43 protein-coding genes (1 of these 43 cut by a window edge) are annotated in these 55,771 nt (G+C 64.3%); 24 read left to right on the forward strand and 19 right to left on the reverse strand.

What is annotated here, in order from left to right; all coding sequences use genetic code 11:
• Positions 1 to 150 carry the beginning of a trimethylamine methyltransferase family protein gene (locus tag RFM41_RS27785; protein ID WP_320252525.1) on the reverse strand. Its footprint begins 1,389 nt before the window's first position, so 150 of the gene's 1,539 nt are visible here — the first part of the coding sequence; the start codon lies at positions 148 to 150; the stop codon falls past the left edge of the window.
• Between the two features lie 211 nt (positions 151 to 361).
• Between RFM41_RS27785 and RFM41_RS27790 the strand changes: the two genes are divergently transcribed.
• Positions 362 to 952 (forward strand): transglycosylase SLT domain-containing protein, encoded by a 591-nt coding sequence (locus RFM41_RS27790; RefSeq protein ID WP_320252524.1) that lies wholly within the window; start codon positions 362 to 364, stop codon positions 950 to 952.
• Between the two features lie 13 nt (positions 953 to 965).
• On the opposite strand, the gene RFM41_RS27795 is transcribed toward RFM41_RS27790, so the two are convergent.
• The 6 genes from RFM41_RS27795 to RFM41_RS27820 all read right to left on the reverse strand — a co-directional run bounded on the left by RFM41_RS27795 (position 966) and on the right by RFM41_RS27820 (position 15,682).
• On the reverse strand, positions 966 to 3,299 hold the full coding sequence (locus RFM41_RS27795; RefSeq protein WP_320252523.1) for a dipeptide ABC transporter ATP-binding protein: 2,334 nt from the start codon (positions 3,297 to 3,299) through the stop codon (positions 966 to 968).
• A 105-nt stretch (positions 3,300 to 3,404) separates the two neighbouring features.
• The gene (locus RFM41_RS27800; RefSeq protein ID WP_320252522.1) at positions 3,405 to 4,562 is read right to left on the reverse strand and encodes an ABC transporter permease; all 1,158 of its coding nucleotides are present in this window, start codon (positions 4,560 to 4,562) and stop codon (positions 3,405 to 3,407) included.
• A gap of 12 nt (positions 4,563 to 4,574) precedes the next feature.
• Positions 4,575 to 5,609, reverse strand: a complete 1,035-nt coding sequence (locus RFM41_RS27805) for an ABC transporter permease (protein ID WP_320252521.1) — start codon at positions 5,607 to 5,609, stop codon at positions 4,575 to 4,577.
• 152 nt (positions 5,610 to 5,761) lie between these two features.
• The gene (locus tag RFM41_RS27810) at positions 5,762 to 7,420 is read right to left on the reverse strand and encodes an ABC transporter substrate-binding protein (RefSeq protein ID WP_320252520.1); all 1,659 of its coding nucleotides are present in this window, start codon (positions 7,418 to 7,420) and stop codon (positions 5,762 to 5,764) included.
• 277 nt (positions 7,421 to 7,697) lie between these two features.
• Positions 7,698 to 13,751, reverse strand: coding sequence for a translocation/assembly module TamB domain-containing protein (locus RFM41_RS27815; protein ID WP_320252519.1), 6,054 nt, complete (start codon positions 13,749 to 13,751; stop codon positions 7,698 to 7,700).
• Positions 13,752 to 13,753: 2 nt separating this feature from the next.
• The gene (locus RFM41_RS27820; protein WP_320252518.1) at positions 13,754 to 15,682 is read right to left on the reverse strand and encodes an autotransporter assembly complex protein TamA; all 1,929 of its coding nucleotides are present in this window, start codon (positions 15,680 to 15,682) and stop codon (positions 13,754 to 13,756) included.
• Between the two features lie 277 nt (positions 15,683 to 15,959).
• On the opposite strand from RFM41_RS27820, the gene RFM41_RS27825 reads away from it, so the two are divergent.
• The 7 genes from RFM41_RS27825 to RFM41_RS27855 all read left to right on the forward strand — a co-directional run bounded on the left by RFM41_RS27825 (position 15,960) and on the right by RFM41_RS27855 (position 28,498).
• Positions 15,960 to 21,440 carry an alpha-2-macroglobulin family protein gene (locus RFM41_RS27825; RefSeq protein WP_320252517.1) on the forward strand — a complete coding sequence of 1,827 codons (5,481 nt, stop codon included), beginning with the start codon at positions 15,960 to 15,962 and terminating at the stop codon, positions 21,438 to 21,440.
• Between the two features lie 124 nt (positions 21,441 to 21,564).
• Positions 21,565 to 23,655 (forward strand): penicillin-binding protein 1C, encoded by a 2,091-nt coding sequence (gene pbpC, locus RFM41_RS27830; RefSeq protein ID WP_320319316.1) that lies wholly within the window; start codon positions 21,565 to 21,567, stop codon positions 23,653 to 23,655.
• Between the two features lie 73 nt (positions 23,656 to 23,728).
• Positions 23,729 to 24,409, forward strand: a complete 681-nt coding sequence (locus tag RFM41_RS27835) for a M15 family metallopeptidase (protein ID WP_320252515.1) — start codon at positions 23,729 to 23,731, stop codon at positions 24,407 to 24,409.
• A gap of 201 nt (positions 24,410 to 24,610) precedes the next feature.
• Positions 24,611 to 25,639, forward strand: a complete 1,029-nt coding sequence (locus tag RFM41_RS27840; RefSeq protein WP_320252514.1) for a sulfate ABC transporter substrate-binding protein — start codon at positions 24,611 to 24,613, stop codon at positions 25,637 to 25,639.
• An 18-nt stretch (positions 25,640 to 25,657) separates the two neighbouring features.
• Positions 25,658 to 26,509, forward strand: a complete 852-nt coding sequence (gene cysT / locus RFM41_RS27845) for a sulfate ABC transporter permease subunit CysT (protein WP_320252513.1) — start codon at positions 25,658 to 25,660, stop codon at positions 26,507 to 26,509.
• On the forward strand, positions 26,502 to 27,386 hold the full coding sequence (gene cysW / locus RFM41_RS27850) for a sulfate ABC transporter permease subunit CysW (protein ID WP_320252512.1): 885 nt from the start codon (positions 26,502 to 26,504) through the stop codon (positions 27,384 to 27,386). The genes cysT and cysW overlap by 8 nt, the downstream gene beginning before the upstream one ends.
• Positions 27,387 to 27,457: 71 nt before the next feature.
• On the forward strand, positions 27,458 to 28,498 hold the full coding sequence (locus RFM41_RS27855) for a sulfate/molybdate ABC transporter ATP-binding protein (protein WP_320252511.1): 1,041 nt from the start codon (positions 27,458 to 27,460) through the stop codon (positions 28,496 to 28,498).
• A gap of 15 nt (positions 28,499 to 28,513) precedes the next feature.
• On the opposite strand, the gene RFM41_RS27860 is transcribed toward RFM41_RS27855, so the two are convergent.
• Both RFM41_RS27860 and RFM41_RS27865 read right to left on the reverse strand, forming a co-directional pair.
• On the reverse strand, positions 28,514 to 28,912 hold the full coding sequence (locus RFM41_RS27860) for a type II toxin-antitoxin system VapC family toxin (RefSeq protein WP_320252510.1): 399 nt from the start codon (positions 28,910 to 28,912) through the stop codon (positions 28,514 to 28,516).
• Positions 28,912 to 29,184, reverse strand: coding sequence for an antitoxin (locus RFM41_RS27865; RefSeq protein WP_320252509.1), 273 nt, complete (start codon positions 29,182 to 29,184; stop codon positions 28,912 to 28,914). The genes RFM41_RS27860 and RFM41_RS27865 overlap by 1 nt, the downstream gene beginning before the upstream one ends.
• A gap of 228 nt (positions 29,185 to 29,412) precedes the next feature.
• Between RFM41_RS27865 and RFM41_RS27870 the strand changes: the two genes are divergently transcribed.
• The 3 genes from RFM41_RS27870 to RFM41_RS27880 all read left to right on the forward strand — a co-directional run bounded on the left by RFM41_RS27870 (position 29,413) and on the right by RFM41_RS27880 (position 32,399).
• Positions 29,413 to 30,399 (forward strand): sulfate ABC transporter substrate-binding protein, encoded by a 987-nt coding sequence (locus tag RFM41_RS27870; protein ID WP_320252508.1) that lies wholly within the window; start codon positions 29,413 to 29,415, stop codon positions 30,397 to 30,399.
• Between the two features lie 239 nt (positions 30,400 to 30,638).
• Positions 30,639 to 31,088: an RrF2 family transcriptional regulator gene (locus RFM41_RS27875; protein ID WP_040984137.1), complete on the forward strand. Its 450-nt coding sequence runs from the start codon at positions 30,639 to 30,641 to the stop codon at positions 31,086 to 31,088.
• Positions 31,089 to 31,253: 165 nt separating this feature from the next.
• Entirely contained in the window at positions 31,254 to 32,399 is a 1,146-nt protein-coding gene (locus RFM41_RS27880) for a hypothetical protein (protein WP_320252507.1), read from the forward strand.
• Between the two features lie 28 nt (positions 32,400 to 32,427).
• Here RFM41_RS27880 and RFM41_RS27885 read toward each other — a convergent pair whose 3' ends face one another.
• The 7 genes from RFM41_RS27885 to RFM41_RS27915 form a co-directional block, all read right to left on the reverse strand.
• Entirely contained in the window at positions 32,428 to 32,940 is a 513-nt protein-coding gene (locus tag RFM41_RS27885; RefSeq protein WP_320252506.1) for a gluconokinase, read from the reverse strand.
• Between the two features lie 44 nt (positions 32,941 to 32,984).
• Positions 32,985 to 33,971 carry an ABC transporter permease gene (locus RFM41_RS27890; RefSeq protein ID WP_320252505.1) on the reverse strand — a complete coding sequence of 329 codons (987 nt, stop codon included), beginning with the start codon at positions 33,969 to 33,971 and terminating at the stop codon, positions 32,985 to 32,987.
• Positions 33,968 to 34,948: an ABC transporter permease gene (locus RFM41_RS27895; RefSeq protein WP_320252504.1), complete on the reverse strand. Its 981-nt coding sequence runs from the start codon at positions 34,946 to 34,948 to the stop codon at positions 33,968 to 33,970. The genes RFM41_RS27890 and RFM41_RS27895 overlap by 4 nt, the downstream gene beginning before the upstream one ends.
• Complete coding sequence (locus RFM41_RS27900) at positions 34,945 to 36,489, reverse strand: sugar ABC transporter ATP-binding protein (protein WP_320252503.1); 1,545 nt, start codon at positions 36,487 to 36,489, stop codon at positions 34,945 to 34,947. The genes RFM41_RS27895 and RFM41_RS27900 overlap by 4 nt, the downstream gene beginning before the upstream one ends.
• A gap of 67 nt (positions 36,490 to 36,556) precedes the next feature.
• A complete protein-coding gene (locus RFM41_RS27905) occupies positions 36,557 to 37,684 on the reverse strand; it encodes a sugar ABC transporter substrate-binding protein (RefSeq protein WP_320252502.1) in 1,128 nt (375 codons plus the stop codon).
• A 374-nt stretch (positions 37,685 to 38,058) separates the two neighbouring features.
• Complete coding sequence (gene gntR / locus RFM41_RS27910) at positions 38,059 to 39,087, reverse strand: HTH-type transcriptional regulator GntR (protein ID WP_320252501.1); 1,029 nt, start codon at positions 39,085 to 39,087, stop codon at positions 38,059 to 38,061.
• A gap of 272 nt (positions 39,088 to 39,359) precedes the next feature.
• Positions 39,360 to 40,706 carry an MFS transporter gene (locus RFM41_RS27915; RefSeq protein WP_320252500.1) on the reverse strand — a complete coding sequence of 449 codons (1,347 nt, stop codon included), beginning with the start codon at positions 40,704 to 40,706 and terminating at the stop codon, positions 39,360 to 39,362.
• Between the two features lie 35 nt (positions 40,707 to 40,741).
• Here RFM41_RS27915 and RFM41_RS27920 point away from each other — a divergent pair, with 35 nt between their 5' ends.
• The gene (locus RFM41_RS27920) at positions 40,742 to 41,029 is read left to right on the forward strand and encodes a DUF3175 domain-containing protein (RefSeq protein WP_320252499.1); all 288 of its coding nucleotides are present in this window, start codon (positions 40,742 to 40,744) and stop codon (positions 41,027 to 41,029) included.
• Between the two features lie 29 nt (positions 41,030 to 41,058).
• Here RFM41_RS27920 and RFM41_RS27925 read toward each other — a convergent pair whose 3' ends face one another.
• Positions 41,059 to 41,838, reverse strand: coding sequence for a FadR/GntR family transcriptional regulator (locus RFM41_RS27925; protein WP_320252498.1), 780 nt, complete (start codon positions 41,836 to 41,838; stop codon positions 41,059 to 41,061).
• Positions 41,839 to 41,939: 101 nt separating this feature from the next.
• A complete protein-coding gene (locus RFM41_RS27930; RefSeq protein ID WP_320252497.1) occupies positions 41,940 to 42,836 on the reverse strand; it encodes an NAD-dependent epimerase/dehydratase family protein in 897 nt (298 codons plus the stop codon).
• Positions 42,837 to 42,862: 26 nt separating this feature from the next.
• Between RFM41_RS27930 and RFM41_RS27935 the strand changes: the two genes are divergently transcribed.
• Positions 42,863 to 43,924, forward strand: coding sequence for an NAD(P)-dependent oxidoreductase (locus RFM41_RS27935; protein ID WP_347344042.1), 1,062 nt, complete (start codon positions 42,863 to 42,865; stop codon positions 43,922 to 43,924).
• A gap of 103 nt (positions 43,925 to 44,027) precedes the next feature.
• Here RFM41_RS27935 and RFM41_RS27940 read toward each other — a convergent pair whose 3' ends face one another.
• Complete coding sequence (locus tag RFM41_RS27940) at positions 44,028 to 45,017, reverse strand: sugar-binding protein (protein WP_320252495.1); 990 nt, start codon at positions 45,015 to 45,017, stop codon at positions 44,028 to 44,030.
• 450 nt (positions 45,018 to 45,467) lie between these two features.
• Between RFM41_RS27940 and RFM41_RS27945 the strand changes: the two genes are divergently transcribed.
• From RFM41_RS27945 to RFM41_RS27995, 11 genes are all read left to right on the forward strand, one after another.
• Entirely contained in the window at positions 45,468 to 46,211 is a 744-nt protein-coding gene (locus RFM41_RS27945) for an ATP-binding cassette domain-containing protein (RefSeq protein WP_320252494.1), read from the forward strand.
• Positions 46,212 to 46,251: 40 nt separating this feature from the next.
• Positions 46,252 to 47,250: an ABC transporter permease gene (locus tag RFM41_RS27950; RefSeq protein ID WP_320252493.1), complete on the forward strand. Its 999-nt coding sequence runs from the start codon at positions 46,252 to 46,254 to the stop codon at positions 47,248 to 47,250.
• A gap of 188 nt (positions 47,251 to 47,438) precedes the next feature.
• Positions 47,439 to 48,266 (forward strand): AraC family transcriptional regulator, encoded by an 828-nt coding sequence (locus RFM41_RS27955; protein WP_320252492.1) that lies wholly within the window; start codon positions 47,439 to 47,441, stop codon positions 48,264 to 48,266.
• Positions 48,267 to 48,416: 150 nt separating this feature from the next.
• Positions 48,417 to 48,860, forward strand: a complete 444-nt coding sequence (locus RFM41_RS27960; protein ID WP_320252491.1) for an SRPBCC family protein — start codon at positions 48,417 to 48,419, stop codon at positions 48,858 to 48,860.
• 12 nt (positions 48,861 to 48,872) lie between these two features.
• Positions 48,873 to 49,667, forward strand: a complete 795-nt coding sequence (locus tag RFM41_RS27965) for an FAD binding domain-containing protein (RefSeq protein ID WP_320252490.1) — start codon at positions 48,873 to 48,875, stop codon at positions 49,665 to 49,667.
• Between the two features lie 56 nt (positions 49,668 to 49,723).
• The gene (locus RFM41_RS27970) at positions 49,724 to 50,206 is read left to right on the forward strand and encodes a (2Fe-2S)-binding protein (protein ID WP_320252489.1); all 483 of its coding nucleotides are present in this window, start codon (positions 49,724 to 49,726) and stop codon (positions 50,204 to 50,206) included.
• 11 nt (positions 50,207 to 50,217) lie between these two features.
• Positions 50,218 to 51,585 carry a xanthine dehydrogenase family protein molybdopterin-binding subunit gene (locus RFM41_RS27975; RefSeq protein ID WP_320252488.1) on the forward strand — a complete coding sequence of 456 codons (1,368 nt, stop codon included), beginning with the start codon at positions 50,218 to 50,220 and terminating at the stop codon, positions 51,583 to 51,585.
• Position 51,586: 1 nt separating this feature from the next.
• Entirely contained in the window at positions 51,587 to 52,591 is a 1,005-nt protein-coding gene (locus RFM41_RS27980; RefSeq protein ID WP_320252487.1) for a xanthine dehydrogenase family protein molybdopterin-binding subunit, read from the forward strand.
• 8 nt (positions 52,592 to 52,599) lie between these two features.
• Positions 52,600 to 53,481 carry an AAA family ATPase gene (locus tag RFM41_RS27985; RefSeq protein ID WP_320252486.1) on the forward strand — a complete coding sequence of 294 codons (882 nt, stop codon included), beginning with the start codon at positions 52,600 to 52,602 and terminating at the stop codon, positions 53,479 to 53,481.
• A gap of 243 nt (positions 53,482 to 53,724) precedes the next feature.
• The gene (locus tag RFM41_RS27990) at positions 53,725 to 54,861 is read left to right on the forward strand and encodes a vWA domain-containing protein (RefSeq protein ID WP_320252485.1); all 1,137 of its coding nucleotides are present in this window, start codon (positions 53,725 to 53,727) and stop codon (positions 54,859 to 54,861) included.
• Entirely contained in the window at positions 54,861 to 55,748 is an 888-nt protein-coding gene (locus tag RFM41_RS27995; RefSeq protein WP_320252484.1) for an amidohydrolase family protein, read from the forward strand. Before RFM41_RS27990 ends, RFM41_RS27995 begins: the two co-directional genes overlap by 1 nt.
• The last annotated feature ends 23 nt before the right edge of the window (positions 55,749 to 55,771 follow it).

Here is a 55,771-nt window from a genome sequence, read left to right on the forward strand (position 1 = left end):
TGCCTGGTGGATGGCCTCGATCTGGTCGGCCGACAGCAGCGCCATCGGCGGATAGGGATTCTCCACCCGCCGATGCGGCAGTTGCGGGATGGCCGCGGGTCCCCGGTTGCTGGTGCGCTCGGCACCGCGCTTGCGTCTTGGTTCGCTCATGCGCGCATCAGAGCGCCGCCATCGCAGGCGAGCTGTCAGGAATTCGCCATTTGCCGGCGTGATTTTAGCCAAGGCGGCATTTTTCAAAATCCATGAAAAGAATAGCGACACAGATAGTCGTGATATCGATACTCAGTTTTTCGCGCCTTGCCCGCCCACGTTAAGGAACCGCGCAACACTCCTTTTATGATTTCGGCCTATTCGTCATCCAATGCGTAGGTCGAGTTTTAGTAAAATTGTAGCTGTCTCTGTGCTGCTGGCGCTTTCGGCCTGCGCGACGGCGCCCAGCCACATCAACAATGTCTGCGCCGTCTTCGATCAGAATGACGGCTGGTTCGACAACTGGCAGTCCGCCGCCGAGCGGACCGAGCAGAAATACGGCATTCCCGTTCCCGTGCTGATGGCGACGGTGCGCAAGGAATCCGGCTTCAAGAGCAATGCCCGCCCGCCGCGCACCAAGCTGCTTGGCTTCATTCCGTGGACGCACGTCTCCAGCGCCACAGGCTATTCGCAGGCGCTGGACGGCACCTGGTCTCAATATCAAAGCGAGACCGGCAACTGGGCGGCGCGCCGCACGCGCTTCGCCGACGCCATCGATTTCGTCGGCTGGTATCACTCCAAGACCGCCGACACCTTCGGCGTCGCCCGCAACGACACCTACAATCTCTACCTGGCCTATTATCTCGGCTGGACCGCCTATGGCCGCGGCAACCGCGGCGACGCCGGCGTTCAAAGCTACGCGCGCGCCACCGACCAGATGGGCCGCGACTACGCAGCGCAGCTACGGCAATGTGGAAACTAACACCCTTCTGGGGTTAATGCCGCCTTGTCGTGTCCTTTGGCCTTGAGACACCGGTTTCCGAATCCTCATCGCGCACTTCATGGCGACGGGCTTTGAGCACCGCGTCGTTCTCCTCGACACCCTCTCCGATCGCATCGGCTTCCGCGCTGGCGTTTTTGCCGTCAGGACGCTGCGGCGGCGAACCGGTAAAGCCCGGCCCCTCACCCTGTAACGCATCATCCGGCACGCCCTCATGCGCCGCGTGCTCCTTGTCGAACTTGATGACCGGCTCCATCTTGGCCAGCATATCGTCCGAAAGCCAGCACAGGCTCGTATGGCCGCCGCCGAGATTCTTCACCGGCGGCACCTTCGTCTCGCACAGATTGTCCGGCACCAGCTTCTTGTAGCCGCAGCGCGTCTGGAACGGGCAGCCGGTCGGCGGGTTCATCGCCGAGGGAATGTCGCCTTCGAGCACGATGTGCTTCTTGACCACGCTGGTGTCTGCGATCGGGATCGCCGAGAGCAGCGCCTCCGTGTAGGGATGATAGGGTGGCGAGAAGATCTGGTCGGTCGTGCCCTGCTCGACGATGTAGCCGAGATACATGACGACGACGCGGTCGGCAATGTAGCGCACCACCGACAGATCGTGGCTGATGAACAGCATCGTCGTCTTGTTCTTGCGCTGGATGTCCATCAACAGCTCGGTCACCGCCGCCTGCACCGAGACGTCGAGCGCCGAGACCGGCTCGTCGGCCACCACCACCTTGGCGTCGCCGGCGAAGGCGCGCGCGACGCCGATGCGCTGCTTCTGGCCGCCCGAAAGCTGGCGCGGCTTGCGCGTCTCGAAGGCCCGGGGCAGCTTCACCAGGTCGAGCAGCTCCAGCATGCGCTGGCGCCGCTCGGCGACATTCTTGCCGACATTGAACTTCTCCAGCGTGCGGATGATCTGCGATCCGACGCTGTGGCTGGGGTTCAGCGTGTCGAACGGATTCTGGAACACCATCTGGATCGACGACACCGTATCGACGCCGCGGCGCTCGATGCCTGTCGACTGAATTTCCTTGTTGGCTAAGGTCACCGTGCCGGAGCTGGCGGTCTCGAGGCCGAGCAGCACCTTGGCCAGCGTCGACTTTCCGCAGCCGGACTCGCCGACGATCGCCACCGTCTCGGATTCGCGCGCGGTGAACGAGATCGTCTCGTTGGCCTTGACGACGCGGCCTTCACTTGAGCCGAACACCTCGCTGCCGCCGACCTTGTAGTATTTCTTGAGATCGTCGATCCTGAGCACCGGCGCGCCGGGCTCGACCTTTTCGTTGACCTTCTTGGCGCCGGGCGGCAGCGCCTCCCAGTCGATCTCGTTGAAGCGCACGCAGCGCGAGAAATGCCCCTCATGGCCCTCGACCGGGATCATCGGGATTTCCGCCGCGTTGCAGACGCCCTCGACGAAATGGTGGCAGCGCGGCCCGAAATTGCAGCCCTTCGGCCGCTCGTGCGGCAGCGGCAACTGTCCGGGAATGGAGATCAGCGGCCGCGAGTTCTTGTCGGCGCCGGGCAGCGGGATCGAGCGGAACAGCCCTTGCGTGTAGGGGTGGCGCATCCGGTCGAACACGTCCTCGATCTTGCCGGTCTCGACCGCCTCGCCGGAATACATCACCGTGATCTTGTCGCAGGTCTCGAGGATGAGGCCGAGATTGTGGGACACGAAGATCATCGAGGTGCCGAATTTCTCGCCGAGCCCCTTGACCAGTTCGACGATGCCGGCCTCGACGGTGACGTCGAGCGCGGTGGTCGGCTCGTCGAGCAGGAGCAGCGCCGGCTTGGACAGCAGCGCCATGGCGATGACGATGCGCTGCTGCTGGCCGCCGGACAGCTGGTGCGGATAGGAGCGCATCATGCGCTCCGGGTCGGGCAGCTTCACCGCCCGCACCATCTCCAGCGCTCTGGCGTGCGCTTCTTCCTTCGACACCTTGTCGTGGATCAGCGGCACTTCCATCAGCTGCTGGCCGATCTTCATCGCCGGATTGAGGCTGGCCATGGGCTCCTGGTAGATCATGGCGATCTTGTTGCCGCGGATGGAGCGGAGCTCCTCCTCGGACATATCGCCCATGTCCTTGCCCTGGAACTTGATGCGCCCTCCGACGATCTTTCCGATGTTGGAGAGGTCGCGCATGATGCCGAGCGACACGGTCGACTTGCCGCAACCGGATTCGCCGACGATGCCCATCGCCTCGCCGGGCATCACCGTGCAGGAAAAATCCATCACGGCCGGGATCTCGCCCTTGCGCGTGAAGAAGGAGATCGAGAGGTTCTCGATCTCGATGATCGGCTGACCGGTCGCCTTGGCTGGATCTCGAACTGCCTCGTTCATGGGTCGCTCCAATCCTTGGTCTTTGGTTTGAGCATGATCTTGTCCGAAAACCGGGTCCCTCTTTTCGCGATCATGCTCCGGCAAGTAGGGCCTTGGGCCCCGCCATCAATCCTTCATCGACTGTTCACGCAGCGAGTCCGCCAAAAGGTTCAGCCCCAGCACGAACGACATCAGGGCGATCGTCGGCGGCAGCGCGGGGTGGATGAAGGAACGCAATAGCCGGCTGGCGTCCTTGATCGCGGTGCCCCAATCCGGGCTTTCCGGCGCCAGGCCCAGCCCGAAATAGCCGAGCGTTCCGAGCAGGATCGTCGTGTAGCCGATGCGCAGGCAGGCATCGACGATCAGCGGGCCCCGCGCATTGGGCAATATCTCCCACAGCATGATGTACCAGGGCGATTCACCGCGCGTCTGAGCCGCCGCCACATAGTCGCGCGTCTTGATGTCCATGGTCAGGCCGCGCACGATGCGGAACACGCCGGGGCTGGAGGCGAACACAACCGCCACGAAGATGTTGAGCTGGTTGGGATCGATGTGGACGATGTGCAGCGGATCCTTGTCGAAGACCAGGCCCGCATAGATCCAGCCGCCGACCACCAAGGTGATGCCGAGCAGGATATAGAGCCGGTCCGGTCGGTTCTTGTAGCGGGTCCAGAACAGGACGCAGAAGAAGATGATCGGGAACAGGAAGAACAGTCCCGCCATCGCATAGGGGATCGGCGTGTCCATGATGCCCGGCGTCACCAGGAGGTAGAACAACAGGATCACCGGGAAGGCCAGCACCAGATTGGCGAGGAAAGACAGCAGCGTGTCGATCTTGCCGCCATAATAGCCGGCCGGCAGGCCGAGCGTGATACCGACCATCAGCGCGAAGCCGGTGGCGGCCGGCGCGATGATCAGCACGATCTGGCTGCCATAGACCATGCGCGAGAACACATCGCGCGCGAGCTTGTCGCCGCCGAAATAGTAGACGAGCTTCGACGCCGGTTCGATCGCGCCGGGCAGCGTGTCCTTCATCACCGAGACCTGCGCCAGCGGGTCGAAGGGCGAGATGGTGGAGGCGAAGATTGCCGTGAACAGCCAGAACAGGCAGATGAAGACGCCGGCGATGCCGACGCCGCTGTCGAAGAGCTGGCCGTAGAGGCCAAGCCGCTTCTTGTAGGTGAAGCTCGCCCCGATCACCAGGATGAGCGCGACCCAGACCGGCCAGAACCGCCAGAGCACGCCGAGAACGACATCGAAGGCGCTGATATATTCCGTTTGCATCGGCCCTGCCCTCTACTGAACCCTGATACGCGGATTGAGAAACGCGTAGCCGACATCGGAAATGAGCTGCGTGATCAGCACGATGAACACCGAGACCAGCGAGCAGCCGAGCAGCAGATCGATGTCGTTGTTGCCGGCGGCTTCGACCAGCGTGTAGCCAAAACCCTGGTAGCGGAACATCACCTCAACGATGACGACGCCGGTGAGCAGCCATGGGAATTGCAGCATGATGACGGTGAAGGGCGCGATCAGCGCGTTGCGCAGCGCGTGCTTGATCACCACGCTGCTGAAGGACAGGCCCTTCAGCCGGGCTGTGCGGATATATTGCTGCGTCATCACCTCGACCATCGAGGCGCGCGTCATGCGCGCGATATAGCCGGTGCCGTAGATCGCCAGCGTGATCACCGGCAGCGTGAAATTGTAGAAGGTGATGCCCTGGCTGGCGGATGCGGCCGAGCCGTTCAGCCAGCCGAGCCAGGATGCGAAGATGACGGTGAAGATGACGCCCGACACATATTCAGGCGTCGCCGTCGAGGCGATCGAGGCGACCGACAGCACGCGGTCGGTGCGCGAGCCTTCGCGCATGCCGGCCAGGATGCCGATCAGCAGCGATATCGGCACCATCACCGCCAGCACCCAGAACATCAGCAAGCCGGTGGCGCCGAGGGCCGGGAACAACTTGGCCGCGACCGTCGTCTTGAACTTGGTCGAGCAGCCGAAATCGCCCTGCAGCACGCCTGAGAATTTCGGCTCGGTCGGGTCGTTGCAGAAGGAGAAGCGCTGCGTGGTCTTGCCGGTCGCCGGATCGGTGATCGGGTGCTTCGGCAGCACGCCCAGCCACTGGCCGTAGCGCAGGAAGAAGTTCTGCCGGTAGCCGTGATTGACCAGCCAGCTTTCGAGCTGGTCGGCGGGCGTGTGCATCTCGGTCTGGCTGATCGCCAGCTTCTTCAGATTGGGCTCGAGATTGACGAGGAAGAAGACGACCAGCGTCAGGCACAGCATCGTGAGCAGGATCGTGCCGATGCGTCTGGCGATGAATGAGAACATGTGTGCCCCCCTGCCGGCCGGGTTGGGGTCAGATGTGTTCAACCCTGTTTCGTAATGCGGATGGCGCCCCGCCGCCGCTGCAGGTCATGCAACGGCAACGAAGCTGCATATACGAGGGGCAGCTGCCCCTCGTATATTCATCGCGCCATGGATCACGCCTGGTCGAGCCAGACCTTGCCGAAGTCGTGCTCGTAGGTGGGGTGCATCGAGTGGTTCTTCACCTCGGGCTTGATGTTGATGTAGAGCTTGCGCCAGTAGGGCTGGATGATGATGCCGGAATCCTGCAGGGTCTGCTCGATATCCTTCATCACAACCTTGCGCTTCTCCGCATCGGCAATGCCGAGCGCCTCGTTCACCTTCTTGTCGAAGTCCGGATTGGAATAGGCCGTCTCGTTCCACGCTTCGCCGGTACGGTAAGCGATGGCGATCACCTGGATGCCCAGCGGGCGCATGTTCCAGTTGGTCTCCGAGAACGGATACTTCGTCCAGTCGTTCCAGAAGGTCGAGCTCGGCAGCACGGTGCGCTTCACCTTGATGCCGGCTTCGCGCAACTGGGCCGCGATCGCGTCCGTGGTGTTCTTGTGGTAGTCCTCGTCGTTGCTGATCAGCTCGTGCTCGAAGTCGATCGCGCCCGCTTCCGTCAGCATCTGCTTGGCCTTGGCGATGTCGCGCTTGACCTCCGGGAGCTTGACATATTCCGGATGGATCGGCGCGACGTGGTGGTTTTCGGCCGGTGTGCCGGCATTGCCGTAGCCGAGCTGCAGCACGGTTGCGTTGTCGACCGCAAGCAGCATCGCCTGACGAACCTTCTGGTTGTCATAGGGCTTGTGGGTGACGTTGAAGCGCGACACCACGGTGGCCGCCGTCACGACTTCGGAAACCGGAGCGCCGACGTCGGCGATGATCTTGATATAGTCGGCGGTCGTTTCGTGGTTGGTCTGGACTTCGCCCGACTCGAAGGCCGAGACGGTCGCGGCCGGATCGGTGCCGTAGTCGATGAACTCGACGCCGTCGAGGAAGGCCTCGCCCTGCCACCACTTGCCGGTCGTGCGGCGCTTGTAGACCACCTTCTGGCCGACGTCGTAGGAGACGAGCTCGAACGGACCGGTGCCGATTGGGCAGTTCTTGAAGTTGGCGCCCTTCTCGTCGAAGGTCTTGTGCACGACCAGCGCCGGATAGTCGCACAGGTTCGGGATGATTGCGATGTCGGGCTTGCTCAGCTTGAGCTTGATCGTCATGTCGTCGACCTTGACGACGGAGCCCTCGCGCAGCTTCTTGGTCTTGTCGTCGACGAGGCTGCCGAGGCGGCCCGGCATCGAATTGCCTTCCGCTGCCTTGTCCGCCCAGCGGGTGAAATTGTAGATCACGTCGTCGGCGGTAAACTTGTCGCCATTGTTCCATTCGACGCCAGGCCGCACATGCAGCGTGTATTCGGTGGCGTCGTCATTGATGTCCCAGCTTGCCAGCAGGTACGGCGCGAAGGTGTATTGCTTGGTGTATTTCACCAGCGGTTCGAGCGCCTGGCGCTCGGCATTGGAGATTTCGGACCAGTCGGCGGTGCGCGGATCCTTCGGATCCTTGATCGACATCGCGACCTTGATCACCCCGCCCTTCTTGCCCTGCACGTCCTCGGCCCTGGCCGGGGTCGGATCGGCGAGGCCGAGCATGCCGTAGGCCATTGCCGTCGATGCGCCGAAGACGCTTGCCAAAGCCAGAAATTCGCGACGGTCCACGCCGCCCGATTTGGCGTCTTCGGCCATTTTCAGGATGTGATCCGGAACGCGATCACCATTGCTTTTGTAGATTGCCATGACTTACTCCCATTGTTGGCTTTCCGCCTTTTAACATTCCGCATCCAGACCGCGTTGTCAAAAAACGGTGTGGAATAGGAACATGCCGGGGAATGTGCATCTTTGGTTGCAACCCGGTTCGCGCGATAGCGACAGTCTTGACGCAAATTTGTTATCGCGACGCGGATTTCCCAAAAAAACGCCGCGAGCGATTAAATCAGTACATTTTATGCGGATAAGGCGCTCGCGCCCGCGGCGGAACAGCCCACCGGGCAGGCGGAGAAACACCGGCGCGGCGTCAATATTCGCGTTCGTAGAAGACGCCGCCCTTGGCTTCTCCGGCGTCGTTGGCCTCGCCGCGCAGCTTGACGCCGCGACCGACATTGAGGTCGATCGTCGCCTTGCCGGAACCCGGCTTGTCGCCCTTCTGTATGGTCACATAGGTGCGGTCGTTGAGGTATTTGCCGGCCGAAACCGCGGTGCCGCCCTTCTCGTCCGTCGTCACGTCGAGATCATCGACGCCGATGGCGCTTTGCAGGTTCTCGAGCAGCGAGGTCGAACCGCCGACGCCTGCAAGCTGCGCCGCCGCGCTTGCAAGTTGCGCGATCTGCAGCGGTGACAGTTTGGACATGGATTGACCGAAGATGAGCTGCGCCAGCACCTCGTCCTGGGGCAGCGCCGGCACAGAGGAGAAGGTGAACTTCGGATCGGTCGCCTCGCCCGACACGACGATCGTGACCGTGGCGCTGCTCGTCGTCGTGGTCGCGGTCATGTTGAGATAGGGTATCAGCGAACCCTGGAACCCGATCGTGCCCTCGGTGAAGGTCAGCCGTTTGGCGAGGATGGTCAGCCGTCCGCGCTGCAGGGTGAAAGTGCCGACTGCCTGCGGCGACGAGGCCGGGCCCGTCAGCTTCAGCGAGCCGCCGAGCTCGGCGTCGACACCCCTGCCCTGGATGAAGATCTGGTTCGGCGCGTTGACCGTCACGTCGAGCGTCAGGCCGCTGCCGCTGTTGCTGCTGCCGCTGGACGTCGCCGGGCGCAGCGCCTTGTCCTGCGCGCGCACCGACGCCGGCGCGTTCCTGTGCTTCACATCCAGCGCCGAAAGCGACCCCGGCAGCTTTTCCGGGACGGTGATGACCGTCCTGGCCAGGTTGATCGTGCCGGCGATCACCGGTGCCGAGACGAGTGGTCCCTTGATCGTCAGGTCGCCGCCGAGATTGGCGGTCACCACCCGGCCGTCTGTGTAGCGGCCGTCGGTGAGCTTGATCGACAGGTCGGCCGGGAAGCCTTGCGCCGGCGTGATGCCGACCGTGCCGCTGGCGGAAAGATTGCCTTTTGTCGAAAGCGTGCCGGTGAGCCGGTTGATCCTGGCGACGCCGCTACCGATCGAGACGTCCGCCGCGATGTCGTTCACCGCCAGGCCGGAGCGGGCATCGACCAGCCGGGCGCCGGAGGTGCTGACCGTTCCGCCGATCACCGGCGACGACGCCGGACCGGTGACCTTCACATTGACGTTGGCGTTACCGGTCAACCCCAGGCCCTGCGCCGCGAGTTTCGAGGCAAGGAAGGAAAACGGCACCTTGCCGCTGAAGTCGAGCCCCAGGACCGGCGTGCCCGCCGTCGTGACCGTGCCGCCGCCCTTGAGACCGAGGCCGGCGCCGTCGCTGATATTGGCGTCGAAGGCGAGCTTGTTGCCGGCAAAAGTACCGGACGACGACACGTTCATGCCGCCGAGACCGGCGCCGCGCGTCTGCGAGGTCTGCACGCCTGAAGCATCGATGTTGAAGGCGACCGAGGGGGCCGCCGGCGCGCCGGTAACCTTGACCGTGCCCGAGATCGACCCGGCCGCGTCGAGACCCGGCGAGAAACTGTTTGCCAGCGAGATCGGCACCCTCGCCAGATTGGCGTTGATGTCGAGCGCCTGCGCGACCTTGCCCGTCACCGTCGCCGTGCCGCCGCCGAGGTTCAGCACCAGCCGGTCGAGTGTCGTCACCCCGTTGGCGATCGTCACGGTCGAGGCCTGCGCGATAGCCGCCTTGATGCCCTGCACGGTGGCCTGACCCGACGCAAGCTCGATGGTCGTCGTGCCATTGGCGACCTTCACGCGGCCGGCGGCCTTGGCCGGGATGTTCTTGACGGTGGCGCCGCCCGAGAAGCCGGTCCAGTCGCCGTCGCGCTTGAGATCGATATCGATGCCGGTGATGGCAGTGCCACCGGACGTCACGCTCTCGGCGCGCACCGTGCCGGCGATGACGGGTGCTGCCATGTAGTTCGCGATCTGCGCGTCTATGGCCACATTCCTGGCCGAGAGATCGCCGCGCTTGACCTCCGAGGTGTTCGCCTTGATCGCGACATTCGGCCCGTTGGCCGCCTTGGTGAAGGCGATCGTGCCGCGCACGTTGCCCTCTGCCTTTTCCAGCGCCAGCGCGGCAAGCGGCCCGATGTCCGGCAAATTGAGCGAAACGGTGCCGACCGGCACGAAGGCGTCGTCGAGGGCGAGATCGCCCGAAATCTTGTTCGGGCCGAGCGACAGCAAAAGCCCATTGATCGCGCGGCTGCCATTGGTCGTGGCGAGCACCGCGCTGCCCTGCAGGTTCTGGCCGGCGACATTGCCGGTGAGCTGAACATTCGCCGCCGGATTGGCGGCATCGGCCTTGCCGCTGGCGGTCAGCTTCAGCCCGGTGATCTCGCGCGCTGCGACCGAAAGCCGGTCGCTCTCGACCGTCATCGACAGGTCGGGCGCGATGACCGGACCTTGCGCGTTCAGGGCAAAGGCGATGGCGCCCTTGGCGTCTTTCGAGAGCCCCGAGACGTCGCCCAACGCCCCCCTGATCCCGGCGGCCAGCTTGCCGTCGGCGAGGCTCGCCTGGCCATCGGCGCTGAGCGCGCCAGAATTCAGCTTCAGCCCGTCGACATTGACATTGCCCTTGGCATCGCGCTTCAGCACCGCGCTCAACTCAGCGCTCTCGCCGAGCATGCCACGCACCGCGGCCGGCAGGGCCGAAGAAGCGACATCGGCCTTCATGTTGAGGTCGACCGCGCCGTCGCCCAGCGATATCCGGCCGGCGACCTGGCTGTTGAGCGCATCGCTGGTAAGCGAGCCGCTGTTGACGGCGACGGCATCGCTTGTCAGGCGGCCGTTGACCTTCGCCGTGACCTTGCCGGCGATCAGCGGTGCCAGCATGGGATTATCGAGACCGATCCTGTCCACCGTCACCGTGCCGGAAACCTGGCCGGCCCGCCCCTTGAGGTCGAAGGCATCCGAATGCAGCATCAGGGTGAGACCGTCCACCTTGGCCTGGCTGGCGGCAATGGAAGGCAGGATTGCGGACACATCGAGCCGTGCTTGCGTGCTTTCGCCCGCCATCTTTGCCGACAAGGACTGGACCGCGATCTTGACCGGGCTTTCGGCGCTGCCGATCGTCAACGGCAGGCTGGCTCCGGATGAGGTAAGATCGAGGGAGAAATCGCTGGCGCCGTTCGGGTTGAGAGTGCCGGCGGCCTTGCCTGAAATCCCTTCGCCCGAAAGCGTGGCGTGGTCCAGGGCGATGCCGCCTGCCAGCGTATAGCTGCCGGCGGCATCGAGATCGAGCGGTCCGAGCCCCGCCTGCCGGGTCTGGCTGGTTTCGGCGCCCGCCACCTTCGCGTTGAACTGCACGTCGGGGTTGGACGATGGACCCGTGACATGTGCCGTGCCTTCCACCGTTCCAGCCCCGTCGAGGCCCGGCACGAAATCATTGGCGAGCGCCACCGGCAGGTTGGCGAGGTTGGCCGTCAGGTCGAGGGTCTGACCGGCGCTGCCGGAAACGGTTGCCGAGCCGCCGCCGAGATTGAGCGCGAGCTCCTCGATTGTCGTCACGCCATTGGCGATGGAAAGGCTCGCAGGTTCGGCGATCGCCGCCTTAATGCCGCGCACCGTCGCCTCGCCGGACGTGATTTCCACGCTCGTCGTGCCGTTCGCGATCTTCACGCGGCCGGTGGCGGTAGCCGGAATGCCGGACGCCGTGGCGCCGCCGGTAAAGTTGGTCCAGTCACCGTCGCGCTTCAAATCAATGCCGATGCCGCTGACGACCGTGCTGCCGGAGGTCACATTGTCGGCCTTGATCGTGCCCGAGATCGCCGGCCCCTTGAGATAGTTGGCGATCAGGGCGTTGACGGTGATGGCTTTCGCCGCCAGGTCGCCCCGCGCGATCGACGTGCTGGCCGCGTTGATGGTGACGGTCGGCGCCTCGCCCTCCTTGGCAAAGGCGATTGTGCCGTTGATGTCTCCGGTGGCGGTCTGGTTGCCGAGCGCCGCAAGCGGTCCGATGTCGGGCACGGCAAGTGTCAGCGTGCCGAGCGGCAGGAACTTGTCGTCGAGCGCGAGGTCGCCCGACACCTTGTTGTCGCCGAGCGCCAGGCTGAGCCCTTTGATAGAGCGCTTGCCGTCGGCGGTCACCAGCGAAGCCTCGATGTCGAGCGCCTGCCCCTCGGCATTGCCGGTCAGCGAGAGGTCGGCGGTCGGATTGGCGACATCGGCCTTGCCCTTGGCCGAGAGCTTGATGTCCTTCACCGTGCGGCCGGCCGCCGTCAGGCTGGCGCTGTCGGCTGACACCGTGAAATCCGGCGCAAGGCGCGGACCGCTTGCGCTCAGCGCGAAATTGACCCCGCCCGCGAGCGGCGTGCCGGCGAGCGACGACAGCGGCGAGACGTCGCCCAACGTGCCCTTGACGCTGGCCTGGATGTCCGTTCCTTGCATGCTGCCGGTGCCGCTGGCGCTGAGCGAGCCGGAGCTGATCTCCAGCGAGTTGGCGGCGAACGCGCCTTGCGGATCGCGCGTGGCGGTGGCCGAGAATTTCACCCGCTCGCCAAGCAGCGAGCTGATCTGCGGCGGCAATGCCTTCGAGATGGCGTCGGCATTCATCTTCAGCGTCATCGACAGGTCGGCCAGCGCCACATTTGCCGTCAACCCGGCATTGAGCGCATCGCTGCGCAGCGTGCCTTTGTCGATGGTCACGGTCTGGCGGCTGATCGTGCCGGAAAGATCCGCGGCGAGCTTGCCGGTCACCAACGGCGCCAGCGTCGCCACATCGGTCTTCAGGCCGGCGGCCGCGAGCTTGATGGCGACCGGGCCGCTAAGGGTCTCGACATCGAAGCCGTCGGAATGGATCTCGCCCGTAATATTGTTGAGCTGCGTGCCGCCGACGGCGATCGAAGTAAGGGACGTGCCGATATCGACCATCGGCGCCTTACCGTCGCCGAAGGCGCGCACCGTCGCCTTTTCGATCGAGACCAGGATCGGAACCGCGCTGTTGCCGACATCGACGGTGACCGGCTTGTCCTTGGCGGAGAGCTCGACCGCGAGGTCGCTGGCTCCCTTCGGATCGACATTGCCGGTCGCGGCGCCATGCACCGAGTCGCTTTCTATGGTGGCCTGCTCGATATCGACCCCACCCGACGCGGTCGCCGTTCCGGCGAGGTCGAAGCTCGTCTTGCCAGCAAACAGCGCCTTTATCTTCTCCGGGAGGAAGCCCTCGAACTCGCCGTCACCCTTGGCTTCGATACGATGGCCCTTGTCGGTCAGCTGGTGCCGGCCGGTCAACTGGCTGACGATCCGGCCGTCGACCATGAAGGTGCCGACGCCGCTCCAGTTGGCCAAAGGCCCGGTGCCGGAAACGACGATGTTGACGGGCGGCGCGTCGGGCAGCTTAAGCAAATTGGCGATGATGCCGCCGGCCGGCTCCGACGCCTTGAGATCGAGGTCGAGCTTGTTGTCGGCCGGCGCGAAGTGGATCTTGGCGTCGACATTGCCTTGCTTGCCGTCATGGCGGCTGACGTTGAGCACGCTTTCGATCGCCAGCGGCGACGGATCGGCTCTGAGCGAGCCCTTGGCGGCCAGCTCGGCGATGCCGCTGCCGGCAAGCTCCTGGCCAAGCGCGATCTCCGGCAGGTCGATCTGCTTCACGTCGATCGACACCGGCAGGCTGGACGAGCCGCCTTGCGATGGCTGTTGGCTCGGCTGCGGCAGCCGCGCCAGCTCGATGCGCTCCGCGGCAAAGCGGTCGGCATTGAAATTCCTGGAGAGCAACGCCGTCGGCGACCAGTCGAGCGCCACCTTGCGCGCCACCATCCACGGGCCGGCGCGGTCTTCCAGCACGACATGGTCGACCCTGAGCGCGCCCGACCAGATGCCTTCGATGCCGGCGACCGTGACCTTGCGGTCCTCGTTCGAAGCCAGCTTCGAAATGAGGCTTGCAAGATTCTGGCGGCCGCCTTCGGTGCCGGTCAGCACGACCAGCGCGCCGATCGCCACCACCAGCAGGGTGAGCAGCGTGTAGAGGCAGATGCGGAGGATGCGCCAGAAAATCTTCATCGTCAGAACGCCTGGCCGATGCCGGCATAGATGCCGAAATGCGGATCGCCCGGATCGCGGTTGAGCGGCACGGCGGCGTCGATGCGCAGCGGCCCGAACGGCGTGATGTAGCGCAGGCCGACGCCGGCGCCGACCTTAACATTCGAGAAATCGGGGAAGGATTTGGTCGAGACCGTGCCGGCATCGACGAAGGGAACGATGCCGATCGTGTCGGTGACGCCGATGCGCATCTCGACCGAGGTTTCGAAGAAGGAGAGGCCGCCGATCGGCTGGCCGTTGATGTCCTTCGGGCCGATGCCCTGGTAGGAATAGCCGCGCACCGAGCCGCCGCCGCCCGAATAGAAGCGCCGGTCGGCCGGTACGTTCTGCAGGCCGGTGCCGACGATCGAGCCCAGCGTCGCGCGTTCGGCGAGCACGAACCGGCTTGCCGTGTCGAGCGACTGGTAGGTGTAGCCCTCGCCCTTCAGCTTCAGGAAGGCCGCGCCGCTCAATATGTCGTAGCTCGGCTCGGCATAGGCGAGGAAGCGGAACCCCCTGGTCGGGTTCAGCTTGCTGTCGCGGTTGTCATAGACATATTGCAGCGGCACGCTGGCGATCAGATAGGTATGCTTGCCGAAGGCGTCGGTGATCCGCGAATAGTCGAGGTCGAACTCGGCCGAGACCCGCTGCTGCTTATCGAGGTCGTAGGAAACGCCCACGTCGCCCTTGACCGAGAAATGGTCGTAGGCATCGGGGTGTTCGAACACGGTCTTGACGCCGGTGAAGAATTTCGATGTCGGCCCGAGCACGCCCGGCTTCTCGAACATGACGCCGGCATTGTAGTTGAGCGCGGAAAGGCTGTTGCTGCCGATGCCGCTGATGGAACCGTCGATGCGCAGCTTCTCGGCCTGGCCGAACAGGTTGCGGTGGCCCCAATAGCCTTCGAGCCCCAGGCCTTCCGTGTTCGAGAAGGTGCCGCCGACGCCGAAGAAACGCGGCTTGCGCTCGCTGACCTGGACACCGATCGGGATATTGCCGTTGGCGTCGAGCTTGTCGCCTTCCTTGATGGTGACGCTGTTGAAGACCTCGAGCCCGAGCAGCCGGTCGCGGGCATCGTCGATCTCCTGCGGCGAATATTGCTGGCCCCGCTTCAGCCCGGTCATGTATTCGGTGAAATCGCGATCGACCTTTTCCGTGCCCTCGACCGTCGTGTCGCCATAGCCGGCGATCGGGCCGGCGGCCACCGTCAGCGTCACGTCGAGCGTCGAGCTGGCATGCTCGGCGACGATCTCGCGGTCGGTTACCTTGGCAAGCGGCCTGCCCTCTTCCTTCAGCGCCCGCACGACCAGCGCTTCGGCCTTGAGCACCGCGCCGGAGCCGGCATCGCCACCGGCGATCAGGCCGAAATCGGCTGCCGCCAATCCCGCCGCATCGCCCTTCAGCCGGATGTTGCCAAGTGTGAATTTCGCCCCGGGAGCAACCGTGATGACCACCGGAATGGGCTGCGGCCCCTTGAATTCGGCATCCGGCGGCAACTCGTCGATCGACTTGCCGTCGATCTTGATGGTGACCACGCCCTCATAGCGGGCATCGGCGTAGAGGGCGGCGACGAGTTGTTCGCGGTCGCCGCGCGCCTTGGCCATCAGGCCGAGCGACCCGGACACCGGATGGTCCTCGTCGTTTTTCAGCGCCGAGGCGTTTTCGAGCTTCTTGACCAGATCCTTGTCCGCGTCAGGCGCGTTGATTGTCACCGAATAGCGCAGCGGGTCGACGATGTCGGCATCCTCGTCCTTGGACGAGCCCCAAAGCTTGATGCCGAAAATCTCGAAAGCCGCCGCCTGCCGAACCTCTCCAGCCAGCACGGTCGCGCAGACGAGCGCCAAAAGCAGGGCGCGCGGAAGCCCGCGCCCTGGCGCGAACCCTCCTGACATCTGCGTTTCATGCGCCGGCATTAAGACAACCTAGTCGACAAAACTAAAATTGGAATGAAGTTCCGCAACGTTCGTAAAGGGGCCACAATCCAATTGTCTGAAATAGACCGGGCTTGGAATTCACACCTTTTGCATTTTCGCAAGAAAGTGTGATCCGTCTCACAGAGGTTCTGTCGAAATACCGGCCTTTGGCCGGCATGGAAACCGTTCGCGGGTGATAAACCTGCGGCGCTCCGGCGTTGACAAGCCTGCATGAAGCTTGATCATGCCCGGACGCTGGCGATGTCTGGAGGGTGGTATGGCAATGCGCGCGGCTCGTGGTCTCTCTTTCCTTCTTCTCATCTTTTTCGCCCTGGGCGGGGCGGCATTTGCGGCCGAAGCCCGGCGAATCGTGACGACCGACAATTCCGACTATTTCGGTTTCGACCTGCGGTCGGAGCAGAATGTCAGCCTCGACCAATGCAAGACCACATGCCTCGGCGACCCCGCCTGCCGCGCCTTCACCTACAACACCAAGGCCAAATGGTGTTTTCTCAAATCCGACTATAACCAGTTGAAATCCTTCACCGGCGCCGTCGCCGGCAAGGTCGCCAATGTCGATGGCGACCCCGATATCGGCGCCCCGCCGGCACTGGCCTTTTTTCCCAACTGGATGGCCGACCAGGCCCAGCAGTTCCGCAACAAGCTGACCGACCCGGCCTATGACAAGCCGACCGAAGGGCTTTCCGCCCTGCAGGCCGCCGCCGAGCAGGCGGCACATACCGGCGACCACCGCCTCGCCATGCAGAAATACCAGTCCGCGGTCTCGGTCCTGCCCGATGACGGCGCGCTGTGGCTGGCGCTGACGCGCGAGATACTTGCCGTGGAACCGGCGTCGAACACCACCGAACCCGCGACTTTCCCGATGAACGCCACTTCGGCGGCCTTCAACGCCTACAAGCTGGTGCGCACTGCAAAGACCCGCGCCGAGGCCCTGGCGCTGCTTGGCGCCGGGCTCGACAAGCGCGATCTCTACCGACCCTCGCTGCAGGCTTATGAGGCGAGCCTTGCGCTGGTGAACTCGCCGGCCGTCCAGGCCGACTATGCCGACCTCAAGGCGCGCAAGGGCTTCCGCGTCATCGAGCACACCGTCGATGCCGATTCCTCCTCGCCCCGCATCTGCGCGCAGTTTTCCGAGGAACTGGTCAAGACTGGCGTCGACTATGCGCAGTTCGTGACCGTCGACAACGCCGCGCCCAAGGCCGTCGAAGCCAAGGACAAGCAGATCTGCGTCGAGGGTCTGGAGCACGGCCAGCATTATGACGTGACCTTCCGCGCCGGCCTGCCGGCGGCGATCGGCGAGACGATCGCCGCGCCCGTCGTGCTGTCGATCTACGTCCAGGACCGCGCTCCGTCCGCCCGCTTCACCGGCGACAGCTTCGTGCTGCCGGCCGGCGCCCGCCGCGGCATTCCGGTCGTCACCGTCAACATGAACGCCGCCAAGATGACGCTCTACCGCATCGGCGATCGTTCGCTGGCCCAGCTTCTGTCGGGCTATCAGTTCCTGCATCAGCTCGATGGCTACGACATCTCCACCATTTCGGACCAGATGGGCGCGCCGGTCTGGTCGGGCACGCTCGATATCGCCAATGATCTCAATAAGGAGGTTACCACTTCGTTTCCGGTGGATGAGGCGATCCCGCAGCGCAAGCCCGGCGTCTACGTGCTGACCGCGCAAGCTGTCGACGACAAGAGCGACGATTACGGCTCGCGCGCCACCCAGTGGTTCGTCGTCTCCGATATCGGCCTTTCCACCTATACCGGCCAGGACGGCCTCAACGTCTTTGCCCGTTCGCTGGGCTCGGCCAAGCCGATTTCCGGCACCGAACTGACGCTGCTTGCCAAGAACAACGAGATTCTTGGCACCGCGACCACCGACGCCGAGGGCCACGCCGTCTTCAACGCCGGCCTGACCCGCGGCGAAAACGGCATGGTGCCGGCCGTGCTGATGGCCAAGCAGGGCGACAACGACTTCGTCTTCCTCGACATGGGCAAGGCCGGCTTCGACCTGTCCGATCGCGGCGTCGAGGGACGCGCCTCGCCGGGCGCGCTCGACGTCTATGCCTGGACCGAGCGCGGCATCTACCGCGCCGGCGAGGACGTTCACGTCGCGGCGCTTGCCCGCGACGGCGCGGCAAAAGCGGTCGAGAACCTGCCGCTCACCTTCATCTTCACCCGTCCCGACGGCGTCGAGAACCGCCGCATCATCAGCAATGGCGAGTCCGCCGGCGGCCACGCCGTCGACCTGCCGCTCGAGGCCAACGCCATGCGCGGCACCTGGACTGTGTCGATCTACACCGATCCCAAGCAGGCGCCGGTGGCCAGCCAGATGTTCCTGGTGGAAGACTTCGTGCCGGATCGCATCGAATTCGACCTGACCGCCGACAAGAAGGAGATCGCCCAGGGCGAGACCGCCAACGCCACCGTCGACGGCCGCTTCCTCTATGGCGCGCCGGCCGCGGGCCTTGCGCTGGAAGGCGAGATGACGCTGTCGACCACCAGCAGCTGGGACAGCTTCAAGGATTTCACATTCGGCCTGGCCGACGAGCAGTCGAGCGAGCCGACCGTGACGCCTCTCGCCAACCTTCCCGTCGTCGGCGACGACGGCAAGGCCACCTTCCCGATCACGATCGACCAGTTGCCGTCGACCACCAAGCTGGTCAACGCCAAGGTCACCGTGCGCATGCGCGAGGCCGGCGGCCGCGCCGTCGAACGCTCGCTCGACATCGGCGTGCGCCCGCAGCGCGACGTCATCGGCATTCGTCCGGATTTCGAGGGCGATGAGGTGCCGCAGGGCGGAACCGCCAAGTTCAGCATCATCGCCGTCGACCCGACCGGCAAGCGCGAGGACCTGAAAGGCGCCCAATGGTCGCTGGTCAAGGTCGAGCGCAATTATCAATGGTACCGTTCCAACAATTCCTGGAACTACGAGGCGGTGAACCTCACCAAGGCCGTCGCCAATGGCGCCATCGACCTGAAAGCCGATGGCGAGGCGACCGTAGCGCTGCCCGTCGACTGGGGCCGCTACCGGCTCGAAGTCGAGACAGCCGATCCGGACGGTCCGGCGACCAGCTATGAATTCGACGCCGGCTGGTATGTCGCCTCCACCACCACCGAGACGCCCGACGGCCTGGAGATCGCGCTGGACAAGGACAGTTACGCCGCCGGCGAAGTCGCCAAGCTGAAGGTCTCGCCGCATTTTGCCGGCGAACTTCTGGTCACCATCGGCGCCGAGAAGCTGTTGAAGACCGTCACCGCCTCGGTGCCGGCCGGCGGCAGCACCGTCGACATCCCCGTCGGCGACGACTGGGGCGCTGGCGCCTATGTCACGGCGACCTTGTTCCGGCCCGGCGACGCGCAGGAATCGCGCATGCCGGCCCGCGCCATCGGCATCCAATGGCTGTCGGTCGATCCCGGCTCGAAGAAGCTGGCGGTCAGCCTGACGCCGCCGGAAAAGACCGTGCCGCGCCAGCAGCTGTCGATCCCGGTCGCTGTCAACGGCGCCCAGGCTGGCAGCAACGCCTATGTGATGGTGGCGGCCGTCGATGTCGGCATCCTCAACCTCACCAACTACAAGGCGCCCGATCCAGAGAACTGGTTCTTCGGCCAGCGCATGCTGGGGCTGGAGATCCGCGACCTCTACGGGCGACTGATCGACGGCTCGCTCGGCACCATGGGCAAGATACGCACCGGCGGTGACGGCGCCAACATGCAGGCGCAAGGCAGCCCGCCGACCGAAAAGCTGGTCGCCTTCTTCTCCGGCCCCGTCGAGCTCGACGCCAACGGCAAGGCGCGCGTCGATTTCGACATCCCGCAGTTCAACGGCACCGTGCGCGTCATGGCCGTCGCCTGGACCAAGGATGCGGTCGGCCATGCCCAGACCGACGTCATCGTGCGCGATCCGGTGGTGATCACCGCCGGCCTGCCGCGCTTCCTGGCGCCGGGCGATGCGGCGACCATGCGCCTCGACATCGCCGACACCGATGGCCCGGCCGGGGACTATGCGCTCTCGGTCACCACGACCGGCGACCTGTCGACCGGAGACAAGCCCCTGCCCGAGAAGCTGACGCTCGCCCAAGGCAAGCGCCAGTCGCTCAGCTTCCCGCTGGTCGCCAAGACCGCGGGCGACGCCTCCGTCACCGTCAAGCTCGCCCATGCCGACGGCACAGAAGTCGAGCAGACGCTCTATCTGCCGGTGCGCCCGGCGCAGCTTCCGGTCACCAACCGCATGGTTGTCGACCTGAAGCCCAATGGCGGCTCGTTGCGCGTCGACAAGGAACTGCTTGCCGCAAGCGTGCTCGACGGCGCCTCGGTCAGCGTCGGCGTCTCGCAGTCGTCCGCGCTCGACGTGCCGTCGCTCCTGATGTCGCTCGACCGCTATCCCTATGGCTGCGCCGAGCAGACCACCAGCCGCGCCATGCCGCTGCTCTATGTCAACGACATGGCCAAGAGCATCGGCATTGAGAGCGACCCCGACCTGCATGGCCGCATCCAGGACGCCATCTACAAGGTGCTCTCCTATCAGTCGTCAAGCGGCAGCTTCGGCCTCTGGGGGCCGGGCTCCGGCGACCTGTGGCTCGACGCCTATGTCACCGAGTTCCTGACCCGGGCGCGCGAGCAGAAATACGATGTGCCGGCGCTTGCCATGAACCAGGCGCTGAACAACCTGCAGAACTCGCTCGGCTACGACCAGAGCGTCCAGGATCGCGGCAGCGAGATCGCCTATGCGCTCTATGTGCTTGCCCGCAACAAGAAGGCCTCGATCGGCGATCTGCGCTATTACGCCGACACGCAGCTCGAAGCCTTCTCCAGCCCGATGGCGGTCGCCCAACTGGCGGCAAGCCTGGCGCTCTACGGCGACACGCAGCGTTCAGAAGCCACCTTCCAGACGGCGCTCAGGCTGGCGCAGTCGGAAACTGACTACGACTGGTATCGCTCGGACTATGGCTCGCGGTTGCGTGACGGCGCGGCGATGCTGGCGCTGGCGGCGGAATCGAAGCCGGTGCCGAGCATCATGCCGCAGCTGATCAGGCTGGTGGGCGTGGCACGCGCCGACGCCCGCTGGACGAGCACGCAGGACGAATCCTGGATGCTGCTTGCCGCGCGGGCGCTGAAGGAAGGCAATGATTCCATCACGCTTTCCGTCAACGGCGCGCCGCACTCGGGCGGCTACTCCGACCAGGTCGCCGGCAGCGCGCTCGTCGACAGCCCGCTCACCATCGCCAACACCGGCGCGACGCCGCTGCAGGCAGTGGTGACGGCGGTCGCCGCGCCGGTCGATCCGCTGCCGGCCGGCGGCGATGGCTTCACCATCGATCGCACCTATTACAAGCTCGACGGCACCGAGGCCAACGTCACCGAAGCCAGGCAGAACGAGCGCTACGTGGTGGTGCTCAAGATCTATGAGCAGAACAAATGGCCGTCGCGGCTCTTGATCACTGACCTGTTGCCGGCCGGCTTCGAGATCGACAATCCGAGCCTGGTTTCCAGCGCGCAATTGTCGAACTTCTCCTGGCTGGCGCAGACCGACGCTGCGCATCTGGAGTTCCGCGACGACCGCTTCGTCGCCGCCTTCAATCCCAATGAAGGCGACGGCGACCGCAACATCACCTTGGCCTATGTCGTTCGCGCCGTGACGCCGGGCACCTACGCCCATCCGGCGGCGACGGTGGAGGATATGTACCGGCCGCAATACTCGGCCCGCACCGCCACCGGCGTGATGGAGGTCAAGGCGCAGTAGCGATGAAGACGTCGCGTGTATCTCCCTTCTCCCTGTCGCCAGATGGGGAGAAGGTACCGGTTCACCCTCCGAAGCTGCAGCGCAGCTGCTGCGAAGGACGGGCAGGCGGATGAGGGGCAGCACCATGCTCTCCAGAAAAATTCTCAAACGCACCGCCGTCGCAGGCGCCTGCCTCGCCAGCTTCGCTGCGCTTTCGATCGCCGCGCTCTGGGAACTCGACCGAGCCTTCCCGCCGCCCCTGCCGGCAAAGCAGACGGTCTCGACGGAGGTCCAGGACCGCGACGGCCAGCTGCTGCGCGCCTTCGCCACGCCGGACGGCTATTGGCGGCTCGAAACCCGGCTCGACCAGGTCGACAAGCAGTTCGTCGACATGCTGGCGGCTTATGAGGACAAGCGCTTCTGGGATCACCGGGGCGTCGACGTCCTGGCGCTTTGCCGCGCCGCCGGCCAGCTCGTCACCAGCGGCCATATCGTGTCCGGCGGCTCGACCTTGTCGATGCAGCTTGCCCGTTTGATCGAGCCGCGCGACAGCCGCAGCCTCGGCTCCAAGCTCAAGCAGATGCTGCGCGCCATCCAGATCGAGCGGCGGCTAACCAAGCAGGAGATCCTCGAACGCTATCTGACTCTGGCGCCCTATGGCGGCAATCTCGAAGGTGTGCGCGCCGCATCGCTCGCTTATTTCGGCAAGGAGCCGAAGCGGCTGACCGTTTCTGAATCGGCCCTCCTCGTGGCGCTGCCGCAATTGCCGGAAAAGCGCCGGCCCGACCGCAATCTCGGCATCGCCCATGCGGCGCGCGACCGCGTGCTCACCCGCATGGTCTCGGCCGGCCTGCTCGGCGAACGCGAAGCCGCGCGGGCCGCGCTCGACGATGTTTCCGGCCTGCGCCGCAAGTTGCCTGCGCTGGCCGCGCACGCCTCTTATGCGATGCTGCCCAAGGCTGAGCCCGGCAAGCCGCTGCAGCTCACGATCCGCAAGAGCGTGCAGCAAGGGCTGGAACAGGTGGCAAGGGATGCCGCCAGGAAGCTCGGGCCAAAACTTTCCGTCGCCATGGTCATGGCCGATGCGCGCACTGGCGACATTCTCGGCGAGGTCGGCTCCGCCAATTTCTTCGACGCCAGCCGCTCCGGCTGGATCGACATGACCAAGGTAGTGCGCTCACCCGGCTCGACGCTGAAGCCCTTCATCTATGGGCTGGCCTTCGAACAGGGGCTGGTGGCGCAGGAAACCATCATCGAAGACAGCCCGGCCGATTTCGGCGGCTACCGGCCGAAGAATTTCGACATGGGCTACCAGGGCGATGTCTCGATCCGCCAGGCGCTGCAATTGTCGCTCAACGTGCCGGCGATCCGCGTGCTCGACGCCGTCGGTCCGGCACGGCTGACGGCGCGCTTCCGCCAGGCAGGCGTCAACCCGATCCTGCCGGTCAACGAGGCGCCGGGCCTGGCGATCGGGCTTGGCGGCGTCGGCGTGACCTTGCGCGACCTGGTGCAGCTCTATACGGGCCTCGCCAATGGCGGCAAGATGCACACGCTGCATGACGGCACCGAACCGGCCAATGCCGAACGCACCACCGCCACCATCCTCGACGACCAGGCGGCCTGGCAGATCAACGACATCCTGTCCGGCGTGAAGCCGCCGGAAGGCGCCATGCAACGCGGCATCGCCTACAAGACCGGCACCTCCTACGGCTATCGCGATGCCTGGTCCGTCGGTTTCGACGGCCGCTATGTCCTGGGTGTGTGGGTCGGCCGCGCCGATGCGAGCCCCATCCCCGGCTTGTCGGGCTATGTCTCGGCGGCGCCCATCCTGTTCGAAGGCTTCGTCCGTTCCGGCCTTGCCGGCGTGCCGCTGCCCGGCCGGCCGCCGGGCGTCTTCAATCCCAAGCGCGAGGAATTGCCGGTGACGCTCGCCCGCTTCGGCGCAGGCGCCGACGGGCTGGTGCAGGCCACCGCCACCGAGCCGGCACCGACCATCGTCTTTCCGCCCAATGGCGCGCGCGTCGACCTCGGCACAAATTCCGCCGACGCCACGCCGCTGGTGCTGAAGCTGCAAGGCGGCCGCGCGCCGTTCCGCTGGCTGGCCAACGGCAAGCCCCTCGCCGGCATCGACCGCCGCCGCACCGCGACCTGGCAACCCGACGGCACCGGCTATTCGACGCTGACGGTGATCGACGCAGCCGGACGCGCGGCCAGCGTGAAGGTGTTCGTTGAGTAGAACGCGCCAAGCGATTCAGAAGATTGCGCTTCTTAATCATATGTCGGGAGCATTCCTCGCGACGCTAACCGCGTTGATCGCAATCTCCTCCCCAACCCTTGCCGATCCCCTCCCCGCCGGCTTCGTCCGGCTGGCCGATATCGATCCGACCATCCGCCAGGATATCCGCTACGCCGGCGACGAAAACTTCCTGCATCGCAAGGTCGACGGCTATGACGCGCCGGTCTGCATTCTGACCGCGCCGGCGGCGGAGGCGCTCTCCGGCGTGCAGAAGGCAATGGCCGCCAAGGGCCTGACGCTGGTCGTCTTCGACTGCTACCGCCCGGCGCGCGCCGTCGCCGATATGGTCAGGTGGACCGGAGAAGGCGGACCGTCGGATCGGCAATGGTATCCGACGGTCGAACGCGGCGATCTCATCGCCAAGGGCTATATCGGCGAGTTGTCCAGCCATTCGCGCGGCTCGACGGTCGATCTCGCCATCGCCGATCCCGGCAAGCAAAGCACCATCCATCCCGCCTGCGGCGCGCCGGACGGCGGGACGCTCGACTTCGGCGCCGGTTTCGACTGTTTCGATCCTATGAGCGAGACAGCGCACCGCCCTCTTCCCGCCGAAGCGGCGGCGAACCGCAAGATGCTGCTGGCCGCCATGCGTGCCGCCGGTTTCCGCAACTATGCGCGCGAATGGTGGCACTTTACCCTGGCCAAAGAGCCGTTCCCCAAACAGCGCTTCGATTTTCCAATCACCGCCAATTAAGGCGCGCCCAGGCTTGCCCTGATCTCGACGTTGCTAATCAGCTCGGCTGATGAGGAGCCGCGGGTCAGGACTGAGGAAGATATTTCCTCAGCCAGTCCAATCACGGCGAAAAATTGCTTCGAGGAGGTGAAAAAGGCAACATTCAATGCATCTAAATTCTATAAACTCGCTAGAGTTCGCAGCAGTTCAACGGAGGCGGGAATGACCAAACCTCATTTCAGGAAACTGCTCGGCGCGCTGGTCGCCACATCTGTCCAGTTCGGCACGCTCGGTTTCGCGTTTGCCGATACGACCATTTTGAACGTGTCCTACGATCCGACACGTGAGCTTTATAAGGCCTATGACGAGGCCTTCGCCGCGCACTGGAAGGCCGAGACCGGCGAGACGGTCACCATCCAGCAGTCGCATGGCGGATCTGGCGCCCAGGCCCGTGCGGTTATCGATGGCCTCAATGCCGACGTGGTGACCCTGGCGCTCGAAGGCGACATCAACGCCATCGTCTCGAAGTCGAAGAAGATCAATCCCGACTGGCGCAAGAAATTCGAAAACAATTCAGCGCCTTACACCTCAACCATCATCTTCCTGGTGCGCAAGGGCAATCCCAAGGGTATCCACGACTGGGGCGATCTGGTGAAGGATGGCGTGCAGGTGATCACGCCGAACCCGAAGACCTCGGGCGGCGCGCGCTGGAACTATCTGGCGGCCTGGGCCTACGCCAATGCGCATGACGGCAATGACGAGGCCAAGACGAAGGAATTCGTCGGCAAGCTCTACGCCAATGCCCCGGTGCTCGACAGCGGCGCGCGCGGCTCGACCGTCACCTTTGCCCAGAAGGGCCTGGGCGACGTGCTGATCGGCTGGGAGAACGACGCCTATCTGGCGCTCGACGAATTCGGCGCCGACAATTTCGACATCGTCTACCCGCCGACCTCGATCCTGGCCGAGCCGCCGGTCGCCGTCGTCGACGCCAATGTCGACGCCAAGGGCACGCGCAAGGTGGCCGAAGCCTATCTTTCCTATCTCTATTCGAAGGAAGGCCAGACGATCATCGCCAAGAACCATTATCGCCCGGCCAAGCCCGAACTGGTTCCTGCCGAGGACCTCGCCAAGCTGCCTGCGATCAAGCTGGTCAGCATCGACGACCCGGAATTCGGCGGCTGGAAGAAGGCACAACCTTATCATTTCGGCGACGGTGGTATATTCGACCAGATCTATAAGCCGGCCCAGTAGGATTTAGATCAGGACGACATGACCACAGCACCCGCTCACGCGGGGTGGCGATTCAGACAGCCGAGTGTCATTCCGGGTTTCGGACTGACGCTCGGCTTCTCGCTTGCCTACCTCACGCTCATCATCCTCATCCCGCTCTCAGGGCTGATCTGGCGTTCGGCCGCGCTGGGCTGGACCGACTTCTGGACTTTGGCCACCGACCGGCGCACCCTCAAGGCGCTTGAGATCAGCTTCGGCACCGCTTTCATCGCCGCGGCCGTCAACGTCGTGTTCGGCAGTTTGGTCGCCTGGGTGCTGGTCCGCTACCGTTTCCCGGGACGCCGCGTTGTCGACGCGATGGTCGACCTGCCTTTCGCCCTGCCCACCGCCGTCGCCGGCATTGCGCTGACCACGCTCTATGCACCGACGGGCTGGCTCGGCAAATTGCTGATGCCGCTCGGCCTCAAGGTCGCCTACACCCCGCTCGGCATCATCGTAGCCCTGGTGTTCATCGGCCTGCCCTTCGTCGTGCGCACCGTCCAGCCGATCATGGAAGAACTCGACAAGGAGGTCGAGGAGGCTGCAGCGACGCTCGGCGCCAGCCGTTTCCAGATCATCACTCGCGTGCTTCTGCCCGGTCTCGCGCCCGCCATCATCACCGGCTTCTCGCTCGCTTTCGCGCGTGGCGTCGGGGAATACGGGTCCGTCATCTTCATCGCAGGGAACCTGCCCTACAAATCCGAGATCGCGCCGCTTCTGATCGTCATCCGGCTCGAGGAGTACAATTATCCGGCGGCGACCGCGATCGCCGCGATCATGCTGGCGCTGTCCTTCGCGATGCTGCTGGTCATCAACCTCGTGCAGACATGGAGCCGCAAGCGCTATGGCTGATCCCGAGATCAAGTCCTACGAGCCGCACCACGAGAGCCGCTCGGCAGCAGTCACGGAAAGCCGCCCCGTCCGCATCACGCTGACGACCGTCACCCTCGTCTTTCTCGGCATCTTCCTGCTGTTGCCGCTGATCATCGTGTTCAAGGAGGCTTTCGCCAAGGGCGTCGGCGCCTATTTCCACTCCCTTGGTGATGCCGACACGCGCTCCGCCATCCAGCTGACCTTGCTGGTGGCGGCGATCTCGGTGCCGCTCAATCTCGTCTTCGGCCTTTCGGCCGCCTGGGCGATCGCCAAGTTCGAGTTCAAGGGCAAGGCCTTCCTGACCACGCTGATCGACCTGCCCTTCTCGGTCTCGCCGGTCATCTCGGGCCTGGTTTATGTACTTCTGTTCGGCGCGCAAGGCCTGCTCGGCGAATGGCTTAAGGCACATGGCATCCAGATCCTGTTCGCCGTGCCCGGCATCGTTCTGGCAACCGTTTTCGTCACCTTCCCTTTCGTCGCGCGCGAGCTCATCCCGCTGATGCAGGAACAGGGCAATGGCGACGAAGAAGCAGCACTTTCGCTCGGTGCCAGCGGCTGGCAGGCCTTCTGGTATGTGACGCTGCCCAACATCAAATGGGGACTGCTCTACGGCGTGCTTTTGTGCAACGCGCGCGCCATGGGCGAGTTCGGCGCGGTCTCGGTCGTGTCGGGCCACATCCGCGGCCTCACCAACACCATGCCGCTGCATGTCGAAATCCTCTACAACGAGTACAACGCCGTCGGCGCGTTCGCGGTCGCTTCGCTGCTCGCCGGCCTGGCGCTGGTCACGCTGGTCTTGAAAACACTTCTCGAGATGCGCTACGGCGCCGAGATCGCCGCGACGCGCGGACACTGAAGAAATAGCTGCCGCCAGAAATGCCGGGCGTTTTGGGGATAACGGCAGCATGAACGAACCGAGGGAATTGTATGGAAGTTCGCGTCGTCAACGTGCGCAAGGAGTTTGAGCGGTTTCCGGCGCTCCATGACGTCTCGCTCGATATCAAATCGGGTGAACTGATTGCCCTGCTGGGTCCGTCCGGCTCCGGCAAGACAACGCTGCTCAGGTTGATAGCCGGGCTGGAGCGGCCGACGCGGGGAAAAATCTTCTTCGGCGACGAGGACGCTTCACAGAAATCGATCCAGGAGCGCAATGTCGGCTTCGTCTTCCAGCATTACGCGCTGTTCCGCCACATGACGGTTGCCGACAACATCGGCTTCGGTCTGAAGGTCCGGCACGGCGCCGCAAGGCCTTCGGGGCAGGAAATCCGCCGACGGGCGCTTGAGCTGCTCGACCTCGTCCAGCTGTCGGGCCTGGAAAAACGCTATCCGGCGCAGCTTTCCGGCGGCCAGCGCCAGCGCGTGGCCTTGGCGCGCGCCATGGCGATCGAGCCCAAGGTGCTTCTGCTCGACGAACCCTTCGGCGCGCTCGACGCACAGGTGCGCCGCGAGCTGCGCAGGTGGCTGCGCGAGATCCATGATCGCACCGGCCACACGACCGTCTTCGTCACGCATGACCAGGAAGAAGCGCTGGAGCTCGCCGACCGTGTCGTGGTCATGAGCCAGGGCCGCATCGAGCAGGTCGGCACCGCCGACGATATTTATGACACCCCGAACTCGCCCTTCGTCTACTCCTTCATCGGCGAGTCGAGCTCGCTGCCGGTCAAGGTCGAGAACGGTGAGGTCTGGATCGCCGACCGACCGATCGGGCTCTCGGCGCCGCATGCGCCGTCCGGCGAGGCGGTCCTCTACTTCCGCCCGCATGACGTCGACCTGCTCGACGGCTGCAGCGGCTGCATCGCCGGCACGGTCGCCGCAAGCCGCCGCGTTGCCGGCACCAGGCGCGTCGAGCTCGAGGTCGGCGGCGAGCGCCAGCGCGTCGAGATCGAACTGCCGGTCGACCATCCCGCGGCGCAGAAGAGCCGCGTGGCCTTCAGGCCGCGGCGCTGGAAGCTTTTTCCGGTGGCTTGATCGTCGCGCCGAGCGCTATTCCAGCCAGTTCTCGATCTTCAGCTTCCCGATGCGAGCGAACTCGGCCGTGTTGGCTGTTACCAGCGTGGTGCCTGATACGCAGGCGTGAGCGGCGATAAAAAGGTCGTTGTGGCCGATGGTCTCACCCCTGCCTTCGAGTTCGGCGCGAAGTGCGCCGTACTCGGCATCAACCGGCACATCGAGCGGCAGGACAGGAATCTCGGCCAGCAGTTCCTCGATCTTCTTGAGCAGCTTGGCCGATCCTTTCCTGGCGCAGCCATACCGCAGCTCCGAAGCGACGATGATACTGGTGCACACGGCATCGTCTCCCTCACGTGCTATTGCGCCGGCGGCCTTGCCGGCCGGGTTTCGGATCATGTCGCTTATGATGTTCGTATCGAGCATGAACCGCATCAAAATATGTCCTCGGATTCGACAGGGCTATCGTTGATCTCAGGGAAATCATCTGCGGGATCGAGCGGGGGTTCTGTCGCCCATTGGGCAAGCAGTGCGGCTAGACCAGGTTTACGAACCGGCTCGATGACAAGGCGATCACCTTCGCGGCTGATCAGGACTTTGTCTCCGGGAAGTTCGAACTCGACCGGAATCCGCACCGCCTGGCTGCGGTTGTTGCGGAACAGTTTTGCTTCCTTCGGCGGCGTCGTTGCATGGCGGTGTCGGGTCATGGCAGCATTCCTTGTATATGGCATATGTATATGCCATGGCGCCGGGATGCAATCTTTTTGCTTCCAGGCCTGGGCAAGACAGGATTCTCCCTGAAAAGAAATCCTAACAACCGACTGTTTCGGCGATATCTTTTCTCGCTATGCCGCTGTCTCATCAGCTCGCATGTCTCGTCGCGCACGGGGGTCACCGTTACCATGCAGCAACTATTTTCCTCGGAGCCTGTTTTCATGAAGCGTCTATTGCTCGGCATCGCAGCCGCCGCCGGTCTCTTCCTTGCGTCCTCCCAAGCCTGGTCAGCCGACAAGCTTTTGAATGCATCCTATGACGTCGGCCGCGAGCTGTTCGTCGACATCAACAAAGCCTTCATCGCCAAGCACCCCGGCGTCACCGTCGATCAGTCGCATGCCGGCACCTCGGCGCAGGCGCGCGCCATCGCCGAAGGTCTCGGCGCCGATGTCGTCACCTTCAACCAGGTCACCGATGTCGACTTCCTGGTCAAGAAGGGCTTCGTCTCGGCCGACTGGCAGAAGGATTTCCCGGACAACGCCTCGCCCTTCTATTCCTTGCCTTCGTTCCTTGTCCGCGCGGGCAATCCCAAGCATATCAAGGACTGGAACGACCTGGTGCGCGACGACGTGCAGGTGATCTTCCCCAACCCGAAGACATCCGGCAACGCGCGCTACACCTATCTCGCCGCCACCGCCTACGCCAAGGAAGCCTTCAAGGGCGACGACGCCAAGGTGAAGGAATTCATCACCAAGCTGTTCAACAACGTGCCGATCTTCGACACCGGCGGCCGCGCCGCCACCACCACTTTCGTCCAGCGCGAGATCGGCGACGTGCTGATCACCTTCGAGTCGGAGACGCGCGGCATCCGCAAGGAATATGGCGACGACAAATTCGAGCAGGTCACGCCTTCCGTCAGCCTGCTGGCCGAGTTCCCCGTGGCGGTCGTCGACAAGGTCGCCGACGAGCATGGCAGCCGCGATCTCGCCAAGACCTATCTCGACTTCCTCTACACGGCCGACGGCCAGGAGATCGCCGCCGAGAACGGCTTGCGGGTTCGCGACGCGGCGGTGGCCGCCAAGCACAAGGCCGACTTCCCGGATGTCCGGCTGCTGACCGTCGAGGACGTCTTCGGTGGTTGGGGCAAGGTGCAGAAAGAGCATTTCGCCGCCGGCGGACTGCTCGATCAGGCCTATGGCAGCCGCTGAAAAAGCTGCACAATCAGGAAGAGCAAGGAAGCCGGCTTTGCCGGCTTTCTTCATTGAGGCGGGATTGCATGAGTTCGCAGGGGAAATCCCAGCCCCCAACGTGAAAAACGTTACGAAGAATCAACGCGTTTGTGCCTAAGCTGCCGGGCAAATCATTGGGCCAGGCGGTCAACTGTCATGATTTGCACACAAACAACCGCCAGATGCAGGCTATTGGGGTTTGATGAATTGAATCGGGCATGCTGACCAAAAAAGGCAAATACGGCCTCAAGGCCCTCGTGCATCTTTCCGGCCTGCCGGCTGGCCAGCTTGCATTCGTCAACGACATCGCCGTCGCCAACAACATCCCGAAGAAATTCCTGGACGCGATCCTGGGCGAGTTGCGCAATGCCGGCTTCGTCCAAAGCCGCAAGGGCAAGGAAGGTGGCTATCGCCTCGCGAGGCCCGCTTCCGAGATCAAGATCGGCCATGTCGTGCGCGTGCTCGACGGCCCGCTGGCGCCGATCCCTTGCGCCAGCCGCACGCAATACCAGCGCTGCGAGGATTGCGACGAGGCCACCTGCCAGGTTCGCCACATGATGCTGGAAGTGCGCCAGGCGATCGCCGAGGTGCTCGACAACCGCAGCCTCGCCGCCATGCGCGACGCCGACAACGACGATTTCCCGGCCGAGCTCACGTCTCAGATCTGAAGCAATTCGAGGAAGCGTAAAGCGGCCAGGCATGGCCGCTTCGCCGCAACCTTGCGCCCGCAATTGCGCCAAACGACATGCCGCCAACCCCGACTGGCCGCCCTCGATTGCCAGTCTACTGCGGACGCAGTAAAGCGGCTGGAGGATGAAACAGGGCTCTGACGCATGAGGCTGCCTTGGCTTGGCAATTCCCGCAAGGCCAGCCGGCAGCCGACGTCGAACGACATCTATCACACCGAGATCACTGCCGACGTGGCGGTGCCGGAGCGAGACGAGTCCGTTCGCTTCTTCAGCCGCAAGGTCATCCGCCCTGGGAAGCAGCGCCGCTTCACCAATCGGGACCTGCGCGAGAGCCTGCTGTCCTGTTTCTATCTCGGCGTCGCGGCGTTGGTGCCGGTCTCCTGGTGGGGACCCATCTGTGGCTGGGTGTCCAGGCTCAGGCGCAAGCGCCACTTCCGCAAGGAGTTCGCCCGTTACGACGTCGCTGTGAAGGCCGTGCTCGGCAATGCCGTCGACACGAAAAGCATGTTCGAGGCGCAACTCGCCGCCGTTCACCGCCGGCGGCTGGCGCTTGCGGCGCATCTCGTCGCCGGCTGGCGCTGGTCGCCAGCGATCCGGCTCGAAGGCCTCGAGGCTTTGCAACAAGCCCTGCGCAACGGGCGCGGCGCCATCATATGGTGCGACCAGTTCATGGCTCAGACGATCATGGGCAAGCGTGCCCTGCACGAGGCCGGTGTCGATACCCACCAGGTGAGCGCGCAGTATCACGGCTTCTCGCCGAGCAAATTCGGCTACCGCGTGATCAACCCACCATTGGTCAAGGTCGAGAACCGCTTCCTGAAAAGCCGGATCGTCTTTGAGCGCACCGACGCCTATCAGGTCACCACGCGCATCCAGAAGGTGCTGAAGGCGAACGGCGTGGTGCTGATGACCAACACCATCTATGCCGGCTCCGCCTTCACCGAGGCCGCCATGGGCGAGCGCGGCTGGACCCACCTCGCTTCGGCGCCGGCAAACTTCGCCGCGCGCGCGGGTGCCGCGCTGTTTCATATGGCGATGATCGAGACGGTCCCCTTTCGCCACTATCTGGCGATCGTCCGCGAGCTGAGCGCGAGTCCAGAGACTTCCACATCGCCTGCCAAGGACACGACTGGGAAGAACCTCGTCGTTCAGGCGCGATTTGTCCTGTCGAAGCGTGACCAGATGCTGGAAACGCTCAAACTCTGCCCGGAGCAGATGATGGCCTGGTCGAGCGCCACGAGGCTGACCGAATGGCCAACCGAGACCGCGGTCGGCAACGACGGGACCTGAAGCCCCTGTCCGGTGCGAATGCTGAAAATCACCGACCCCGCTCGATGATCTCTTTCAAGATCCCGGCGACGCTTCGCGTTCCGTCGACCGTCACGGCCCGTTCGTCCGCGGCAGGCTCTTCCAGCGTGGCGAACTGGCTGTCGACCAGGCTTGCGGGCATGAAATGGCCCTTGCGATTGGCGACCCGCCGCCAGGCGGTCTCGCGATCGATCTTCAGATAGAGGAAGACTATGCCGGGACAGAAGAGGCTCAGCTGGTCGCGGTAGCTGCGTTTCAGGGCCGAGCACGCCGCCACCGCTTTCCGTCCGCCGGCTGCGGAACTCGCGATACGCTCGCCGATGGCGTCGAGCCAGCCCGCGCGCAGCGCGTCCGTCAGCGGCTCGCCGCGCGCCATGCGCGCCACATTCTCCGGCGGATGCAGCCGGTCTCCTTCGATGAAGTCGGCGCCGAGAGCCTTGGCGAGCGCCTCGCCGACGGCCGTCTTGCCGCAACCGGCAACACCCATCACGACGATGGCCGGCGCCATCCGAAGATCGTTCATGCAAAACTCCCGGATCTGCGGTATTGCGCTCGCCTCATCCACGGTCAGCGGCTTGCCGGCGCGCGCCCGTAGAGCAGAAGCATGGCGACGATGACGACGCCATAGATGATCTGCCGTCCCGCTTCCGGCATCTGCATGACCGAGAGGATGGACTGTAATAGCGTGATCAGGATCACGCCGGCAACCGTGCCCAGATAGGAGCCGCGCCCTCCGAGGATCGACGTGCCGCCGAGCACGACGGCGGCGATCGACGGCAGGAGATAGGCATCGCCCATCGATTGCGCCGCCTTGGACGCATAGCCAGCCAGAAGCACGCCGCCAAAGGCCGACAGCCCGCCGGAGACAGCGAAGGCGATCATCACGATGCGGCGCGTATCGATGCCGGAAAGATACGCGGCGCGCTCGCGGTTGCCGATGCCGTAGACGGCGCGGCCGAAGCTGGTGCGGGTTAGCACGAAGACCATCGCCGCGCCGATCAGCGCCCAGATGATGACGGCATTGGGAACGCCCGGAATGGTGAAGCCGGTCGCCAGATAGCGCATCGCCGCCGTCGCCGAATCCTGTGGCGAGAAGCCGCCCGTGTAGACCACCATCAGCCCTTGCGCGACGGCATTGGTGGCCAAGGTTATGATCATCGAGGGAATGCGCAGATAGGCGACACCGATGCCGTTGACGATGCCGATCGCCACGCCGCACAGGACGCCGAAAGGGATAGCCAGGGCAACGCCGACCGTCCCGTAGGCGGCGGCCGCGCAGGCCATCATGGCGCCGGCGGCCACGGCCCATGGCACCGAGAGGTCGATCTGGCCGAGCAGGATGACCAGCATCATGCCGGTTGCGATGACGCCGAGGAAGGACGCGACCTTCAACTGCTGCAACAGATATTCCGGTGAAAGGAAGCTGCGCGAATAGAGGCTGCCGAGCAAAAGCAGGATGACGATGCAGGCGAAGGCCGTGAGCACCGCCGGGTCGGCGCGGCGGATGAATTTCGGCATGCGGCCAGCGATGCCGCCAAGCGTTGTTTCGCTCACAGGAACCACTCCAGCCGGTTGCGTACCCTAAACAGCGCGAAAGCGCCGAGGCTGACCGCGATCAATAGGATAACGCCCTGGAACAGCGGCTGCCAGAGCGGATCGAAGTCGAAGACGAACAAGAGGTCGCCGATGGTGCGGAAGGCGAGCGCGCCGAAGATCGCGCCGATGGCGCTGCCCTTGCCGCCGAACAGCGAAACGCCGCCGAGCACGACGGCCGCGATCGAGAACAGCGTGTAGGAATTGCCGCTCGCATAGGCCGCCTCGCCCGTATAGGTGAAGAAGGTGAGGAACAGGCCGCCGACCGAGGCCAGCAGACCTGCCAAGGCATAAGCGAGGAACTTGCCGCGCCCGATAGGCACGCCCGACATATAGGCCGCGGTTTCCGACGAGCCCGCGGCGTAAGCCGCGCGGCCGAACTCCGAGCGGCTGAACGGCACCCAGATGACCAGCACCACGACGAGCAGCACCACCAGCGAGGTCGGGATCACGTCGAACAGCTTTCCCGTCAGCGCGTCGGCCAGATCCTCATTGACCGATCCGCCCGGAAACGGCCGCAGCAGCAGCCCGATACCGTAATAGACAGCACCTGTCGCAATCGTGGCGACGATCGGCTGCAGGCGCCCGTAGATGACGATGGCGCCGTTGATCGCCCCGCAGACCAGTCCCGCCGCCAGCACCGCGATCACGCCGAGCGTGGTCTCCAGCGGTGTCCCCACAACCACCCAGGAAGCGAGGCAATTGGTGAGAAGCAGGACCATGCCGACCGACAGGTCGATGCCGGCGGTGATCACCACCAGAGTCTGCGCCATGGCGACGAAGGCCAGAAGCACGCCCTTGTTGGCTGCCGTCTGCACGACATTGGCGGTGAACCCCGCGGGGTGGTTCGTCGTGTAGATGATGAACATGACGATGAAGATGCCGAGTGCCAGCAGCGTTCCGCGTTGCTCGGCCATCAAGTAGCGCCAATCCTTCACGCGCCCGCTCCCTGCTTCGTGTCGGCGCCTTCGCCATGGATGTTGAGCGCGCTGGCGATCAGCGCGTGCTCGGTGATGTCGGCGCCGACCAGCTCGCGCTTGACGCTGCCGTCATAGAGCACCAGCACGCGGTCGCAGCAGCCGATCAGTTCGTCATAGTCGGTCGAATAGAACAGGATCGCCGCACCCGCATCCGCCAGCTTGCGCATCAGCTGGTAGATCTCCTGCTTGGTGCCGACATCGATGCCGCGCGTCGGATCGTTGAGCAGGATGATGCGCGGTTGCCGCATCAGCCATTTGGCGATGACGACCTTCTGCTGGTTGCCGCCCGAGAGCGCGCCGACCGGAATGTCCAGTCCCGCCGTCTTGATCGCCAGCAGCCCGACCATGTCATCGATCAGGCGCTGCTCGGCGGCCCGATCGATGATGCCGCCCTTGGCCAGCCGGTCGAGCGCCGCGAAGGAGAGGTTTTCGCGCACCGTCATCGGCAGCATCAGCCCCTCGGTCTTGCGATCCTCGGGGATCAGCGCCATGCCGACGCGGCCGTCGCTGGCGGCGCGCGGGCTGGAGATGGAAGCCGGCCTGCCGTCGATCAGCACCTCGCCGCGCAGACCGCGCAGCACGCCGAAAAAGGCAAGCAGCAATTCGCGCTGGCCCTGTCCGTCGAGACCGCCCAGGCCAACGACTTCGCCGGCCCTGACGTTCAGCGAAATATTGTCCAGCCGGTCGGCCCAGGAGAGATTGCGCGCTTCGAGCACCGGCGTGGCGGCTGGAGCGGCCGCGGGTTTCGGCGGGAAGATGTGGCTGTATTCGCGGCCGATCATCAGCTCGACCACCTCATTGTCGCTCTTCGAACCGGCAGGGTAGCTCGCGACATTGCGGCCGTTGCGGAACACAGTGCAATGGTCGGCGAGCTCTGCGATCTCGTTCATGCGGTGCGAGATGTAGAGCAGCGCCAGTCCTTCCGAGCGCAGCCGCTTCAGCACCTCGAAGACCTTGGCGACATCCGCTGCCGTCAGCGCCGAGGTGGCTTCGTCGAGGATCAGGATGCGCGGCTTGCGGGCCAGCGCCTTGGCGATCTCCACCATCTGCCGGCGCGACAGCGGCAGGTCCTTGACCAGGGCGCGGGGATGGATGTCGGAAGCGCCGGCGCGTGCCAGCGCTTCTTCAGCGATCTGCCGCTGCGCCTTGCGGTCGATCATGCCGAAGCGTTTCGGCGGATCGGAGATGACGATGTTGTCGGCGACGCTCAATTCCGGGATGAGCGACAGTTCCTGGAAGATGCAGACGATTCCGGCCTGATTGGCCGCGGCCGGCGAAGCGAAACTCACCTCGCGCCCGTCCAGCGTCATGCGGCCTTCGTCGGGCGCCACGACACCCGCCATGATCTTGATCAGCGTCGACTTGCCGGCGCCGTTCTCGCCGAGAATGGCGTGGATGCTGCCGGCGGCAACTTCAAGATCGGCCTTTTCCAGGGCCCTTACGCCGCCATAGCGCTTGGATATGCCTTCCATGCGGAAGAGCGGAACCGCACCGTCCATCGGCCCTCCGAAATGTTCATGGGAACGGCGCCGCGGCCCACCGCGGCGCCGGCCAGCGATCCGAAGACTACTGGTTTTCCTTGGTCTGGCCCATGATTTCCTGCGCGCTGAAATTGATGCCGCAGGTCGGGAAGGAATTGCCGACGAAGAAATTGTCGGACTCCTTCGGGAAGTAATCCGTCCCTTCCTTCATGTTCGGGTCCGAGGCGACGGCCAAAGGCAGCTTCACTTCCTGCGGCACCACCTCGCCTTCCAGCGCCGCGATCGCGGTCTTGATGGCGACCGCGACCTGGGCCGGGCCGGAGCCGGCCGAGGTGCATTTTAGCCCGTCGGCCGAATGCTGGGCGCAGAACTTGCGGAAGCCGTTCTCGGTCTCGCCGCCGAACGGCACGAAGGGATGCTTGGCGTCGATCATCGCCTGCACGATGCCGGTGTCGCCGCCCTGGCCGGTGATGCCATCGAACGGACCGTTGGTCGCGATCGCATCCGCGGTCACCTTTTGCGCCACGCCGTCATCCCACTTGCCGGCGACCTCGGTCACGTTCCATTTCTTGCCGGAAGCGTCCAGCACCTCATGGATGCCGTTGTGGCGGTCGGTATCGACGGAGGTGCCGGCGACGCCGCGCACTTCCAGGATCTTGCCGCCGTTCGGCACCTTGTCGACCAGCCACTTGGCCCACAATTCGCCGAGCCCCTTCTGGTCTACATTGACGTTGATGGCGTCCTTGGTGTCGAGGATGTTGTCGAAGGCCACCAGCACGATGCCGGCTTCCTTGGCGCGCTTGATGACCGGACCGAAGGCGGTCGGGTTCTGCGCGTCGGTGACGATCGCGTCATAGCCGGAATCGATGAAGTTGTTGATCGCCGAGATCTGCGCCGGCACGTCCTCGCCGGTCGAGACGACCTTGAATTCCTTGATCTTGGACTTCACGTCCGGCTGCGCCGCATAGGCCTTTGCCGTCTGCACCATCTGGATGCGCCAGGTGTTGGCGATATAGCCATTCGAGAAGGCAATGCGGAACGGGCCTTCCTTCTTGGGGAACTTGAAGAATTTGGTGTCGGCCGACCAGGGCGCGAAGCAGTCGGGCTGCGCGGCGGGGCCGGAGACGATTTCCGGTCCGGCGGCCATTGCGGCCGAATGGAGCATGACGAAAGCAGTGGCGGCAACGACGCCGCCAACGAGTGACTTGATCATCGGTATTCCTCCCAATTGCATATCTGCTGAACTATGAAGTCCTGACGCTCCCGGCGGCACCCTCCTGCCGAACCGAGACGCTTGCCGGGCAACCGTGGATCGCCCAGCCTTCTCCTCCCTCGCCCTCCCGGACATTCAGAAAACTATCATATTATACATAATAAACAAGCATAAGCTGTTGCTTATGTATAATAAACAGACCCCTAATCCCGCCGGATGTCGATTTTACAGACAAATGGTAGCGCTACCATATGAGGCTGTAAAGCGCTGTCCTCGTCATTTTTCCGTGTTCTTCAGAGCGCCTCGAGGAACAGTGCGCAGCGGTCGGTTCAGTGTTTCCGCCGCAGCCCGGTTCCCACTTTCGAAGACATGCTTTAACGCGCGGTGCTCTCGCGCCGCATGAGCTCGAAACCGAGGTCGACGATCCGCTGTTCCGGCCGGTTCCCGGCGATTGCCGCCAGCGCCATGGCGACGGCGCGGGTGCCGATTTCATAGCGATGCGTGCGCACGCTGGTGATCGAGGGAAAAGACACCTGCATCATGTCGAGATCATTGAAGCCGGCAATGCCGATCTGCTTGGGCACCTCGATGGACGCGCGATGGCATTCGAACAGGACGCCGAGCGCAATATCGTCATTGTTGCAGAACACGCCGTCGAGCGTCGGCATCTTGGCCAGCGCATCGCGGAACAGTTCGCGCCCGAGCGTCACGCTTGACGGCACCGGCGTTGTAGTGATCAGCCGCGGATCGAACAGGCCGGCGGCCTCCATGGCGGCGCGATAGCCGGCAAGGCGCCGCTGCGAGCGCGGATCCATCCTGGCGCCGATGAAGCCGATCTTGCGGTATCCGGCTTCAAGGAGGTGCTCGGCGGCCGTCCTGCCGCCATCGAAATGCGAGAAGCCGACCATCATGTCGACCGGATCCGGCCCGGTCTCCATCACCTGCACCACCGGACAGCCGGCATTCTCCAGCAGTCGCCGTGCGCTGGGCGTCTGGTCGATGCCGGCCACGATCAGCGCCGCCGGGCGTTGCGATCCGAAGACCTGCAGCAGCCGCTCTTCCTCGAGGCCCGAATAGTGCGTGTTGCCGATCTGGATGCGGAACGGACTGTCGGAAAGGCTGTCATAGATGCCGCGCACCACCTCGGCGAAGACGTTGTTGGTGAGCGAGGGCACCAGCACGCCGAACACCTCCGCGCGCGCCGAGGCAAGCGCGCGCGCATTCGGGTCGGGCACGTAGCCGAGCTCGTCGACCGCGGCCTGTATCTGCCGCCGAAGGTCCTCCGATACCCGTCCCGGCTCGCGCAGCGCGCGTGATACGGTGATCGCGCCGACGCCGGCCTTGCGTGCCACATCGGCGATCGTCGGACGGCCGCCACCGCGGCGGGAGCGCGGCCTGGTCAAGGGCAAGCCTCGCGCGGCAAATCCCGCCCGCTGCGCGCCTGCAATGCCATTGACCTTGGTGTCGCCATCTCGCAGGCCTGTACCGCGTTCATTGAAGCATGTCTCCCGAAAGTGGGAACCGGTTTCGGGACAAAGACATGCGCAGAATCAATAACCTAAAGCGCAGAGAGCGAATCTGAAAGATCGCGACGCGCTTTAGCCTTGGCGTCGCGCAGCCGCGATTTGTTGTCAAGCCGAGGCGTCTTCCTGGAAAAAGCGCCGGCGCGAGTTCGTCAGGCCACGGCGACGCCGCCGCGTCTTGCCTTCCAGAACACCAGAACCATCACCAGTATGTTGAGCAGGTTCCAGGCGATCCCGTTCAGGAAGGCGGCCGAATAGGAACCAGTGAGGTCATAGATCCAACCCGACATCCAGCCACCGATAGCCATGCCGAAAATGGTCGCCATGATGACGATGCCCACGCGTTGGCCGGCCTCTTTGGCGGGCATGTATTCCCGTACGATGATCGCATAGCAAGGCACGATGCCGCCTTGCGACAGGCCAAACACCAGCGAGACGATGTAGAGCGAGGCGAGCCCATCGAAGGGAATGTAGAAGAACAGCGACAGGCATTGCAGCACCGAGCCGATCAGCAAGGTCCGCACACCGCCGATCCGATCGGCGACGAATCCCGAAGCGAGGCGGCTGACGACGCCGGCGGCCATCATGATCGAAAGCATGTCGGCGCCGTGCGCGACGCCATAGCCGAGGTCCATGCAATAGGCGACGATATGCACCTGCGGCATCGACATCGCTACGCAGCAGCCTAGACCAGCTATCACCAGCAGCATCTGAAGTGCCGCTGGCGACAATGCAATCGGCTGGACCAGGCGCGTGCCTGGCGAGCCCGCCACAACCACTGGAGCAGGACGGCGCAGCATCAGAACCAGTGGCACCATCGTCACCAGGCACGCGATGCCGATTGCCAGATAGGTGAAGCGCCAGCCCTCCGCCCGCATCAGCGGCGGTATGATCGCCGGCCAGACCGTTCCGGCGAGATAGCTGCCGGAAGCGGCCGCAGCCACCGCAACGCCACGCCGACGATTGAACCAGTGCGAGATGTCGGCGATCAGCGGTCCGAAAATCGCCGACGTCCCCAACCCGATCAGCAAGCCTTGAGCGAGCGTGAATTGCAGGATTGAACTGGACAGCGACGCCAGCAGGAATCCGGCAGCCAGCGCCGTCGAGGAAACAAGCGCCGGGATCCAGTAGCCGATACGATCGATGGCGCGCCCGACCAACACATTGCCGGCCGCGAAGCCAACCATGGTCGCAGTGTAAGGCATCGAGGCCGCGGCGCGATCGACGCCGAATTCGGCCTGGACCGCTGGCAGGACGACAACCACCGCCCACATGCCGACGCCCCCTATGGTCGCCAACAACACGGAAATGGCCAACCTTGTCCAGGCATAAGTGCTGTCTATGCCTGGGAGCGCTGCATTGCTGGAGATCGTGGTCAAGGCGTTCCTGTCCGCTGTTCCCGAAGTCGGCGGCTCGGCCTCCACTATCGGCGCATTTGCCGAGCCGAGCAGCGCCACGACGCACAATTCGGTGACTCCAGAGGCTGGAACCCGTCTCATCCCCTGGAGTTTTGCCTCCAGGAAGGAGTTTCGCCATGACCGCCAAGAAGAAATGGTCGGCCGACGTGACCGAGCACAGCGACGCGCTGGATCTCGAGCGCCACGTCTTTGAATCCGACGACGCCAAGAAGATCGCCGCCTCGCTCAAGCGATCGGCCGAGCACAGCGATCGCCGCAAGGCCGAGCCGTTCCAATCCGCCATGTCGATGTTGAATTTCTACATCAACCGCGCCGGCAAGAACCTGCCTGACGAGCGCAAGAGGGTGCTGGAAAAGGCAAAGGACGAACTGCGTGTCGCCTTCGGCCGCGGGAAGCAGGATTAAGCTTCAGGTCTGATGACGCCCCGACAGACCTAACGCGACTGAATCACTTCGTCGGTGTTGGCCAGCAGCTTGCGCACCGCGTTGCGCGCCGCATCCGGCCTCTTCAGGCGGATGTTTCTCTCGATCGCCTCGTGCAGCTTCTGGGCATAATGCAGATCGTCCAGTTCGCGTGTCGTATAGGTGAAGAGATGGTCGAAGGCGGATTCGATCAGCACGCCGAGCGGTACCAGGAGGTCGTTGCCGGAAGCCCTGAGGATGGCGAGATGGAAGCGCGTGTCGGCGCGGGTTCGCTCCTGCAGGTTGGTCGCTTCCCCCATTTCGCGGCAGGCCTGGCTGATCTCGGCCATCTGCTCGTCGGTGCGCCGAATCGCCGCGAAGGCCGTCGCCTCCGGCTCGATGATATGGCGGAACTCCTGCACGGTCCTCAGGAAGACCTCGCGATCCGGCGACGTCGCGTACCAGGACAGCACGTCGCGGTCGAGAAGGTTCCAGCGTTCCTTCGGCTCGACCCAGCTGCCGATCTTCGGCCGCGACGCCAGCAGGCTCTTGGCCATCAGCATCTTGATCGCCTCGCGCACGGCCGAACGGCTGACGTCGAAGGTCTCCGACCATTTCGCCTCATTGGGCAGGATGGTGCCCGGCGGGTAGTCGCCGCGCACGATGCGCAGCCCGATCTCGCTGGCCAAGGACGTGTGCACGCTGGCGCCCGGGATGCGTGGCGCGTCGGCCCGCCGGACGCCGGCCGGACGCTCCGCGGCCGCCGCCGTCTTCGTCGGCCTTTTTTCGTTGTTCGGCTTCGCGTCCCGCATAGGTCCAGAAAGTCCCGTTTTCAGAGCCTGTCAAGCACGGCAAGCCCGCTTTGCCACAAGCTGCGCAGATGTGCACAGATCAACGGGCGTTTGGCGTCGCCTCAGGCCGTTTTGACGTATTTGCGCCAGCTGTGCTGCGGCCGGAAGCCGAGCACGTCGCGCGCCTTGCGGTTCGAAAGCAGCGTCTCATATTCGCCAAGCTCGGCCTTGACCGGCACGCCCGGATAAAAGCGCTTCAGCAGTTCCGCCGTCGGCAGGTCCGACGAGGTATCGTCATTGGCCGCGTTGAACACCTGGTAGCCCAGGCCGTCCTTCTCGATCGCGCGCAAGGTGATCTGGCCGAGATCGCGCGCGTCGATATAGCTCCAGGCGATGCGCTTGCGGAAGCCGGGATCGGCGAACCATTTCGGGAACAGCGAATATTCATGCGGCTCGATGACGTTGCCGATGCGCAGCGCATAGATGTCGGCGCCGCTGCGCAGCGCGAAGGCCCGCGCTGTCTTCTCGTTGACGATCTTCGACAGCGCGTAAGAATCCATCGGGTCGACGTCATAGTCCTCATCGAGCGGGAAATGCGTGGGATTGCGCGGCTCATTGGCGAAGACCAGGCCGTAGGTCGTCTCCGAGGAGGCGATGATGATCTTGCGGATGCCGAGCTTCACCGCCGCCTCGATGACATTGTAGGTGCCCATCGCATTGATGCGGAACACCTCGTTGTCCGGCGTGATCATGATGCGCGGGATCGCCGCGAAATGCACCACGGCGTCGACCGGCTGGGCCCTCAGCGACGGATCGAATTCGTGCAGGCCCATATAGCTCGACAGCGCGTTGAACACCTGACCACTGTCGGTGATGTCGGTGATCAAGGTGCGCACTTTCGGATTGTCGAGCGGCTTGGTGTCGATGTTGAGCACCTGGCAGCCATGTTCGACCAGATACTCGACGACATGCCGGCCGGCCTTGCCGCTGCCGCCGGTGAACATGATCCGCTTCGTCATTTTACTCTCCACAAGGCTGGGGAATTATGTGTATTGTCAGACAATATGGTATTCCGCAATCGCCCGCCACCCGCGATCCGCGAAAACCTTCTCGGCAATTGCCCGCCGCGCGGGCGCCCATCGCCACGACAGACAAGGGAAGAGACGACATGAGCACCACCGCTGCCCGCGAGAACATCGGTTTCATCGGCCTAGGCCTGATGGGGCACGGCATCGCCAAGAACATCGTCGACAAGGGCTATCCGCTCACCTTCCTTGGCCGCAAGAATCGCAAGCCTGCGGAAGACCTTTTGGGACGCGGCGCCAGGGAAGCGGCCACGTCCAGCGAGGTGGCCGCTGCCTCCGACATCGTCTTCATCTGCGTCACCGGCTCGCGTGAGGTGGAGGCGATCATCCGCGGTCCCGGCGGGCTGAAGGAAGGATTGAAGCAGGGCTCGGTGGTCGTCGATTGCTCGACCTCCGATCCGGTCTCGACCGTGGCCCTGGCCGCCGAGCTCAAGGCGCTAGGCGTCGACTATGTCGACGCCCCGCTCAGCCGCACGCCGAAGGAGGCCTGGGAAGGCACGCTCGACGCCATGGTCGGCGCGCCGGACGCGGTGTTCGCCAGGTTGAAGCCGGTGCTCGAGACCTGGGCCGGTCGCATCGTCCACATCGGCGACACCGGCGACGGCCATCGCATGAAGCTGCTCAACAACTTCGTCTCGCTCGGTTACGCGGCGATCTATTCGGAGGCTCTGGCGCTGGCGCAGAAGGTCGGCATCTCGCCGGCGCGCTTCGACAGCGTCATCCGCAACGGCCGCATGGATTGCGGCTTCTACCAGACCTTCATGCGCTGGACGCTCGAGGGCGACCGCGACGCGCATAAATTCACCATCGCCAATGCCTTCAAGGATCTCACCTATCTGGAATCGATGGCGGGTGCGGCCGGCATCGCCAACCCGCTCGGCAACGCCACCAAGAATTCCTTCGCGACCGCCTTCGCCACAGGTCCCGCCGAGCAATATGTGCCGATGCTCGCCACCCATATCGGCAAGCTCAACGCCGTCGACCTGATGCCTTCGAAGGACGGGGTGAAGCAGAAGATTTGAACGGGAGGCGCCCTGCCTGCTCGATCGCGCACACCGGCACCGGAAAAATAGGGGCGCCTAGCAGGCGCCCCTATTGACACTTGGTTCTGGATGCGGCCGGAACCTATCTCTGGATGCAGGTGTCGGCCGTTTCCTTGGTGCATTCGTCGAGGCCGGTGAAGACCGGATCGTCGACCTTCTTGTTGCCGATGAGGTCGAGCATCACCGAGGGCGCCTTGTAGCCCATCTCGAACGGCCGTTGGCCGACCAGCGCGGTCACCAGGCCTTCCTTGGCGATCGCCACCTCGTCGCCGATCGTGTCGGCGGCGCCGATGACGAACTCGTTCTTGGCGATCTTGTCGGCCATCGGCTTGAACAGGTCGCGATAGGGCTGCGGGGCGCCGAACAGCGGCCAGCCGCCCATGATGCCGAAGGCGTCGAGCTTCGGATTGGCGGCGAGGATGTCGGTCATCGCCTGCACGCCCTTGGCGCCGTCGTCATTGGTGAACACCGGGCATCCGGCGACTTCGGTCCAGCCGCCCTCGCCCTTCAGCGCCGCAAGGCCTTCCTTGCCCGACAGCGCATCGCGCATGCCTTGCGCGCGGCGCAGGATGTTGTCGGCCGCCGGATTGCCTTCGATGGTGCAAATCGTGCCGCCATTCGGCTTGGCCTTCTTGATGTACTCGCCGATCTTCTTGCCCATCAGGTAGTTGTCGGTGCCGAGATAAGTCTTGCGAACTGCGGCGTCTTCCTTGGCAAGGTCGGCGTCGACCGTCATGATCGGGATCGACGGATTGGCGCTCTTGATCGTCTGCGCGATCAGCGGCGCGTTCGACGGCGAGATCGCCATCGCCGCCGTGTCGGGCTTGCTCAGCATGTCCTGCACGATCTGCGCTTCGCCGGCTTCGTCCGAGGTCGATGCCGGGCCGGTGTAGAAGCATTCATATTCCGAGCTGGCGTTTTCCTTGTTCCACTTCTCGCAGCCCTGATGGATGGCTTCGAAGAATGGATTGTCGAGACCTTTCACCACGATGACGAGCTGTTTCTTGGCCAAAGCCGGCCCGGCGCCCAACGCCATGGCGGCGACGGCGGCAAGCAAAAGTGTTTTCCTCATATCAGTCCTCCCTTGAAACAGACGGACACCGCGTGTCCGCCACACTGATCAGACCGGATGCACAAGAACCTGACGAGCATCTCTTGATGTTCGTAGCCTGGGCCGGGCTGACAAGCATTTGCCGATCCGCTTGCCCGAATACTGGCGCAGCCGGATCCTAGACCGTCACATCATTGCCCGCCCTCCGCCGATAGACGGGCGAGGAGCAAAGTCTTCCTCCGGGACTTAGCTAATATCGGCTTTTCGCCAGCGTCAATTCCTATTTGTCCTACAAAACCGATTTTTCGTCGAGTCTCGAAATTAATCGTCTGACAATTGATTGACGCCCCTGTCCGCATTTGCCTAAATGCGTGCATCGCGTTCGTCCGGGAGGAAATGGACGACGCAAGACGCAATCGGTGCCAATCAGGTCGGCGACCGCTGTGTGATAAATGGGGAGGCTTAAGGCTGGTGTCGGTTCTCGAACTCGCCAACATCTCGAAGCATTTCGGCGCCATCCAGGCGGTCAACGACGTCTCGTTCTCGCTGGAAGCCGGCGAAGTCGTCGGCCTGATGGGGGACAACGGCGCCGGCAAGTCGACGCTGGTCAAGATGATCGCCGGCAATTTCCGCCCGAGCCACGGCACCATGCAACTGGATGGCAAGGAGCTTGTCATGCACAAGCCCGCCGACGCGCGCCAGCACGGCATCGAGATCGTCCACCAGGACCTCGCACTCTGCAACAACCTGACGGCCGCGGCCAACGTCTATCTCGGCCGTGAGCTGTGCAAGGGCGTCGGACCATTCCGCATCCTCGACTATGGCGCGATGTACAAGCGCGCCGGCCAGCTCTTCGCCGAGCTGAAATCCGAAACGCGGCCGCGCGACCTCGTCAAGCAGATGTCTGGCGGCCAGCGCCAGGCGGTGGCGATCGCCCGCACCATGCTGTCGCAGGCCAAGATCGTGCTGATGGACGAGCCGACGGCGGCGATCTCGGTCCGGCAGGTCGCCGAGGTGCTCAACCTCATTCGGCATCTGCGCGACCAGGGTATCGCCGTGGTCCTGATCAGCCACCGCATGCCCGATGTGTTCGACGTCGCCGACCGCGTCATCGTCATGCGGCGCGGCCGCAAGGTGGCCGACAAGAAAATCGCCTCGAGCTCGCCCGAGGAAGTCACCGGGCTGATCACCGGCGCCATCGAACAGGTTGCGTAGCCGCGTGGATCGGGCGTCCACGCCTCAGGAAAGGTCGATAATGGCAGTCACCCTTGACCAGACGATCGCGCAGAAGCAGCACACCTTCCTGTCGCGGCTCTTCTCCAACCAGACCTTCTGGGTGGTGATCGCGGTCATCCTCGCCTGCCTGTTCCTGTCCGTCGCCACCGATTCCTTCGCCACGTCGAAGAACCTCTTCAACATCACGCGCAACGTCACCTTCACCGCCATCGTGGCGCTCGGCATGACCTTCGTCATCATCACCGGCGGGATCGATCTGTCGGTCGGCTCGGTGCTCTGCCTGTCCTCGATGGTGCTAGCCGTCACCATGCATGCCGGCTATTCGATCGAGATCGGCATCCTGGCCTCGATCGCCACCGCGCTGGTCGTCGGCGCCTTCAACGGCGTGCTCATCGCCTATCTCGGCTTTCCGCCTTTCGTGGTCACGCTCGGCATGCTGTCGGTGGCGCGCAGCCTTGCCATGGTCGCGTCCAACAACACGGTGGTGTTCCAGTTCGGACCGGACCATCAGAAGCTCCTGGCATTGGGCGGCGGCGCCTGGGTCTTCGGCATCGCCAATCCGGTGCTCTACATGATCATCCTGGCGCTGATCACCGGCTTCATCCTGCGCTGGACCAAGTTCGGCCGGCACATCTTCGCCATCGGCGGCAATGAGCACGCGGCAACGCTGACAGGTGTTCCCGTCAAGCAGATCAAGGTCGCCGTCTACATGATCTCGGCGCTTTCCGCGGGGCTTGCCGGCATCATCCAGACCGGCTGGCTGGGCGCCGTCACCACCAATCTCGGCAACGGCATGGAACTGCAGGTTATCGCCGCCACCGTCATCGGCGGCGCCAATCTCGCCGGCGGCGTCGGCACCGCGATCGGCGCCATCGTCGGCGCAGCGCTGATCGAGGTGATCCGCAACAGCCTCGGCCTGCTTGGCATCAACGCCTTCTGGCAAGGCACTTTCATCGGCGGCGCGATCATCCTGGCAGTGCTGTTCGACCGCATCCGCAATTTCCGCCGCAGCGATTGAGCGCAACCTCCCCTTCTCCCCCACGGGGAGAAGGGGAATGTCGCCCCTATCGCTCAGTCTGAAAATCCATCCAGGCGCTTTGAGTGCAAGGTCCGCCGCGCCTGCCCGCCTTGACGCAGCCTCACCCCAGCCGCACTATCCTTGGGCAGGCGAAGGGAGGCCAGTCGCCTGCGGGAGGAACGATACCCATGACGGACGCGATCAGGCTCTATTGGGGCCGGTTCGGACATGTCTCCGTGCTGAATGTCGCCAACGACTTCGTCACCCATGCTCATGGCGAGGCGCATCTCATCATCTGGCTGGAAGGCACGGCAGGCGAAATGACCATCGGCCGCGAGATAGTGCGGCTTGGACCGGACACCGCGGCCGGCATCAACTCGTTTCAGCCGCACAGCCACGCCCTCTCCCACGACGGCAAGCCCGGCCTTTTCCTCGCCTTCTACATCGACCCCGACTGGGCGCGCCAGCGCCGCGACCTGCCGTCGTCGGCGCCGCTGTTCACGCAGGCTGCGATCGCGCTGGAGCCCTGGTTGCATCAGGCGGCGGCGAACCTGCTCGATCACCTCACCGACAATGAGAGCATCGACGACGTCGCCAATTACGAGATCGAGCGTTTCATCGACAGCGTGCTCGACGCGGCGGATGCTTCATCGCCGCAGGCGGCCCGCGCGCGCATCAACACGATGCTCGATTTCCGCGTCCGCAAGGCGATCCACTTGATGAAGGCCAATGTCTGCGAGCGCATCTCCTTCGATGACGTGGCGCGTTCGGTCGGCCTTTCCCGGCCGCATTTCTTCGCGCTGTTCAAAGAGCAGACCAACCTGACGCCGAACGTCTACTGGAACACGCTGCGCATGGAGGAAGCCGTGCGCCGGCTGCAGTGGTCGCAGGAGCCGCTGATCTCGGTCGCCTGCAATCTCGGCTTCACCACCCAGGGCAATTTCTCGCGTTTCTTCCGCGACCATGTCGGCGTACCGCCGACACTCTACCGCGAAGCCGCGAGGGCGACGGCCTGAGGTGCGTTGAAATTGAGGTCAGGCCGGCCTCACCTGAATATCGACGCGCCGGTTTTTCCGACTGGTTGATACGCACTTAAGACGCATTGATAAGCGCCGGCCCGCCGCTCGCCCTAGCCTGCTCCCGATCTTTGCAAGGGAAACCAGTCTATGGCGAAAGTCACCATTTCCAGCGTCATCGACGCACCGGTCGAGCAGGTCTGGGCGCGCATCCGCGACTTCAACGGCCTGCCTAGCTGGCATCCGCGCATGGTGGAAAGCCATATCGAGGACGGCAAGGACGCCACCACGATCGGCTGCGTGCGCAACTTCACGCTGGTCAGCGGCGCAAAGTTGCGCGAGAAGCTCCTCGACTTCTCGGATGAGAATTTCCTGGTCAGCTATTCGATCCTCGAGACGCCGCAACCGCTCACCAATCACAAGGCGACGCTGCAGTTGCGGCGTATCACCGACGGCAACCGTACTTATGCCGAATGGACGGCCAGCTTCGACGCGGCGCCCGAGGAAGCCGACAAGCTGGCCGAGGGCATGGGTGCCAACGTCTTCCAGGGCGGCTTCAACGCCCTGAAGGCCCATTTCACCGGCCAGAGCTGACGGGAGCCCGCCATGTCACTTGCGCTGCGGACCTTTTCGAGCGTGAAAGACGCCAACGCCGCGCTGCAGGCCGCCGGCACGCGTTATCTCGGCGGCGGCACACTCGTCATCCGCGCCGCCAATGAAGGCGACGTTTCCGTCTCCAGCCTTATCCGTGTCGACGATCCCGGCCTTTCGCAGATCATGGTTTCCGGCGGCAAGGTCCGGCTCGGCGCTTCGGTCACCATGGCGGCGATTGCGCGTCACCCGGAGCTCGCCACGCTCGCGGCGGCCGCGCGCGCCGTCGGCGGGCCGGCGATCCGCAACATGGCGACCGTCGGCGGCAATCTGTTCGCCCCGGCACCTTACGGCGATTTCGCCGTGGCGCTGCTGGCGCTCGACGCGACCGTCGTCACCGAGGACGGCGAAATGCCGATCGAGACTTTCCTGGCCGGCCGCGACGCCAGCCGCTCTATCGTCACGGCTGTCGGCTTCTCATTGCCCAAGGCGGAGAGCTTCCGCTTCCTGAAAGTGTCGCGCGTCAAGCCGAAGGGGGTGTCGGTGCTGAGCATCGCAGCACTCCTGCAGCGCACGACTGACGGCACGGTGACTGCGGCGCGCATCGCGCTGGGCTGCATGGCCGATCGGCCGATACGCGCTTTGGCGACGGAGAAGGCACTGCTCGGCTGCAAGCTCACGTCACAGGAAATCGCGCCGGCGCTGGCCGCCGCGGGCGAAGGCATTGCGCCGATCACCGACCCGATCGCCAGCGCTTGGTATCGCGCCGAGGTCCTGCCAGTCCATCTCGGCCGGTTGTTGTCGAATTAATCCGTGGGGGACGCGCGTCTGTCCGGCCGATCCGGGCAGGCGCGCAGGGAGGAAGAATGGCGAAGGTACCTGTCCAATTCACACTCAATGGCTCCGAGAAAGCCGAGTTCGTCGAAAGCGGCACGACGCTGCTCCACGCGCTGCGCGACAAGATCGGCGACACCTCGCCCAAGGGCGGTTGCCACCAGGGCACCTGCGGCGCCTGCTCGGTCATCATTGACGGCGAACTGCGCCTCTCCTGCCTGACGCTGGCCGAGACCTGCAGCGGCGCCGACATCAGGACGACGGCCGGCCTCGCCGAAGGCGGCGTGCTGCATCCGCTTCAGCGCGCCTTCCTCGATGCCTTCGCCACGCAATGCGGCTTCTGCACGCCCGGCATGATCATGGCGGCAAAGGTGCTGCTCGACCGCACGCCGAATCCCAGCCGCGAGGACGTGGTCGAGGCGCTGTCCGGCAACATCTGCCGCTGCACCGGCTATGAGCCGATCATCCAGGCGGTGCTCACCGCCGCGCGCGCCAACTCGCAGAACGCCGCCTGAAGGAACGAGTCATGGAACTGCGCAAGGACTATTTCGCCGATGTCCGCAAGGACGGCCTGCACGAGATCGGCCAGGGCCGCCCGCGGCTCGACTCGCCAGGACATGTCACCGGCAAGACCGCCTATTTCGCTGACCGGAACTTCCCGGGCATGCTGCATCTGAAGATGGTGCGCAGCCCGCACCACCATGCCCGCGTCCGATCGATCGACACGTCCGAAGCGGAAAAGCATCCGGGCGTCGTCAAGGTGCTGACCGCCAAGGACGTGCCACACAATGTCTACACCATCCTGATCCTGATCCAGATCGGTCCCGAGGACGAAACCGTGCTTGCCGACGGCAAAGTGCGTTGGAAGGGCGAAGCCGTGGTGGCGGTGCTGGCCGAGACCGAGCGCGCGGCGCAGGAAGCCGCCGCCAAGGTCAAGGTCGACTACGAGGTGCTGCCGGCCGTCTTCGACATGGAGGAGGCGCTGAAGCCCGGCGCGCCTTTGGTCAACGAATATCACGGCCAGAACTACTATCTCTATGACAGCGGCGAGTGCCGCAAGGTGCGCTTCGGCGATGTCGAGGCAGGCTTTGCCCAGGCCGACCACATCCTCGAACAGTCCTACCAGTCCTCGCCGATCGAGCACGCGCCGACCGAGACCACCGGCTGCGTGGTGGCGCCTGAGGGCAATGATCGCTTCACCTGCTACACCAACACCCAGGCGATGTTCTTCACCCTCGACAACACATCGATCATCCTGCAGATGACGGGCTCGAAGCTGCATTTCGTCGGCGGCACCGTCGGCGGCGGTTTTGGCGGCAAGGTCGACGTGATCGTCGAGCCGATCGCCATCCTCGGCGCCAAGCTAACCGGACGTCCGGTCTGTTTTATCTACAGCCGCGAGGAGGAGATGCAGATCTCCTCGCCGCGCGCGGCAGAGAAGGTCGTGATCAAGGACGGCGTCATGAAGGATGGCCGTATCGTCGCCCGCAAGGTGACCGGCTACACCGATGCCGGCGCCTATTCGCGCCACTCGCCTTATGGCGCGCAGAAAGGCGCCGCGCACTATCCCGGGCCCTACACGATCCCGAATGTCTGGATCGACACCTATTGCGTCTACACCAACCGCACCCCTTCGTCGGCCATGCGCGGCTTCGGCGTCACCATCGGCGACTTCGCGCTGGAGGTACAGATGGACAAGCTGGCGCGGCTGATCGGCATGGACCCGCTCGAGTTCCGCTTCATCAACGCCTATCGCGACGGCGACATGAAGGCGCATCGCCAGCCGACCGAGGGGGCCGCGCTGATCGAATGCATGCAGGAAGCCTCGCGCGCCGCCAACTGGCCCGTGGCGGAAAAATACATGGCGATGTCCTCCTACAGGAAGGGAGCCTGAGATGGCGATCCGGCGTGGACGCGGCGTCGCTGCGATCAACTATCCGACCGGCATGAACCTTGGCGGCGACCCGACCCAGGCGCTGGTCCATTCGACGCCGACCGGCAACTTCATGGTCACGCTGTCCAGCGTCGACCTTGGACAGGGCATGAAGCAGATCATGGCGCAGATCTGCGCCGAAACGATCGGCGTGCCGACCGACCGCGTCATCATCGACACCGCCGACACCGACACCGGCCCGCACTGCATGGGCACCTTCGCCTCGCGCGGCACGCACCGCGCCGGCAACGCGGTCATCCAGGCGGCCAAGGAAGCCCGCCAGGTGATGCTGGAAGTGGCGGCCGAGGAGCTGGAGGTGAACGCATCCGACCTCGAGACCGACGGCCAGGGCAACATCCAGGTGAAGGGCGCGCCGCAGAGATCGATCTCGATCTTCGATGTCGCGCTGTCGGCGCATTTCAAGCGCGGCCGCTCGATCTCCGGGCGCGGCATGTTCCTGATTCCGCGCTCCTATCCGGAGAAGGAGACCGGAGCGATGAAGCCCTCCACCTGCTACGCCCATGCCTGCACGGTGGCCGAGGTCGAGGTCGACGACGAGACCGGCGAAGTGACGGTGCTGACCGTCAAGAATGTCTTCGAGATCGGCCGTGCGCTGAACCCGAAAATGGTCGAGCAGCAACTGGTCGGCGGCTCCTGGATGGGCATCAGCCACGCGCTCTACGAGACGACCGAGCCCTATTACCCGAACCGCGACCATGGCGGCACCGACTTCAACCAGTATCTGATGCCGGGGCCAGGTGACCTTGCGGAGACCGAGATCATCGTCTTGGAGCGTCCTTCCGCCGACGGCCCGTTCGGCGCCAAGGGTCCGGGCGAGATGTGCGCCAACCCGCAAATCCCGGCCGTCGCCAATGCCGTGTTCGACGCGGTCGGCGTGCGCATCGACACGCTGCCGATCACGCCAGAACGCATCCTGCGCGCGCTGAAGGCGCAGGCCACGGGCTGAGCGGGAAGATGACCAGCATCGATGCCGTTGAGATCGCGGCTTCGCCGGAGCAGGTAGCCACTCGCCTCGCCGCTTCGCGCTATCTGGCGGACGACAGTCTCGCCACCGCGATCTTCCTGGCGATCCGGCTGGGCAAGCCGCTGCTGCTCGAGGGCGCGCCGGGCGTCGGCAAGACCGAGGCCGCGAAGGCTGTCGCCGGACTGCTCGGCCGCGAGCTTGTGCGTCTGCAATGCTATGAAGGCATCGACGCCGGGCACGCGCTCTACGAGTGGAACTACCAGCGCCAATTGCTCGCCATCCGCCATGCCGGTGAGCACGAGATCGACATCTATGACGACCGCTTCCTGATCGCACGGCCGCTGCTGCAGGTGCTTCGCGCGCCGGTTGAGCGCGTGCTTCTGGTCGACGAGATTGACCGATCGGACCACGAGTTCGAGGCACTGCTTCTGGAATTCCTCTCCGACTTCCAGATCAGCATTCCGGAGCGTGGCACCATCCGCGCCGCGACGCAGCCCATCGTCATCCTGACCTCGAACCGCACCCGCGAGTTGGCAGAGGCGCTGCGCCGGCGCTGCGTCTATCACTGGATCGGCTATCCCGACGCCACGCGCGAGGCCGAGATCATCATGTTGCGCTCTGGTGATGTCGCCGAGGCGACCGCACGCGCGGTGGCGAATGCCGTGCAGCAAATCCGCGCGCGGCCCCTGGCCAAGCCGCCGGGCATTGCCGAAGCGGTCGAATGGGCGAATGCGGCGACCATCCTCGAAAAAGGCGGCAGCCCGTGGCCGCAAGCCTTCCGCCGCGCCATCGGCGTGCTGATCAAGGACGAGGAGGATCTGTCCGCGATCGCTCCTGAACTGGGGAGGATTGTCGAGGAGGCGCTGGCGTGATGGGCGAGCTCAAGCCCTTCTCCTCGTTCGCTCGTGAAAGATCAGCGCCGGCGGGACAGCGCCCCCCTCTGTCCTGCCGGACATCTCCCCCACAAGGGGGGAGATTAGGAGCGTCGCCGTCGGCGCCTCTCTTGCAACGTTGGCGATTGGCGACGGCCGTGGCGATAGCTGATCTCCCCCCAAGTGGGGGAGATGTCCGGCAGGACAGAGGGGGGCGCGAAGGAACGCAACGGTTGGAATGCCATGGCACCCGACCCTAGCCTGCCTCGCGCCGCCGCACCCTTCCTCGGCTTCGCCCGGCTGCTGCGCAGCCACGCCTTCGCCATCGCTCCCGAACGGATCACCAGCTTCATGCAGGCCGTGACCCTGCTCGGCCCGCGCTCGATGAACGACATTCGCGAGGCAGCTCTCGCGACGCTTGCCCCCTCGCCCGATCGGCGCGGCGAATTCGAGGCGCATTTCCGAGCCTATTTCCACGGCGACGCCAAGCCTTCGATCGAAGGCGAGGAGGACGACGAGACTCGCGTCAAGGACGACCGCGGCACGCGCGAGGAAGAGAACCAGACCCCACGCCAGGAGAAGGGCGGCGAGCTGTCCTCAGCGTTCGAGCAACTGAGCAGCCGCGATTTTCAGCGCGATTCAGATGCTCTCGGCCAGTTCCGCCGCAAGCTCGCCTCCGCCCTGCCCGCGCGCCGCTCCTTCCGCACTGCGCGCACCCGCTCGCGCGGCATGCTCGACCTCCGCCGCTCGCTCAGCGAAATCGTCAGCGCCGATGGCGACATCCCCTCGCCGCTGCTGCGCCAGCGGCAGACAATATCGCGAAAACTGCTCCTGCTTGTCGACGTTTCCGGCTCGATGAAGCAGCACACCGCCGAGTACCTCAAACTGGCCCACGCGGCCGTGCAAGGCGCGGACCGTGCAGAGGTCTTCACCTTCGGCACGCGCCTGACCCGCATCACGTCCGCGCTGCGCATCCGCGACCGCGAGCAATCGCTTGCCCGCGCCGCGGCGCTTGTCGACGATTGGGACGGCGGCACCCGCATGGGGCCGACATTGCTCGCCTTCCTGTCCGTGCCGCGCTTTTCCGCCTTCGCGCGCGGCGCGTGTGTCGTCATCCTGTCCGATGGCCTCGAACGCGGCAGCCATGCCGAGCTGGAGATCGCGATGCGCCGCTTCAGCGCCCGCGCTTTCCGGCTGTCGCTTGCGACGCCGCTCGCGGGCGATCCGCGCTTCCGGCCGGAAACCGCGGCCCTCAGCACCATCCTGCCGGCGCTCGACGATCTGGTCGACGGCTCGTCGCTCGGAAGCTTGACCGATTTCATCCTGTCGCTCGCCCGCCCCGCCCCGGCGGCCGCTTCCATCTGGAAAAGGGTATCGTGATGCAGAAAGCCATCGACGCGCATTTCCACATCTGGCGCCAGAAGGACCAGCCCTGGCTGGTCGGGCCGATGGTGCCGCGCATCTTCGGCCCCTACGAGCCGATCCGCCGCGACTATCCGATCACGGAGTTCCTCGAAGACCAGAAGGGCTCGGGCGTCGAGAAAGCCGTCTATGTCCAGACCAACTGGGCCAAGGAGGATTTCGAGAAGGAGGTCGCGTTCCTGCAGAAGACGGCGGACGAGACCGGCTGGCCGCACGCCATCGTCGGTTATGCCGACATGACGGTCGACGACGTCCGCCCGCAAATCGACCGGCTGATGAAATACAGGCTGCTGCGCGGCGTACGCATGCAGCTTCACTGGCACGAGACCCCCGCCTTCCGCTTCGCCGCTTCGGCCGACCAGGTGATCGATCCCAAGGTGCGGAAGAACGTGGCGCGGCTGAAGGATTACGGCCTCTCCTTCGACCTGCAGCTCTTCCCGGCGCAGATGAAGGACGGGCTGACGCTGGTCGGCGAAAATCCTGGGACGAATTTCATCCTCACCCATGCCGGCATGCTGACCGGCATGGAGCCGGAAACGACCGAGGCCTGGAAGGCCGGCTTGCGGACGCTTTCGGCGGCGCCCAATTTCTACGCCAAGCTTTCGGGGCTCGGCACTTTCGCGCACCGCAACGACCCGGAACTCATCGCCTATGTCATCGACAACGCGATCGAGATCCTCGGCAGCGATCGGCTGATGTTCGGCTCGAACTTCCCGATCGAAAAACTCTGGACCAGCCACGCCGAGCTGATCAAGGCGCATCGCGCGGCCGTTGCCAGGCACGGCGCCAAGGCCGAAGCGGACATTTTCTGGAACACGACCGGGAAGGTTTACCTGCCTGTGTAAGCGAAGACGTTCCCTTCTCCCCC

The organism is Mesorhizobium vachelliae (assembly GCF_033977325.1).
In the GTDB taxonomy this organism is placed as follows: Bacteria; Pseudomonadota; Alphaproteobacteria; order Rhizobiales; family Rhizobiaceae; genus Mesorhizobium; species Mesorhizobium vachelliae.

Excerpts from the sequence above, each read along its gene's own strand:
- RFM41_RS27940 (WP_320252495.1), bottom strand. The coding sequence starts at position 45,017 with ATGAGGAAAACACTTTTGCTTGCCGCCGTCGCCGCCATGGCGTTGGGC.
- RFM41_RS27995 (WP_320252484.1), top strand. The coding sequence starts at position 54,861 with ATGCAGAAAGCCATCGACGCGCATTTCCACATCTGGCGCCAGAAGGAC.
- pbpC (WP_320319316.1), top strand. The coding sequence starts at position 21,565 with ATGCTCTCCAGAAAAATTCTCAAACGCACCGCCGTCGCAGGCGCCTGC.
- RFM41_RS27955 (WP_320252492.1), top strand. The coding sequence starts at position 47,439 with ATGACGGACGCGATCAGGCTCTATTGGGGCCGGTTCGGACATGTCTCC.
- RFM41_RS27855 (WP_320252511.1), top strand. The coding sequence starts at position 27,458 with ATGGAAGTTCGCGTCGTCAACGTGCGCAAGGAGTTTGAGCGGTTTCCG.
- RFM41_RS27825 (WP_320252517.1), top strand. The coding sequence starts at position 15,960 with ATGGCAATGCGCGCGGCTCGTGGTCTCTCTTTCCTTCTTCTCATCTTT.
- RFM41_RS27920 (WP_320252499.1), top strand. The coding sequence starts at position 40,742 with ATGACCGCCAAGAAGAAATGGTCGGCCGACGTGACCGAGCACAGCGAC.
- RFM41_RS27860 (WP_320252510.1), bottom strand. The coding sequence starts at position 28,912 with ATGCGGTTCATGCTCGATACGAACATCATAAGCGACATGATCCGAAAC.
- RFM41_RS27930 (WP_320252497.1), bottom strand. The coding sequence starts at position 42,836 with ATGACGAAGCGGATCATGTTCACCGGCGGCAGCGGCAAGGCCGGCCGG.
- RFM41_RS27915 (WP_320252500.1), bottom strand. The coding sequence starts at position 40,706 with ATGAGACGGGTTCCAGCCTCTGGAGTCACCGAATTGTGCGTCGTGGCG.
- RFM41_RS27800 (WP_320252522.1), bottom strand. The coding sequence starts at position 4,562 with ATGCAAACGGAATATATCAGCGCCTTCGATGTCGTTCTCGGCGTGCTC.
- RFM41_RS27935 (WP_347344042.1), top strand. The coding sequence starts at position 42,863 with ATGTGTATTGTCAGACAATATGGTATTCCGCAATCGCCCGCCACCCGC.
- RFM41_RS27990 (WP_320252485.1), top strand. The coding sequence starts at position 53,725 with ATGGCACCCGACCCTAGCCTGCCTCGCGCCGCCGCACCCTTCCTCGGC.
- RFM41_RS27905 (WP_320252502.1), bottom strand. The coding sequence starts at position 37,684 with ATGATCAAGTCACTCGTTGGCGGCGTCGTTGCCGCCACTGCTTTCGTC.
- RFM41_RS27950 (WP_320252493.1), top strand. The coding sequence starts at position 46,252 with ATGGCAGTCACCCTTGACCAGACGATCGCGCAGAAGCAGCACACCTTC.
- RFM41_RS27885 (WP_320252506.1), bottom strand. The coding sequence starts at position 32,940 with ATGAACGATCTTCGGATGGCGCCGGCCATCGTCGTGATGGGTGTTGCC.
- RFM41_RS27970 (WP_320252489.1), top strand. The coding sequence starts at position 49,724 with ATGGCGAAGGTACCTGTCCAATTCACACTCAATGGCTCCGAGAAAGCC.
- RFM41_RS27805 (WP_320252521.1), bottom strand. The coding sequence starts at position 5,609 with ATGTTCTCATTCATCGCCAGACGCATCGGCACGATCCTGCTCACGATG.
- RFM41_RS27985 (WP_320252486.1), top strand. The coding sequence starts at position 52,600 with ATGACCAGCATCGATGCCGTTGAGATCGCGGCTTCGCCGGAGCAGGTA.
- RFM41_RS27900 (WP_320252503.1), bottom strand. The coding sequence starts at position 36,489 with ATGGACGGTGCGGTTCCGCTCTTCCGCATGGAAGGCATATCCAAGCGC.
- RFM41_RS27875 (WP_040984137.1), top strand. The coding sequence starts at position 30,639 with ATGCTGACCAAAAAAGGCAAATACGGCCTCAAGGCCCTCGTGCATCTT.
- RFM41_RS27965 (WP_320252490.1), top strand. The coding sequence starts at position 48,873 with ATGTCACTTGCGCTGCGGACCTTTTCGAGCGTGAAAGACGCCAACGCC.
- RFM41_RS27865 (WP_320252509.1), bottom strand. The coding sequence starts at position 29,184 with ATGACCCGACACCGCCATGCAACGACGCCGCCGAAGGAAGCAAAACTG.
- RFM41_RS27880 (WP_320252507.1), top strand. The coding sequence starts at position 31,254 with ATGAGGCTGCCTTGGCTTGGCAATTCCCGCAAGGCCAGCCGGCAGCCG.
- RFM41_RS27840 (WP_320252514.1), top strand. The coding sequence starts at position 24,611 with ATGACCAAACCTCATTTCAGGAAACTGCTCGGCGCGCTGGTCGCCACA.
- RFM41_RS27795 (WP_320252523.1), bottom strand. The coding sequence starts at position 3,299 with ATGAACGAGGCAGTTCGAGATCCAGCCAAGGCGACCGGTCAGCCGATC.
- RFM41_RS27820 (WP_320252518.1), bottom strand. The coding sequence starts at position 15,682 with ATGCCGGCGCATGAAACGCAGATGTCAGGAGGGTTCGCGCCAGGGCGC.
- RFM41_RS27980 (WP_320252487.1), top strand. The coding sequence starts at position 51,587 with ATGGCGATCCGGCGTGGACGCGGCGTCGCTGCGATCAACTATCCGACC.
- RFM41_RS27810 (WP_320252520.1), bottom strand. The coding sequence starts at position 7,420 with ATGGCAATCTACAAAAGCAATGGTGATCGCGTTCCGGATCACATCCTG.
- cysW (WP_320252512.1), top strand. The coding sequence starts at position 26,502 with ATGGCTGATCCCGAGATCAAGTCCTACGAGCCGCACCACGAGAGCCGC.
- RFM41_RS27870 (WP_320252508.1), top strand. The coding sequence starts at position 29,413 with ATGAAGCGTCTATTGCTCGGCATCGCAGCCGCCGCCGGTCTCTTCCTT.
- RFM41_RS27790 (WP_320252524.1), top strand. The coding sequence starts at position 362 with ATGCGTAGGTCGAGTTTTAGTAAAATTGTAGCTGTCTCTGTGCTGCTG.
- cysT (WP_320252513.1), top strand. The coding sequence starts at position 25,658 with ATGACCACAGCACCCGCTCACGCGGGGTGGCGATTCAGACAGCCGAGT.
- RFM41_RS27925 (WP_320252498.1), bottom strand. The coding sequence starts at position 41,838 with ATGCGGGACGCGAAGCCGAACAACGAAAAAAGGCCGACGAAGACGGCG.
- RFM41_RS27975 (WP_320252488.1), top strand. The coding sequence starts at position 50,218 with ATGGAACTGCGCAAGGACTATTTCGCCGATGTCCGCAAGGACGGCCTG.
- RFM41_RS27815 (WP_320252519.1), bottom strand. The coding sequence starts at position 13,751 with ATGAAGATTTTCTGGCGCATCCTCCGCATCTGCCTCTACACGCTGCTC.
- RFM41_RS27960 (WP_320252491.1), top strand. The coding sequence starts at position 48,417 with ATGGCGAAAGTCACCATTTCCAGCGTCATCGACGCACCGGTCGAGCAG.